Genomic DNA, 56,790 nt, shown 5'->3' on the forward strand with positions numbered 1-56,790 from the left:
CCCCCTCACGATCGGATGGACCTTCTCCGGACCCACGGTAGCCGAGACGGATTCACGTCGGCGGCGAGGTCGTCGCCCGAAATGTCACCTAAGTCGGCTCCGCACGGTTCGCCCCGGCGAAACGCCACCGGACATGCCCAACGCCGCACGGCCGCCTGGTCGTAGGCTGGTCCGGTGAGTGAGCCCGTCGACGAGACCCAGCGGCCCGGCCGCGACCACCCGGATGACAGCAAGCCGATCATGATCGTCGCCTTCGAAGGATGGAACGACGCAGGTGACGCGGCCAGCCGGGCGGTCGAGCATCTCCAGCTCAACTGGGATGCGACACCGCTGAGCGAGCTGAGTCCGGACGAGTACTACGACTTCCAGGTCAGCAGACCGACCGTCCGCATGGTGGACGGCGTCACCCGAAGGGTCGACTGGCCGACCACACGGCTCTCGGTGTGCCGCCCGGAAGGCTTCAGCCGCGACATCGTGCTGGTCCAGGGGCCCGAGCCGAACATGCGCTGGCGCGCCTTCTGCGCCGAACTGCTGGAGCACATCCAGCAACTCGACGTCGCCACGGTCGTCACCCTCGGCGCGCTCCTGGCCGACACCGCGCACACCCGCCCTGTCCCGGTCACCGGGACGGCGTACGACAAGGACACCGCTTCGCAGTTCGGCCTGGAGCTGAACAACTACCAGGGGCCGACCGGCATCGTCGGGGTCCTGCAGGACTACTGCGTGCAGGCGGGCGTCCCGGCCGTGTCGATCTGGGCGGCCGTGCCGCACTACGTCTCGCACCCGCCGTCGCCCAAGGCCACGCTGGCGCTGCTGCACAAGCTCGAGGACGTCCTCGACGTCGAGATCCCGCTCGGCGCCCTGCCCGAGCAGGCCGAGGAGTGGCAGCGGACGGTCACCGAGATGGCCGAGGAGGACGAAGAGATCAGCGAGTACGTCCGGGGACTCGAGGAGCGCGGCGACGCGGAGACCGAGTTCACGCTGGACGACGTCAGCGGGGACAAGATCGCGGCCGAGTTCGAGCGGTACCTGCGGCGGCGCCGTCCCGGCCAGGACGGTCCCGGACGCGGCTGAAGCCTCCGGTCTCGTGAGTGGTCAGGACGGTTAGAGCCAACCGTGTCTTGAGTACCTGCTGGTCCGAAGTCCGTGAAGGCCTCCTTGAGGGACTCTGGGTCCCTCAAGGAGGCCTTCACGGACTGGGAACACAAGGTATGCGGCGTGCGTCAAGGCGTAACTCGCGTGATCAGGCGCGTAACTCGCGTGTCTGGAAGCGACACTCGCGAGTTACGCCGCTGATCAGAAGATGCGCCGCAGCGGGATCGGCCCCCGTGACCGCTTCCGCCACTCACGCGGATAGCCGAGCGAAACCTCTTCGAAGCGCACTCCGTCCGCCTCCGTGGAGCGCGGGATGTGCAGGTGCCCGTAGACGGCGACCTCCGCCCGGAAGCGCTGGTGCCAGTCCTCGGTCTCCGTCGTCCCGCACCACAGCGCGAATTCCGGGAAGTACAGCGGCTCGGTCGGGTGGCGGTGCAGCGGCCAGTGCGACATGAGGACCGTCCCGTGGTCCTCGGGGATCGCCTCCAGCCGTTCCGTGCTGATCTTCACCCGGTCGGCGCACCACGCCTGCCTGCTGGGATACGGGTCCGGGTGCAGGAAGAACTCGTCCGTGCACAGCACACCGGCCTCGCGCGCCTGCTCGATGGCCGCCAGCATCGGCAGGCCGTCGGCGGCAGGGGTGCGCCAGCTGTAGTCGTACAGCACGAACAGCGGGGCGATCGTCAGCGGTTTCTCCTGGTGTTCCCACACCGGGTACGGATCCTCCGGGGTGAGGACGTCGATCTCGCGGCAGCGCTCGACCAGGTGCTCGTAGCGCGCCTGTCCCCGCAGCTGACATTCATCCTTCTGGGTGGTCCACAGCTCGTGGTTTCCGGGCACCCAGACGACCTTCGCGAAACGTTCCCGCAAGGTCTTGAGCACCCCAATCACGGATTCGGCGCGTTCGGCGACGTCACCGGCTACGAGCAGCCAGTCGTCGGGGGTCCGGGGGACGACCTCGTCGACGAGCGGGGCGTTGCCCTCATGGGTGACGTGGAGGTCGCTGGTGGCGAAGAGATGCGGCACTCCACCACCGTAGCTTCACCCGGACCGGGGAACCGCCGGAATCGGGTCACGGCGCAACCTGCCCGAAGCCGACACGCCCAGCACGACCAACGCCGAGACGGTGTGCAGACCCGCCTGGACGTTCAACAGGACACCGGTGCCCAGCACGTCGAGCAGGCCACCCGTCAGCAACGCGCCCAGCGCCGTGAACCCCGCCGTCCCGGCGAAGACGGTGCTCAGCACGCGGCCGGATCGCTCAGGCGACGCCGCGGTCTGGACCAGCGACAGCAGACCGGAGCCTGCGAGCACTCCAGGGGCGCCGACCAGGCCGAAGAGCCCGATGAAGACACCCAGCGACACGGTCAACATGGGCAGGTTCCAGATCACGGCCGAGAGCAGACCGAGCGCCAGCCCGCCCCAGCCGAGCAGAGCGGCGGGAGCGACCTTGCGGGCGACGGTGGCGACGGCGAAGCCAGCGGCCAGCCCGCCGAGGGCCTGCACGCCGCGCAGCAGGCCGACGTCGCCTTCGGTGCCGTCGAGGATTTCGAGCACGAAGACCACGAAGAGCACCAGGAACATCCCCTGCGCCAGGGACGTCAGCACCACGACGACTCCGGCGAGGCGAAGGCGCCCTTCGCGGCCGATCTCGCGAAGCCCGTCGATCCAGGCTCGCAACACCGGCTCGTGTGGTCCGGCCGCTTTCGGCGCGGCGACACGGGGAAACGGGCGCGCCAGCAGGGCCGAGCCGATCACCAGCACGCCTAAGTAGGCCACCACGACCCAGCCCAGGCCGCCGAATCCGAGCAGGAGGCCGCCCGCCCAGCCGCCGGCGAGGCGAGCGACGCTGCCGTTGATGCTCATGAGGCCGTTGGCGCCGATCAACTCCTCGGGAGCGACCAGTTCGGGCACGAGCGCGTTGCGCGCGGGTTCGAACAACGAGGCCAGACCCGCCTGCGCGGCCATCACCCCGTAGATCACGAAGACCGGGCCACCGGACGCGACGAACAGCAGCGGCAGCGCCACGAACGCCTGTCCCGCGCACACCACGCACAGCACCAGCCGCCGGTTCCAGCGGTCCGCGATCACGCCGGCGACCGGACTCAGCAGCACCGCGGGCACCAGGCCGAGGACGATGCTCAACGCCGTCGTGGCCGCCGAACCGGTGGCCTGGAAGACGAACACCGGCAACGCGATCTGCAGCATCCACTCGGCGGTTTCGGAGAAGAAGGCGGCGATCCACAACCGCGCGAAGGCGGGCTCTCTCAACGGTTTCATCTGCTCGGCTTCCCCTCGGCGTCGATGCGGAGGAACGCCCGCAGTCCCAAGTGGACCGGGAGGGCCTCCGCGGGAGCGTCTTCGCGGATCGCGCCGACGTAGGGCCGCACGAGCGCGTCGATTCCCCGCACCAGCTCGTCCAGCTCCGCCGCGGTCACCCGCAGCGAGTAGTTGTTGATCCCCGACGCGTCCCGCCATTCCTTGTCGAGCCGGTCGGCGGCGTCGAGGTAGCGCTCGGTCAGCTCCTTTTCCCGCGCGAGGGTGGTGCCCACGACCGCCAGTTGCGCCCCGCGCAGCTCCGGGTCGTCGCCGAACTCGATGCCGACCTGGCACGCCCGCCACGGCCGCTCCCGCCCGTCCTCCCCTTCGACCCGTTCCACGAGACCGTGCTGCGCCAGCTGACGGAGATGCCAGCTGCAGTTCGAGGCCGTCGAACCGACGGCCGCCGCGCACTCGCTGGCGGTCCGCGGACCGACCGCCATGAGGTGGTCCACCAGTGCCGAACGCAGCGGATGCGCCAGCGCCCGCATCAGCTCGACGTCTTCGATCCGCTTGCGCGGCGGCAACCCGGCCATCGACCGATCCAATCTGAAAGATGTCTTTCGAAAGTTCTGTTTCAGATTCACAGGTGGCCGCACGGATGTCAAGTGAGCCCCCATATCCTTGCTGGGGCAGCTGCTGCACAAGACAGTGACTGCACGGTGCAACTACTGAGCAAGGAAGCACATGCCTGACCAGCAAGAACTCGCCACTGCGGCAGCCCTGGAGATCCCCCGGTTCGTCAGCGCGACCGTTCTGTTCCAGACGGCCATGGCGGAGCGGCTCGGGATCAGCGCGACCGAACTGCACGGGCTCCAGCTGGTCATCAGCGGCGCCGCGACCTCACCGACCGGGCTGGCGCGAGCACTCGGCATGACCACGGGCGCGGTGACCCGGATGCTCGACCGCATGGAGGAACAGCACCTGGTCGAACGCGTCCCCGATCCCGCCGACCGGCGCCGTCTCGCGATCCGCCCGCTCCCCGACCGGCTGGCGGAGGTCGCCGACCTCTACTCCCCCATGGCCCGTTTCTTCGGCGACCGCCTCGGCAGGCTCGACCGCCGTCAGCTGGCCGCACTTCTCGGCGTCATGACCGACGGGCGCGCGTTCGCCGAACAGGAGGCCGCTCGCCTGCGTTCCGAAAAGGGGGTTGACTAACGCTACATAGGTTGCGTTAGACTGCTCGCATCATGGACAACTGACATCGCGCCTTCCCCGCTCCGAGGCGGCTTCGGTCGAGCACCGCTCCCGTAAGCCATGAGGCCCGGCGGGGATCCCTCATGTCCGAGAAACACGGTGATGTCGTATGTCTCTTTCCCTGATCGCCAAGGACCTCGTCCACTCCTACGGTGCCCGCGTCGTCCTCGACGGCGTCAACCTGACCGCTTCGGCGGGACAGCGGCTCGGACTGGTCGGCGAGAACGGCGTCGGCAAGTCCACGCTCCTGCGCTTGCTGGCCGGGGTCGAAGAGCCGCAGAGCGGTGAGGTGCTGCGAGGCGACGACCTCGGATTCCTCTTGCAGGAGCTGCCTTTCCCGCTCACCGCGCGGTTCTCCGACGTCATCGACGACGCGCTCGCCGAGATCCGGCAAGCGTCGGCGAGACTCGACGAACTGACCTCGGCGCTCACCGATCGCCCGGACGACTCCGCTGTGCTCGACGAGTACGGCACCGTCCTGAAATGGGCCCAGGCACACGATCTGTGGGACGCTGACCGGCGAGCCGAGGTCGTGTGCGCGGGCCTCGGGCTCGCCGGGATCGACCCGGCACGCGAACTGGGCACGCTGTCCGGCGGGCAACGGTCGAGGCTCGGTCTCGCGGCGCTGCTGATCCGGCGGCCGGGCACCCTCGTCCTGGACGAACCGACGAACCATCTCGACGACGCCGCGATGGAGTTCCTGGAACAGCATCTCGCCTCGCTGACCGGTGTCCTCGTGTTGTCGTCGCACGATCGCGTGTTCCTCGACGCGGTGTGCACCGACATCGTCGACCTCGACCCGGCACTGGGCGGCCCGACCCGGTACGGCGGCACGTATTCCGACTATCTGGACCAGAAACGGGCCGAACGGGCGCGCTGGGAACAGCGCTACGCCGAGGAACAGGACGAGCTCAAGGAACTACGCGAATCGGTGGCCGTCACCGCGCGCAACGTCGCGCACAACCGGCCGCAGCGCGACAACGCCAAGATGCTCTACGACTTCAAGACCGGGAGGGTGCAGAAACAGATCTCACGCCGGGTCCGCAACGCCCAGCTGCGGCTGGCCGAACTGGAACGCGACCAGGTGCGGAAACCGCCCGCGCCGCTGCGCTTCCAGGCCGAGCTGACCGGCGAGCCGGGTGAGGGCAAGACGGCGATCTCGGTACGGGACATCGAGATCGCCGGACGGTTGCGGCTGGCGACCCTGGACGTAACCACGACGTCGAGGCTCCTGATCACCGGCGGGAACGGCGCCGGGAAGTCGACGCTGCTGTCCGTCCTCGCCGGCTCGCTGACGCCCGACTCCGGCACCGTCCTTTCCGGACGCGGCGTGCGGATCGGCATGCTGGCCCAGGACGTCGCGTTCGCCGAGCCGGAGAAGACCGCGCAGTGGACCTACGCCGAAGCCCTCGGCGAGGACGCTCCCCCGTTGCGCGGCCTGGGCTTGCTGGCCCCGCGCGACCTCGGGACCCGGGTCGGCGCGTTGTCGGTCGGGCAGCGGCGCCGGCTCGCGCTGGCGTTGCTGATCGCCGACCCGCCGGAGGTGCTCCTGCTGGACGAGCCGACGAACCACATCTCGCTCACCTTGGCCGAGGAGTTGTTCACCGCGCTCGATTCCGCGCCGGGTGCGGTCGTCATCGCGTCACATGATCGGTGGCTGCGGCGCGATTGGGCGGGTGACCACCTCCGGCTGGAAGCCGGACGCGTCGCCGTGTAGGGCGTTATACACACTGAGGGGGCGGGAACTTCCCGCCCCCTCAGTGTTCGTCAGAGCTCGATGCCGAGCAGCGCGTCGACCGCGTTCCGGATCAGGCCGGGGGCCGCCGGGTCGGTGCCGGAGCGGTTCAGCGCCTGCTCGGCCCAGGCGTCGACGGCCGCGAGCGCCTTGGGCGTGTCGAGGTCGTCGGTGAGGTGATCACGCAGGCGCGCGACCGTGTCCTCCGCCGCCGGGCCGGTGCCGAGCGAGACGGCTTCGCGCCAGCGCGCGAGACGTGCTTCGGCGTCCGCCTGCAGCTGCGCGGTCCACGGCCGGTCCTCGCGGTAGTGGCCGGCGAACAGCGCGAGCCGGATCACGCCCGGGTCGACCTTGTCGGCACGCAGCCGCGAAACGAACACGAGGTTCCCGCGCGACTTCGACATCTTCTCGCCGTCGAGGCCGATCATCCCGGCGTGCACGTAGTGCCGCGCGAACGGCCTGTCCCCCGCGACCGCCTCCGCGTGCGCGGCGCTGTACTCGTGGTGGGGGAAGATCAGGTCCGAGCCGCCGCCTTGGACGTCGAAGCCGAGGCCGAGCCGGTTGACCGCGATCGCGCTGCACTCGATGTGCCAGCCCGGCCGCCCCGCGCCCAGTTCGGACTCCCACGACGGCTCACCCGGCCGCGCCATCCGCCACAGCAACGCGTCGAGCGGGTGCCGCTTGCCGGGACGGTCCGGGTCGCCGCCGCGTTCGGCGAAGAACTTCGCCATGGTCTCGGCGTCGTAGTTCGACTCCGAACCGAAATGCCCGGTCGCGTTGTGCTCGAAGTAGATGTCCGGGTACTCGGCGTCGTCCGCGCGGTAGGCGCTGCCGTTCGCCACCAGCTTGGCGATGACCTCGACGATCTCCGGGATGCTCTCGACCGCGCCGACGAACTGCCGCGGCGGCAGCACCCGCAACGCGGTCATGTCCTCGCGGAACAACGCGGTCTCGCGCATGCCGAGGACGACCCAGTCGTCCTTGTCCCGCTCGGCGCGCTCCAACAGGGGCTCGTCGATGTCCGTCACGTTCTGCACGTAGTGGACGTCGTGCCCGGCGTCCCGCCACAGGCGGTTCACCAGGTCGAATGTCAGGTACGTGGCGGCGTGCCCCAGATGGGTGGCGTCGTACGGCGTGATGCCGCAGACGTACATCCGGGCGGTCGACCCGGGCGCCGTGGGGCGGATCTGCCCCGTCGCCGTGTCGTGGAGCCGCAGCGGACGGGGGGTGCCGGGGATACGGGGCACGTCGACCGATGACCAAGTCTGCATACCTCGACTGTAAGCGGAGCCGCCGCGCCGTTCCCGTCCGGTGGGAGCCGGACACGGCCGGAGTAACCGATTCGCTATCCCGTGACCCGTTCGGCGTTGGCGTGGACGGCGTCGCGGATGTACTCGCCGAGGCCCGGTCGCTGGTCCGGCTCACGCACCAGGAAGCCGAGCTGGATCGGCTCTGTCGCGTACAGCTTGGCGAGCTCCCGGTGCGTCGCGAGGTCACAGTCCCCCATGAACGCCGCGAGCATCCGGCGGTGCTCCTCGGCGAGGTCCATCGCCTCATGGCCGTCGGCGGGCACGCCGGAGTCGAACACGGCGAGCAGCCGCCGGACCCAGTCCTCCCGGAGCTTCTCCGCCTCGATCCATTCCTGCTTGGACCGCGGTACGCCCGCCGCCCGCCAGTGCGGGGTGTCACCCCATCGGCGGACGGCTTCCTCCGCGTAGCCCTCCGGCTCACGGAACTCGCCGAAGACCTCGAACCGCTCCTCCGCGGTCAGCGCGGCACCGGCCTCCTTCGCTTCGATCACCCGCTCGACGGTTTCGGCCATCCGCGTCAGCTCGCCGATCCGCTCGGCGAGCAGCGTCCGCTGACGCCGCAGGTGCTCCATCGCGTCGACCGCCGGGTCGTCGATCACCTTCGCGATCGTTTCGAGGCCGAACCCGAGTTCGCGATAGAACAGGACACGCTGCAGGCGGTCGAGGTCGTCGTCGCTGTAGCTCCGGTACCCCGCCGCCGTCCGGCCGCTCGGGCTCAGCAGGCCGAGCTCGTCGTAGTGATGCAGCGTGCGCACGGTGACCCCCGACAGCGCCGCGACCTTTCCGACCGGATACCCCATCGCGCCAGCGTAAGCGAGTTCAGCGCTTCCTGGTCCGCAGGTAGTCGCCGACCACGGCGGCGCCGAGCCCGTCCAGATCCGGAGCGACGACGCGGCCGCCCGAGCGGCGCGCGATGAGGTCGACGAACTCCGTCAGGCGCGGGTCGTCCCCGAGCCGGAACACCGTGACCGACACGCCCAGCTTCGCCATCCTGTCCACTTCGGACAGGGTTTTGAGCAGGGTCCTCGGCTGGGGCGGGTAGTCGAACTCCGCCGTGCCGTCGGGCTCCAGATGGGCCGTCGGCTCGCCGTCGGTGACCATCAGGACCACCGGCTGCGCGTCGGGGTGCCGCCGCAGATGCCGTCCGGCCAGGAGCAGCGCGTGGTGGGCGTTGGTGCCCTGTTCCCAAGCGCCCTCCAGGCCCACCAGCTCGGCCAGTTCGACCGACGTCGCGTAGCGGCCGAAGGTGATCAGCTGGAGCGCGTCGTTGCGGAACCGGGTGCTGATCAGCTGGTGCAACGCGAGTGCCGTCCGCTTCATCGGCAGCCAGCGACCCTCCTGCACCATCGACCACGACGTGTCCACGAGCAACGCCACCGCCGCGCGCGACCGATGTTCGGTCTCGATCACCTCGACGTCGGAGACGTCCATCCGAACCGATCGCTCACCCACCGAAACCGAGCGCAGGACCGAGTTCCGGACCGTCCTGGAGACGTCCCACGGCTGCATGTCCCCGAACCGCCACGGCCGGGTGGCACCGGTCGGCTCACCCGCGGCCCCGGCGGACTCCGTCTCCCGCCGGCCGGTCTTGCCGCGCAACGCGTTCACGACGTCGGCGAGCGCGGTCTCCCCCAGCCGCCGCAAAGCCTTGGGCGACAACCTGAGCGTGCCATCGGGGGCACGTTCGAAGAGACCTTGGCGCCGGAGCTCGCGTTCCAGTTCGGACAACCGCCGCGCGTCGACGCCCGCGTCGGGTCCGAGCTGGCGTTCGAGAGCGTCGACGTCGATGTCCTCCAGCCTCGCGCCGGGGTAGGACTGACCGAGCTGTTCGGCCAGCGCGTCCAGCTCGGCGAGATCGGACATCGCCCTGGCGCCTTCACCGAGGCCCAGCGGATCGTTGCCCCGGAACCGTTCCGACGACGTCCAGTCCTCGCCCGGCCGCAGCGCCCGCAACTGGGCGTCCAAAGTGGACAGCTGCTGCGCGAGCCGGGGGTCGCCGAACGCCTGCTGCGAGAGCTCGGCCAGCTCGGCCCGCTGTTCCGGCGTCATCGAATTGAGCATCCGCTGCGCGGCCGCGGCGCGGGCGGCGAGAACGTCGATCAGCTCTTCGACGTTCTTCGGGTTCTCCGGGAAGAACTCGCCGTGCTGGCGCATGAACTCCGCGAACCGCTCCGGGACGTCCTCCCGGCCCTGTGCGTGCGCGGCCAGGAGCTCGTTGAGGTCGGCGAGCATCCGGTTCGCCCGCTCGGCCTCCTCCGGCCCGGCGTTCCGCAGCGCCTCCTTCATCCCCTCGAAACGGGAATCCAGCAGCTCACGGCCGAGCAGGTCACGGATCTTCTCGTAGTTCTCCCGGCCTTCCCGCGAGCGCCAGTCGTACTCGGCGAGTTCGCGCACGGCCGCCGCCGTCCCCGGCGGCAACGCGTCCAGCTGTGCCTCACGGAAGCGGGCGTCGTCGTCCGGATCGGGGAACAGCTCGCGCCGCTCGGCCTCCAGCGCCTGGTCGAGCAGCCGCTGGACCTCCTGGAGCGTGCCGTCGAGCCGGTGCCGCCGCTGGATCTCCGACCGGCGCTGCCAGAGCCGCCTGGTCAGTTCGTCGAGCCCGGCGGTGCGCGGGGTGCCGCGGCGCAGCAGCTCTTCCAACGCGGACCGGGGCGAAGCGCCCGCCATGACGTCGCGGCCGATCTCGTCGAGCGCGTCCCGCAGATCCGCCGGCGGCGCCAGCGGATCCGGGCCGTCGTCCCACGGCCCGTACGAATAACCTTCCGGGAGGAGGCTCATCGGCCGTAGACGGTCGTCGAGTCGTCGGAGTCCTTCGCGAGTTTCCTCGACAGGAACAAGGATTCCAGCGCCAGTTCCACCGCGGCCGCGATCCGGCCCGCCGGTTCGTCCGGGCCGACGCCCGCACGCGCGGCGACGTCGTGGAGCACGGGCAGTTCCGGCAACGCGGCGAGGACGTCCTTGCCGGGGACGCGTTCTCCCGTGGACACCAGGTGCCCGGACTCGACCGCGTCGGCCAGCGGCAGCAGATCCAGTCCGGCGAACCGCGAGCGGGCCGTCTCCGCGACCGCCCGGCGCAGCAGGTGCACGAGATGCTCGGTCTCGCGCCCCTCCTCCCCCGGCTCGAATTCGAGTTTGCCGCGCAGGACACCGGGGACCGCGTCGAGGTCGACCGGACGCGCCACGGCGGGTTCCTCGCCGGTCAGCGCGGACCGGCGCAGGGCCGCCGCGCCGACCGTCTCCGCCGCGGCGACGGCGAACCGGGCCGAGACGCCCGACCGCTGGTCGATCACCGGCGATTCGCGCAGGTTCCGCACGAACCGGGCCAGCACCTCCAGCAGCGGCTCGCCGACCTCGGCGACCAGATGCGCCTCCTGGCGGACGACGGCGATCTCCGACTCGACGTCGAGCGGGTAATGCGTGCGGATCTCGGCACCGAACCGGTCCTTGAGCGGGGTGATGATGCGGCCGCGGTTGGTGTAGTCCTCCGGGTTGGCCGTCGACACCAGCAGCACGTCCAGCGGCAGGCGCAACGTGTAGCCACGCACCTGGATGTCGCGCTCCTCCATCACGTTCAGCAGCGCGACCTGGATACGCTCGGCGAGGTCGGGCAGCTCGTTGATCGCCACGATGCCGCGGTGGGCACGCGGGACGAGTCCGAAGTGGATGGTCTCGGGGTCGCCGAGGCTGCGGCCTTCCGCGACCTTCACCGGGTCGACGTCACCGATCAGGTCACCGACCGAAGTGTCCGGTGTGGCCAGTTTTTCCGTGTACCGCTCGTCGCGGTGGCGCCAGGTCACCGGCAGGGCGTCGCCGAGTTCGGCGGCGCGGCGGCGCGACTCCGGGGTGATCGGGTCGAGCGGATGCTCGGCCAGCTCGGCACCCTCGATGACGGGCGTCCATTCGTCGAGGAGCCCCGCGAGGGTGCGCAGCAGCCGGGTCTTGCCCTGGCCTCGTTCACCGAGAAGGACGACGTCGTGCCCGGCCAGCAGCGCGCGTTCCAGTTGCGGCAGCACGGTGCGCGAGAACCCGACGATCCCTGGCCAGGCGTCTTCGCCGGCGCGGAGCTTGGCGAGCAGGTTGTCGTGCAGTTCTTGTTTGATCGACCGCGGCAGGTGACCCGCCGCGCGAAGGTCCCCGGCGGTCCGGGGCAGGTTTGCGGGAACATCGTTCACCCGTTCGACGCTACGTCGCGAGCGTGGCCCCTGTCGACGTGAAGCAACTCCAGCTTCGGAACGTTCACCCGCGCTCCCCCTCGACAACGCGCCCATTTCCGGGTTTCGCCGGAAGCACGACTAAAATCAGTCCGGTGTGCCGTCCTAGTGCGACCCTTGCGGTCTGGTCTTCGGCGTGGCTGAACGGAGCCGCCGCCTCCGACGACGTCCTTGACGCCCTGCAGGTCTGGGGCGAAGCCCACGACTTCGTCGCCGCGGACGCGGCGGCCGCCGAAGCGTTCGACCTGCCGCTCGCGTTCAACCGGGCCGCGACCCCGGTCCAGCTGCTGCTCGCCCTGCGCGCGCAAGGCGCCAAGAGCATGCAACTGCTGCTCCCGGTACCCGGCGACGTCCGGGGCCTGGGTGGCGGCGGGCCGTTCACCGAGGCCGCGCTGCGCACCGGCGAGGCCGTCCTGCTGCCGGACCTCGGCTACGGCGTGGTCCCCGAGGCGATCGCCGAAGGACTCGTGCGGTGGACGGTGTACTCGGTGCCCATGCCGGGCGTCCTCGAGTACCGCCCGCTGGGCGAGGCCGAACACGGCCTGACCGACGCGATCCGCGCGAGTGCCGGCGCGCTGCAGTCACTGGACGTCGCCAGTGAGCGGCCGGGTGTGCGAGCGGAAATCTCGGCACGGCTCCGGGCCGCCACCGACGCGCCCTGGCCCGCCGGGATGCCCAACCGGGCGCTGCGGGTGCTCCAGCGTTCCCAGGAGATCGCGGCGATCCTCGCCATCGCCGAATCCGACGATCCGGGCGGCGCGCTCTCCGCGTCGGCGGCGCTCCGGCGGGCGGAGGCGTTGCGGCCGCTGACCGAAGCGGTCCGCAACGCTCGCTACGCGGCGATCAACGAAGCGGTGCGGGTGTTCGCCGAGCAGGCAGACAGGCACCCGTAGGTCTTCACGTGGCCACCGTGTGCTTTTTCTGGACTTTCTCCGCATAACGGACGGACCACAGGGACAGCCCGCCGATCACGGCGAGCAGCAGGACCACGCTGAGCGCGTTCATCACGTCGGCCGACAAGGTGTAGACCAGCGGCACGCGGATCGCGGCCTCCAGCAGCAGCGCCACTCCCCATACCGCCGACATCCGGGTGAACGCCCGCCGGAAGCCGGGCACCTCCTCGGCCAGGCGGTCGATCTCCGCGCGTTTGGCCGCGCTGGAGCCGGCCCGCACGGCGACGAGCACCATGGGCGTCCGGCTGAAGCAGCTGAGCAGCAGGACGATCGCGGCGGTCGCGGTGGCGAAGGATTCCTTCAGCAACAGGAATTTCGCGTCCCCGGTGACCAGCGAAAGCACCAGCCCGACCCCGAGCACACCGGCCAGCAACGCGGCGAAGCCGTCGAAGGACCGGTCCCGGACGGCGACCCACGCGATCCGTGCCGCCGCCACCCCCGCCCCGGCCAGCAACGCGACCTGCTCGCTCTGTCCGGCGAGCCGGAGCCCGTAGTAGGCGGCCAGCGGGAGCGCGACGTCCCAGAGCAGCAAGGACAGCGTGGGATTCTTGGCGCGGGCGGTCACGAGTCCGGCTCGCATTCGGCCAGGAACTTCAGAACGCGCGCGTTGACCTCGGGCGCGGATTCCCCGGCGATGGCGTGGGTCGCCGACGGCCACAGTTCGACCTGACCTCGCGACAGGAACTCGCGGGCACGGGCTGCCGCGCGTTCCGGGTGGTGGATGACGCTGCGCCCGGCGATCAGGGCCAGCACGGGCATCCGCAGGGAGCGCAACTGCTCGTCGGTGAACAACCTGGGCGACGGCAGGGCGATGCGGTAGGTCCGCATCCCCTCGTCGATCACCCGCGCGACCGGATCCGTGGCGTCGACTTCGGCACCCCCGGAGATCCAGTCGAGGAACGAAGGCCGTGCCCATCGGTTGATTCCCGGGATCGCGGTGAGCGTCGCGCGGACGACCAGTCCCGCGGTCAGTCCGCCGAACGTCAGCACGGGGTCGATCACGGTGAGCGATTTCAGCCGTTCGGGCGCCCGAACGGCGAGGTTGGCCGCGAGCCAGCCTCCGAACGAGTACCCGATCAGGTGGACGGACGGCAGGTCGAGCTCGGCGAGCACCGTACTCAGCCACGCGGCCTGGTCCGCGCCGTCGCGGATCGGGGCGGTCTGTTCGCTGCGGCCTGCTTCGCCGATGAGGTCCACCGCGAAGACCTCGCCGTGCCCGAGCAGCGCGGTGAGGTTGGGTTCCCACATCACCGCGGTCCCCGCGCGGCCGGGCAGCAGCACGATCGGCGTCGCACCCGGCTGCCCGAACCGGTACACACGCGCCACCCCGAACGCCGTCCGGATGTCGTGGATCCCGGTCGGCGCGGGCAAAGCCGCCATACCTCGTTCGTAGACGGCCTCGTACTCGGCGCGTGCCTCCGGCGACGCGAATCCGCCCACCTTCATTCTCACCCCTCCTTTTTACGGTACGATCGGATTGTAAACAGTTGGTGAGAAGTTTGCAATCCGATCGGACTGCGAAAAGGAGTACGGGTGCCCAAACGAGTCGATCACGAGGACCGGCGGCGGCAGATCGCCGCGGCCGTTCGCCGCATCGCGGCCGACCGGGGACTCGAAGGGGTCAGCCTGAACGAGGTCGCGGCCGAAGCCGGTATCTCGAAGGGGTCCGTCCAGCACTACTTCGCGTCGAGGGACGAGATGCTGCGGTACGCGACGACCACCCTGCGAGGTGGTATCGAGGAGCGCATCGCCACCCAGTCGGAGCCGCGCGTCCGGGACCTGCTCGTCGCCTTGCTGCCCCTGGACGAGGCGGGCCGGGACCACGCGCTCGTCGCGAACGCCTTCGTGGTGCGCGCGCTCAAGGATCCGGAGATCGCCGGCCACTTCCGGACCGGGCACGGACAGCTTCGCGACGCGGTGGCGGCCCTGCTCTCCGTCGGCCAGGACGCCGGCGACCTCCTGCTCACCGCCGACCCGGACACCGAGGCCGACCTCCTGCTCGCCCTCGTGGCCGGCCTGGGCGACGCGGTGCTGCTCGGCTACCGGTCCGGCGACGAGGCCATCGCCCTCCTCGACCTCCACCTGTCGAGGATCGCCGCTTCTCGTGAGCAGCAGCTGCCAAGTACATGAAGGCCCCCTTCCTTGCGCTAGACGCAAGGAAGGGGGCCTTCATGTACTTCAAGGGCGAGCGGGCCTCTTCGCGGGCTCGCAGCATCCGATCGCGCAAGGCGCCCCGTTGACCGTGCACCCGGCCGACGGGAACGGCGACAGCTTCCGCGGCGGCAGCCCCTCGGTGTGTTCCCGGATCAGCTCCACGACGAGTTCGGCGAAGCGCGGGTCGGTGTCCGGCGTCGCGGCCCGCGCGAAGCCCATTCCGTGCTCGGCGGCCCGCTCCGCGGCCTCGTTGTCGAGGTCCCAGATCACCTCGAGGTGATCGGACACGAATCCCACCGGGCACACGACCACCGAGGTGACGCCTTCCGCGTGCAGCGCGTCGATGTGATCGACGATGTCCGGCTCCAGCCACGGCACCTGCGGCGGGCCGGAGCGCGACTGCCAGACGACGTCGTAGGTCTCGATCCCCGCTTCGGCCGCGACGAGACGGGCGGCCTCGGCGATCTGACGCGAGTAGCGCCGTCCGCCTTCCGACGGCGGACCGGACGCGGTGTCGGCGGACTCGGGCACCGAGTGGGCGCAGAACACCGTGCGGACTCCGGGCCGGTTCCCCAGTTTCGCGTGCGCGGCGCGGACGGCGTCGGCGAAGGCGGCGATGAACAGCGGGTGGTCGAAGAACTGCCGCAGCTTCACCAGTTCCGGCGCGCCGTCGCCGACCGCCGCACGAGCACGCTCGATGTCCTCGTCATACTGACGGCAGGCGGAGTAGCCGCCGTACGCGCTCGTCGGGAAGACCAGCACGCGCTGAGCGCCCGCCTCGGTGATCTCGGCGAGGGTGTCCTCGACCATCGGCCGCCAGTTGCGGTTGCCGAAGTGGACGGGCAGGTCGATCCCGGCGGCCGCGAGCTGCTTCTCCACCGCGGAGATCGCGTCCCGGTTGAGCCGGTTGATCGGCGAGACCCCGCCGAAGTGCTGGTAGTGCTCCGAGACCTCGAGCAGTCGTTCCCGGGGGACCCCACGGCCCCGCGTGACGTTCTCCAGGAACGGCATCACCTCGTCGGGTCCCTCGGGACCACCGAACGAAAGCCAAAGCAGCGCGTCGTAACCCACCCTCCCATCTTGCCGCTGTGGCGCCCCGCACGCTGACCCGGCCCGTTTTGAACCGACCGATCCAAAACCTGGTACGGTCACTTTCATGGCCAGGCCGAAGGAATTCGACGAGCGTGCCGCGATCGGGCGTGCCATGGACGCGTTCTGGGCACGCGGCTACGAGGGCACGTCGACACAGGCCCTCTGCGAAGCCACCGGCTTGGGCCGCAGCAGCATCTACAACACCTTCACCAGCAAGCACGCACTGTTCATGCGCGCGCTCGATCACTACGCCGAACGCGGGATCGTGGCCAGGACGGCGTTGCTGGAGGAATCCGGGAGCGGCGCCGAGCGGTTCCGCGCGCTGTTCTCGTACACGATCGACGAGGAGGTCGCGCACCACGGCCGGGGCTGCCTCGTGGTCAACACGGTGGCCGAGTTCGGCGAGCGCGACCCCGAGGTCAAGGCACGGATCGAGGCCGACACCCGGCGGCATCTCGCCCTTCTTTCGGCCTGCGCCAAGGAAGGGCAGCTCGACGGGACGATCGACGGCGATCGCGACCCCGGCGCGATCGCCGAGTTCGCGCACAGCACCGTCGCCGGTCTCCGGCTGATGTCCCGCCGAGGCGCCGGCCGGGCGGCCATGGAGTCCGTCGCCGCCATCGCACTGGACGCGATCGCCGCGAAGTAATACCTGGAACCAACCTTGTGCGCGACGCTGCCCACATTTTGGACCGATCGATACAAAACTGGAGGAACTTCCCGTGCCTTTGGCAGTCTGCGTACTCGGACTGAGCGTGTTCGCGCTCGGCACGTCCGAGTTCATGATCACCGGCCTCCTGCCGGGGATGGCGGCCGATCTGAACGTCGGCATCCCGGAGGCAGGGCTGCTGATCTCGGCCTTCGCGATCGGCATGGTCGTCGGCGCTCCCCTGCTCGCGATCGCGACCCTGCGGATGCCGAGGCGCGCCACCCTGATGGCCCTGCTGGTCGTCTTCGGGATCTCGCACGTCGTCGGCGCGCTGGGCTCGGGGTACGCCCTGCTCTTCGCGACCCGCGTCGTCAGCGCGGTCGCCTGCGCCGGATTCTGGGCGGTCGCGGCGGCCACCGCCGTCGCGCTGGTGCCGGTCGAGCGCCGTGGCCGCGCCCTGGCCATCCTGGTCGGCGGGCTCACCGTCGCCAACATCGCCGGCGTGCCCGCCGGGACCTTCCTCGGCCAGCACGCGGGCTGGCGGGCGGCCTTCTGGGCGGTCACGGCGCTGACCGTCGTCGCGCTGATCGGGGTCTTCGCCCTGGTCCCGGAGACGCAGAACGGCGAGGACAAGGCCGATGTCGCGACCGAACTCCGGCTCTACCGCGGCGGCCGGTTCTGGCTGGCGCTCGGGGTGATCGCGCTCGCGCAGGCGATGATCTTCGCGACTTTCAGCTACCTCGCGCCCTTGCTGACCGAAGTCGCCGGACTGCCGGAGAGCTGGGTGCCGGGAGTCCTGTCGCTGTTCGGGCTCGGCGCCCTGATCGGCATCACCGCAGGCGGCAGGCTCGCCGACGCGAGGCCTTTCGCGACTCTCTACGGCGGCCTCGCTGTCGCCCTGCTCGCCCTGGTCCTGCTCGCGGTCTCCGGCCCGGCGACCCCGGTCGCGATCTTCGCCGTCTTCCTGTTCGGCGTCGCCGGATTCGGGGTCAATCCCGCTTTGAACGTCCGTGCCTTCGCCGTGGCGGGCAACGCGCCCACGCTCGTCGGCGCGAGCACGACCGCCGCGTTCAACGTCGGCAACACCCTCGGCCCCTGGCTCGGCGGCGAATCGATCGACGCCGGTCTCGGCTATCCCAGCGTGGCGTGGCTCAGCGTCGGGCTCGGGGTCGCCACCGTCGTCGCGCTCACCTTCGCCGCCGGAGTCCAGCGCACCGACGACACCCGCCTCGTCCGCGAACCCGTTACCCAGTAAGGAGAATCATGTCCGAACGAACCCGAACCACCCTTGCCGAGTTCTTCCGCCGAATGTCCACAGGGGACACCGACGGAGCCACTGAACTGTTCGCCGGCAGCGTCGCGTGGGACATCCCCGGCGCGACAGAGCTGGTCCCGTGGATCGGCCCGCGCCGGAATCCGGCGGAGATCCGCGAGTTCTACGACCTGCTCGACAAGGGCCTCGTCAAGGACCGGTTCGATGTCGAACGCGTGCTCGTCGACGGGCCACACGCGGTCGCGATCGGCCGGCTGCGCTCGACGATCCGCAGCACCGGCAAGGTCATCGAGACGGCCTTCACCATCGAGTTCGAGGTGAACGACGACGGGCTGATCACCAAGTACCTGCTGCTCGAGGACTCCTGGCACGTCGCTCAGGCCGTTCTGCCCTGATGGCGTGCCCGCAGGGTCCGTGAAGGCCTCCTTACCTACTCTGAAGGTAGTGAAGGAGGCCTTCACTACCTCGGCGCCGCCGGAGTTCCGGCTGCCGCGCCCGGAAGTACATGAAGGCCCCCTTCCTTGCGCCTAGCGCCGTGAAGGGGGCCTTCATGTACTTGCAAGGACCGCCGCGGCCGTCCTGCCCTGATACGCGTGAGACCTAGATGCCGAGGGCGTGCACTCCGCCGTCGACCATGATCATCGAGCCGGTGGTGGCGGGCAGCCAGTCCGACAGGACGGCGCAGACGGACTTCGCCGTCGGGTCCGGGTCGGAGCTGTCCCAGCCGAGCGGCGCGCGGTCGCCCCAGCCCTCCTCCAGCTCGGAGAAGCCGGGAATCGACTTCGCCGCCATGGTCTTCATCGGACCGGCGCTGACCAGGTTGACCCGGATCCCCTTCGGGCCGAGGTCGCGTGCCAGGTACCGGTTCACCGACTCCAGCGCGGCCTTCGCCACGCCCATCCAGTTGTAGACGGGCCACGCGACGCGCGCGTCGAAGTCCATGCCGACGATCGACGAACCAGGCGAGAGCAGCGGCAGCGTCGCGACGGCGAGCGCCTTGAAGGAGAACGCCGAGACGTCGACGGCCACCTTCACGTCCTCGCCCGGGGCGTCCAGGAACGGCGCGCCGAGGCACGACTGCGGGGCGAACCCGATCGAGTGCAGCACGCCGTCGAGCCCGTCGACGTGCTCACGCACGCGGTCGGCGAGCGAGTCGAGGTGCTCCTGGTTGGTGACGTCCAGCTCCAGCACCGGCGCCTCCTCGGGGAGACGCTTGGCGATGCGCTCGACGAGCGACAGCCTGCCGAAGCCGGTGAGCACGACCTTCGCGCCCTCCTGCTGCGCGATCTTGGCCGCGTGGAACGCGAGCGAGGCATCGGTGATGACGCCGGTGATCAGCAGGCGCTTGCCTTCGAGCAGTCCTGGCACGGGACCTCCAGTCCGGAGTGGTTTGCGATCGGTACGGGAAAACGGGGACGTCAGTGGCCCATGCCGAGGCCGCCGTCGACCGGCAGCACCGCGCCGTTGACGTAACCCGCCTCTTCGGAGGCGAGGTAGCGGACGGCGGCGGCGATCTCCGACGGCTCGGCGTACCGGCCGGAGGGAACCTGGGCGAGGATCTCCTTCTTGCGGTCCTCGCCGAGCTCGTCGGTCATGTCCGTGGCGACGAAGCCCGGCGCGATGACGTTCGAGGTGATGTTGCGCGAGCCCAGCTCACGCGCGAGCGAACGGGCGAGGCCGACGAGACCGGCCTTGCTCGCCGCGTAGTTGACCTGGCCGGCGGACCCGGTGAGCCCCACGACGGACGAGATGAAGATGTAGCGCCCCCACTTGCCGCGCAGCATGCCGCGGGAAGCGCGTTTGGCGACCCGGTACGCGCCGGTGAGGTTGGCGTCCACCACGCGGGTGAACTGCTCCTCGCTCATGCGCATGAGGAGGGTGTCGTCGGTCATGCCCGCGTTCGCGACGAGGACCTCGACCGGGCCCTGGTGCTCCTCGACGAGCTTGAAGGCGGCGTCGATCTGCTCGGCGTCGGTGACGTCGGCCTGCACCCCGAAGAGGCCTTCGGGCGCTCCGGAACCGCGGTGCGTGATCGCGACCTTGTGCCCCTGCGCCGCGAGGTCCTTCGCGATCGCCAAACCGATGCCGCGGTTGCCGCCGGTGACCAGTACCGACCGTCCCACAGAGCTCTCCTCGCCTCGTCCTGTCGCGCTGACGGCATGAGGTTATCGGCTCGCCGGGTGCACGCCCGAGCCGCGCCACCCCTACCTCCGGGTAACCGCGACCGTCCTAAGCGGATGTTAGGAACCGCGCCGAAACCTTGCCCGGTCGTCACGGATTGTTCACCGTGAGCCGGAACACAGGAGGTCAAAGATGACAACCCGGATCGGCGAATCCTCGCCGCCCGTGAGCGAGAGGCGAGTCGTCGGCAACGTGCTGCGCGGCTCCATCGGCAACCTGGTCGAGTGGTACGACTGGTACGCCTACGCCGCTTTCACCACGTATTTCGCCAAGTCCTTCTTCCCCACCAAGGACACGACGGCGGCCTTCCTCGGAACCGCGGCGGTGTTCGCCGTCGGCTTCCTCATGCGGCCGCTCGGCGGCTGGATGCTGGGCCGGTTCGCCGATCGCTTCGGGCGACGAAGCGCACTCGTGCTTTCCGTCACGTTGATGGCGGCGGGGTCGCTGATGATCGCGCTGACGCCGACCTACGCCACGATCGGGATCGCCGCGCCGATCCTGCTGCTGGTGGCCCGGCTCATCCAGGGGCTCTCGGTCGGTGGCGAGTATTCGACCTCCGCGACCTATCTGTCCGAAGTGGCCACTCCGGGCAAACGCGGCTTCTACTCCAGCTTCCAGTACGTGACGCTGTACGGCGGCCAGTTGCTGGCGCTGGGCCTCCAGTTGCTGCTGCAGGCCATCCTGACCGAACAGCAGCTGACCTCGTGGGGCTGGCGGATCGCCTTCGTCGTCGGCGCGCTCGCCGCCGTCGTGGTGATGGTCCTGCGCCGCGGGATGGACGAGTCGGCCAGCTTCGAGGAGAGCAAGGCCTCCGGCACCGGGAAGGACGCGGGCGACAAGGGCACGCTGCGCGCGCTGATCAAGTACCCCAAGGAGATCGCGCTCGTCGTCGGCCTCACCCTCGGCGGCACGGTGTCGTTCTACACCTTCGCCACCTACAGCCAGAAGTTCATGGAGAACACCGCGGGTATCCCGCGCCGGACGGTCACGCTGATCCTGTTCTGCGCGATCCTCGTCGCCGCGATCCTGCAGCCGTTCGCGGGCAAGCTGTCCGACCGGATCGGCCGTCGCCCGCTGCTGATGTTCTTCGGGATCGCGGGCACCCTGCTGACCGTCCCGATCATGACGCTGATGGGCGGGACGAAGGAGCCGGTGCTCGCCTTCCTGCTGATGCTGGCCGGCCTGGTGATCGTCACCGGGTACACCTCGATCAACGCGATCGTGAAGGCCGAGCTGTTCCCGACGAAGATCCGCGCGATCGGTGTCGGCCTCCCCTACGCGCTCACCGTGGCGATCTTCGGCGGCACCGCCGAGCTCATCGCGCAGGCGCTCAAGGGGGCCGGTCACGAATCGGTGTTCTTCTACTACGTCGCGGGCTGTGTCCTCGTGTCGCTCATCGTGTACGGCACAATGCGGGAAACCTCGAAGACCTCGGAGCTGGACAAGAAGAAGCAGCCCGAGCCCGAGCTCGTGTCCGGCCGCGAAGGCTAGGCGGGAAGGTGTGGCCGTGCGGGTGCTGCTCGTCGAGGACGACGCCGGTGTCGCCGACGCGCTCGCCGAAGCGCTGCAAACGCGCGGCCACACCGTCTCCCACGCGATCCGCGGCAGCGACGCGCTGCACCGGCATCGCGCGGCCGACGTGATCCTGCTGGATCTCAATCTGCCCGACATGCACGGGCTCGACGTGCTCAGGAAGGTCCGGCAGGTCTCTCCGGTGCCGGTGCTCGTGCTCACCGCGAGCGGGGACGAACGGTCCGTGGTGCGCGGGCTGCGGCTCGGCGCCGACGACTACCTGACCAAACCCATCCGCCTGGCCGAACTGCTGGCGAGGATGGACGCGGTCGTGCGCCGTGCGGCCGTCTCCGCGGCGCCCCAGGACGGCGTCGTCCGGATCGAGGACGTCGAGATCGATCTCGGCGCGCGGCGCGTGCTGGTCGACGGGAACGACATCGGGCTCACCGCCAAGGAGTTCGCCGTACTGGCCGTGCTCGCCGCCCGGCCGGGTACCGCGGTGAGCCGTCAGCAGCTGATGGACGAGGTCTGGGGCGACGCGTATCTCGCCGTCTCCCGTTCGCTCGACGTGCACCTGACCCAGTTGCGCGCGAAGCTCGACCGGCCGGGACTGCTGACCACGATCCGCGGTTTCGGCTACCGGCTGGGCCGGGACTGACCGGTGCGCGCCCGGCTGCTGGTCGTCCTCGTCGCGCTCGCGCTGACCGTGGTCGCCGCGTTCGCGATCCCGCTGTTCGGGTCGACCGCCTCGCAGCGGACCCAGCAGCTCGTGATCGCCCGCAACGCCGACGTCGACCGGTTCGTCGTCCTGGCGCAGCAAGCCGTCGACGCCGCCGACCCGACCGCGCTGGCGGTCGACGCCGAGCGGTATTCGTCGTTATACGGCGAGGCCGTCGTGGTGGTCGACGCACGCGGGGTGCCGCTGGTCGAAACCGGCGGGATGACGGCCGCGGAGCCGGTGGTCCGCTCGCTCGTCGAGGCCGCACTGCGCAATCAGCCCGCGAAGGGACCGGAGCAGCTGAGCCCGTGGTCGGCGGATCCGGTCCATTTCGCCCGTCCGGTGGGCACCGGGACCAGGGTGGCCGGCGTGGTCGTGCTACGCGCTTCGGTGACCACGACGGCGGCCGACGTCGCCGCCCGCTGGGCCGCGATCGTCGCGGGCGCGGTGCTGGTCGCGGCGGTGTTCGTGCTGCTCGCGGTCCTGCTGGCCCGCTGGATGGTGCGGCCGCTGCACGAACTGGAGACCGGCGTGCAGGCGGTGACGGAGGGGCATCGCGCCCAGGTTCCCGCCCGGGCCGGGCCCCGCGAGCTGCGTTCCCTCGCGACGTCGTTCAACCGGATGTCCGATGCCGTCGTCGAGGCGTCCGAACAGCAGCGGCGGCTCGTCGCGGACGCGTCCCACCAGCTGCGCAATCCCATGGCCGCCTTGCGGTTGCGCGTGGACTCACTGGCCGCGCAGGTCGACGGGGACGGCCAGCGGGCCTACCGCGCGACCGTCGCGGAGGTCGAACGACTGGAGTCCCTGCTCGACGGCCTGCTCGCGCTGGCGCTCGCCGAAAGCGCCGCGACCCGGCTCGCCGCCGGTGAGTCCGGTGACGAACCCTGCGACCTTCCGGCCGTGCTGGCCGAACGGGTCGACGCATGGCGTCCTTCGGCCGAAGACGCGGGAGCGAACCTCGCGGCGGCGGAAGGCCACGACGAACCGGTGCCGGTGCGGTGCACGGAAAGCGAGCTTGCTCAAGTCCTGGATGTCCTGCTGGACAACGCGGTGCACTACGCGGGACGCGGCGCGACGATCACCACCGGCTACGAAACCGGAGACACGACGGCCACGTTCTTCGTCTCCGACAACGGACCTGGACTGTCCACTGAGGACCGTGAACGCGCGACCGAACGGTTCTGGCGCGCCGGTGGTGACGGCGCGCCGCGCGGAACGGGCCTCGGCCTCGCGATCGCGAGCCAGCACGTGCTCGCCCGGGGCGGGAAACTCGAACTGCGCGAAGCCCAACCGCAGGGGCTCGAAGTCCGTGTCGAACTCCCTCTCGCGACAGGGGAAAGGCCGTGACCGTCACCAGGCGCACCGCTCTCCTCGCCGGGCTCGCGACGCTCGCGGGTTGTTCGACCGCGGGCTACCGGGGACCGGAACGCCAGGTCGTCATCGCGGCGGGCGAGAGCGGCGGTTTCTACCTCGCCTTCGCGGAACTGCTGGCCCAGCAGCTGAACGTGGCCGAACCGCGGCTCCGCGCGACGGCCGTCGCCACCGAGGCCAGTGTCGAGAACCTGCGGCGGTTGCGGGACGGCCGGGCCGATCTCGGACTCGTCCTCGGCGACGTCGCCGAGTCCGCGTTCGCCGGCGCGGATCCGTTCTCCGTCCCGATCGCGTTCTCGGCCATCGGCCGCATCTACGAGAACTACCACCAGCTCGTGGTCCGAGCGGACGGCGGAGTGCGCTCGCTCGCCGATCTGACCGGGCGGCCGGTGGCGATGGGCGCGAGCGGATCCGGCGTCGCGGTGTTCAGCACGCGTCTGTTCGCCCGCGCCGAAGTCCCGGTGAAGGCGAAGAACCTGCTTCTGGGTGAAGCGATCAACGCGCTGGCGGCGCACGAGGTCGACGCGCTGCTCTGGTCCGGCGGGATCCCGACGCCCGCGCTCACCGAGCTCAACCGGACCACGCCGATCACCCTCCTCCCGCTGGACGCCCACCTCCCCGCCCTGCGCGCGGGCTACGGCCCGGTGTACGACCAGGTCCATGTGCCGGCGCAGGCCTATCAGGGGGTCGGCGAGCTGCGGACGATCGGCGTCGCGAACCTGCTGCTGGCGGCTCCTTCGCTGCCCGACGACGTCGCGGCCGCGGTGGCGCGGGTGCTGGCCGGGCACGCCGCCGATCTCGTCCCGGCCGCCGCGGTGGGAACGCAGTTCCTCGACGTCCGAACGCTGATCGGCACCGGCAAGGTCCCGCTGCATCCCGGAGCCGCCTCGGCCTACCGTGCCCTGCACGGGTGATCCGGGCTCCATCTTGAGAGGGATGCGCGTAGCACCAGGGCGCTGCCAGGGTCGGAACCAGGCGGCCATCGGGCCGCCCCGATCCGGAAGGACTCCAGCATTGTCATCGAGACACACCAGGGCGGTGCGGGGTTCGGCGCTGATCGCGGGCCTCGCGCTCGCGGGCGGACTCGCCACGGCGGCCCCCGCCGTCGCGGCCGACCAGGCCAAGCTCACCGCACCCGCCCTCACCGGCCCGTACGAAGTCGGCACGACCGACCTCCACCTCGTCGACCTGTCCCGCCCCGATCCGTGGAAACCGGAACGGCGCCGGGAGCTCATGGCCACCGTCACCTATCCGGCGGACCGGTTCGCCGACGGACCGCGCGCTCCGTGGCTCACGCCGGGGATGAGCGCCGTCATCGACCAGGCGCTGTCCGGCGAGGACTACCTCGGCCTCCCGGTCGGCTCCATCGACTGGGCGTCGGCGAAGCGGCGTGCCGAGATCGGCGTCCCCGCGGCGCACGGCGCGCCCAAGCCGATCGCGCTCTTCTCCCCCGGTTTCGGCGGGCCGCGGGAGACGTACTCGGCGATCGTCGACGATCTGGCCAGCCGCGGCTACGTCGTCGTCTCGCTCTCGCACACCTACGAGAGCGCCGCGGTCGAGTTCCCCGGCAGCCGGCTCGAAACGGCCGTTCCGCCGGGCGAGGGACCCGACTTCATGAAGAAGGCGCTCGACGCCCGCGTCGGTGACTTCCGCTTCGTTCTGGACCAGCTCGCGAGGATCGGCCGTGGCGAGAATCCCGACGCGGAGAAGCGGCAGCTCCCCCGCGGCCTCGGCTGGTCGCTCGACCTGTCCCGGGTCGGTGCCTACGGGCATTCCTACGGCGGATTCACCTCCGGCGAAACGATGGTGCACGACCGCCGGATCGACGCCGGGATCAACCTGGACGGCGCGATGGCGACCGCGTTCGGCTACCCGCCGGGCAGTGCCTACGTGCCCGGCGAGGTCACGAAACGCGGTCTCGACCGGCCGTTCCTGCTGATGGGCGCCGAGGGCGTCGACGAGAACGGCAAACCGCTGGAGCACACGCACAAGCAGCCCGACTTCGACCGCAGCTGGGCGGATTTCTGGGCCAACCAGCGGGGCTGGAAGCGAGACCTGCTGCTGCGCGGCGGAAGCACGCACATGGCGTACAGCGATCTGCAGATCGTGGTGCCGCAGCTCGGCTCGCGAGTGGCGCCGGAGAAGCGCGAGGCGGTCATCGGCACGATCGATCCCCGCCGATCGCTGGCCGCGCAACGGGACTACATCGGCGCGTTCTTCGATCTGCACCTGAAGGGCCGTGACCGGCACCTGTTCGACGGCGAGTCGCCGCGCCACCCGAATATCGATTTCATCGAGTAGCCGAAAGGGACTTTCCCCGCATGTGATCGGGCGAAGGGCGCTTTCACCGCGTGGGATGCGGTGAAAGCGCCCTTCAGCCCCTAGGTTGGAATCCGTGACAGAGCCACGGAAACCGATCGTCGAAATGCCGCTGCGCGTGCGCTACCACGAATGCGACGGGCAGGGCATCGTCTTCAACGCGAACTACCTCGCCTACGTCGACATGGCCATGTTCGAAGTGGAGAAAGCCCTCTTCGGCTCGCACCAGGAAGCGCTGGCCCGCGGGGTCGACGTCGTCGTCGCCGAGTCCAACCTCCGCTATCGCGCGGCCTGCCGCTACGACGACGAACTGGTCGTGGCCGTGTATCTGGAACACCTCGGCACAACCTCGCTGGTCATCGACTTCGAGATCACTCGCGACGGCGACCTGTGCACCGAAGTGAAGACCCGGTACGTCTTCGTCGACCCGAAGACGCTCGAGAAGGCGGCGCCACCCGCGTCGGTGCGCGAGGTGTACGCCGCCCTCCTGCCCGCTCAGGCGGACTGAACGCCGGGCCGCCGGTCTTCGACGACGTAGCTGGCGCGCGTGCTGATCGGCGCGCCCGGGGTGTTGACGAACGGAACCACCCGGAAGTCGCTCCGCCAGCGCTGCCGGTTGACGTTGACCCGGACGTACCCGCGCTGGCCGTTGAAGAACTTCATGTGCGGGTTGGCCTTCAGCAGGTTCTCACCGCCGGGCGTCATGTCGGCGCCGTTGCCGCCGCTGGTGATCGACGTCCCGACGAACTCGCTCGCCACAGTGGGCGAATCCGGGTCGGTGAAGTCGCGCTTGAGGTCCCAGGCGTAGTTCTGGTGCCTGTCGCCGGTGATGACCACCAGGTTCCGCACCCCGCGGTCCTGCGCGGCGGCGAGCACGCGGTCGCGGTCGGCGACGTAGCCGTCCCACGGGTCGAGGTAGACGTTCGTCGCCTCGCCCGCGTCGGTGTCGGTCTGGCCCATCGGCGCCTGGTTGCCGAGGATCTGCCACCGCGCGCGAGACCGGGAGAAGCCGTCGAGCAGCCAGTTCCGCTGCTCGGAGCCGAGCAGGGTGCGGTTCTCGTCGAACCGTTCGGTGCAGTTCGCCGACTGGCCGTCACCGCACGGCTGGTCGTCGCGGTACTGGCGGGTGTCGAGCATGGTGAAGTCGGCCAGCGTGCCGTAGCTCAGCCGCCGGTGAAGACGCGCGTCCGGCCCCTTCGGCAGCTGCGCGATGCGGTACGGCAGGTGCTCGTACATCGCCTGGAACGCCTCGGCGCGCCGCTGCCGGAACACCGCGCGATCCTGGTCCGGTTCCTTGTCGATCTGCGAGATGTCGCCCGCCCAGTTGTTCTCCACCTCGTGGTCGTCGTTGACGTGGATCCACGGGAAGGCGGCGTGCGCGGCCATCAGCGGCGCTTCGGACTTGTAGAGCGCGTACTGAAGCCGGTAGCGGGCCAGGTCGAAGGTCTCGCCCTTGAACTGCGACCCGACCGGCGTTCCGCGGCCGACCCCGGTGACACCGCTTTCGTAGAGGTAGTCGCCCAGGTGCACGACCAGGTCGAGGTCCTCCGCCGCCATGTGCTCGTACGCGGTGAAGTGCCCGGCCTCCCAGCTCTGGCAGGACGCGAACGCGAAGTTCAGCTCGCGCGGCGACGACCACGCGACCGGCGCCGTCCGGGTGCGGCCGACGGGAGAGATCTCGCCGCCCGTGCGGAAGCGGTAGAAGTACTCGTGGTCCGGCGCGAGACCGTGGATCTCGGGGTGCACGGAGTGACCGAGTTCGGGCGTGGCGACCACGGATCCGCGGCGGATCACGGCGCGGAAGCGCTCGTCGAGCGACACTTCGTACTCGACACGGACCGGCGTCCGCGGCATACCGCCGAAGCCGTCGGCCTCGTAGGGCTTCGGCGCGAGCCTGGTCCAGAGCACGACACCGCCGGGCAACGGGTCGCCCGACGCGACACCGAGGGTGAACGGGTTACCGGCACCGCTGGCGAGCGGCATCGCGCCGGCGGCGTTCCAGGCACCGGTCCCCAGCAGGACGGCGGCCGCGCCGGCGGAGCCATAACCGAGGAAGCGACGCCGCGACAGGGGGTGAGGGAGCGAAGGCATGAAGCCCTCCTGTGGTGGGATGGTCACGGGCGGGCCTCATGCTCGTCCGGCTTGATGGCCGCCCGGCCGCGCTCAGGCGAAGCGCCCGTGAACGAAAGACGATCAACCCTCGTGTTCCGCATCCTGTTCTACCGCCCCGAAATCCCGCCCAACACGGGTAACGCGATCCGCTTGACCGCGAACACCGGCTGTGAGCTCCACCTGGTGGAGCCGCTCGGTTTCACCCTGGAGGACAAGCAGTTGCGGCGAGCCGGGCTCGACTACCACGACCTCGCGCGCGTCCACGTGCACGCGGACCTCGACGCGGCTTGGGCGGCCTTGCTGCCCGCCCGGGTCTTCGCGTTCAGCGCTTCGGCGACGCGGCTGCACACCGACGTCGCGTACGAGCCCGGGGACGTCCTGATGTTCGGGCCGGAGTCGGCCGGGCTGCCCGTGGAGGTGCAGGAGTCCGCCCAGGTCACGGACCGGGTGCGGCTGCCGATGCTGCCGACGAGCCGGTCGCTGAACCTGTCGAACACCGCGGCGATCAGCGTCTACGAGGCTTGGCGCCAGAACGGCTTCGCGACTCCCTGAGACGCACCCCCACTGCAATGAAGGGGCCTTTCATAGCAAATTTCGCTATGAAAGGCCCCTTCATTGCAGCGTCTACGGAAGTCGTTGCCCCAAGAAGAGCGAAGCCGCCGCCCCGATCATCAACACCAAGGTCCCGAGAATCACCCAAGGCCGGCTCGCGTCGGCGTCCTTGAGTTCGTACCCGATCTGCTCGCCGAGGTCGTCGTACACGCGTTTCAGCTCTTCGGCGCTGGCCGCCTTGTAGAAGTCGCCGCCCGAAAGCCGCGCGATCTCCTCCAGCGACTCGACGTCGACCTTCACGTCCTGCGGTTTGCCGTCGATGTCGACCGAACCGTGTGTGGTCCCGAACGCGATCGACGAGATCGGCACCTGAGCCTGCTTCGCCGCCTGGGCCGCCGTGTAGCCGCCTCGCGGGGCGTACAGGTCGTCCGGAACGGTCTGCTTGCCGTCACTCATCAGGACGATCCGGGCGGGAGGCGGGCCTTCCGCGCCGCCGACGATCGCCGAGAAGCTCTCGATCGACTGCAACGCGGCGAAAATCCCTTCACCGGTGGCCGTCGACTGCGCCAGCTTGAGATTGTCGATCGCCTTCACCACGCCGCCGCGGTCGGTGGTCGGCGCGACCAGCACGGTCGCCGTCCCCGCGAAGGAGATCAGCCCGAGGTTCACGCCCGGGGTCATGTTCTGCGCGAAGGACCGCGCCGACTCCTGGGCCGCCTTCAGCCGCGTCGGGGCGACGTCGGTCGCTTCCATCGACAGCGAGGTGTCGATCACCAGCATCACGGTGGCCCGATTCCGGGGCACCTTCTGCTCGGCCGTCGGCCCGGCGAGCGCGACGGTGAGCACCAGCAGCGACAGCACGATCAGGATGGCGGGAACGTGCCGCACCCACCCCTGGCTCTTCGGCGCGACCTTCTCCAGCAGTTCCAGGTTGGCGAACCGCATGGTGCGCTTGCGCCGCGCGCGCTGGGAAAGCACGTAGCCCACGGCCACCGCGGCGACCGCCAGCAGCAGCAGGAACCACCACGGCGAGGCGAATCCGGTGAGGCTCACGCGACACCACCGGACCAGCGGCGCTTGCGGGCCACCACGAACCGGACCATGTCCGCGATCCAGTCCGAATCGGTGCGCAGCACCAGATGCGCGGCACCGGCCCGGCGCAGCGCGGCCGCGACCTCCTGCCGGTGTGCGTGCGCCGCGGCGCCGAATTCCTTGCGCAGCAAGGCCGAAGCGTGCACTTCGCGCTGTTTCCCTGTCTCCGGGTCGGCCAGCACGACGGTGCCCACGTCGGGCAGGTCGATGTCGCGCGGGTCGAGGACTTCGATGGCGATGAGATCGTGGTGCCCGCCGAGCGCGCGCAACGGCCGCTGCCATTCGGTGTCGCCGAGGAAGTCGGAGATCACGACGGCCAGCCCGCGACGGCGGGGCGGACGACGCAGCTTTTCCAGTGCCGCGGCGAGATCCCCGCGGACACCTTCCTCGGCGCGCGGGGTCTCGGCGATCTTGCGGACCAGCCCCCGCGCGTGCGGAAGCCCGCCGCGCGCCGGGATCCGCGTGATGCTGCCCGCGCCGTTGGAGACGAGCGCGCCGATCCGGTTGCCGCCACCGCCGGTCAGGTGGGCGACCGCGGCCGTCGCGCAGACGACCAGGTCGCGCTTCTCGCACAGCGCGGTGCCGAAGTCGAGACTCGCGGACACGTCCGCCACCAGCCACGTCTCCAGTTCGCGGTCGGCGACGGTCTCCCGGATATGCGGGCTCGTCGTCCGCGCGGTGACCGCCCAGTCCATCCGGCGGACGTCGTCACCGGGCTGGTATGGCCTGGCCTCCCCCGGTTCCGAACCGGGCCCCGGCACCAGGCCGAGGTGGTTTCCCTGCAGCAGGCCGTCGAGACGGCGGCGCACGTCGAGTTCGAGCGTGCGCAGGCCCGCCTCCATCCGCTCCCCGCGGAGTACCGGCGGAGCCCAGGAAGGACGTTCGCCCTTCTCGTTCTTCACGCTCGCTTCCCTACCTGACCGGTGCGCCGGCCGGGACCGGGCCGCCCTGTCCGGCGCCGCCCTGCGGACGGGCCGATACCTGCGGCAACGGCACGGTCTGCAGCACCCGCGTGATGATGTGGTCGATCGGGACACCGTCGGCCAGCGCGTCGTAGGACAGCACCAGCCGGTGACGCAGCACGTCGGGAACGACGTCGACGACGTCCTGCGGCAGCACGTAGTCCCGGCCGCGGACCAGCGCCAGCGCGCGGGCCGCGGCGATGATGCCGAGGCTGGCCCGCGGCGAGGCGCCATAGGACACCCAGCCCGCGACGTCGGCGAGGCCGTGGTCGTTCGGAGTACGGGTGGTGAGCACGAGCCGGACGACGTAGTCGACCAGCGCGTGGTGCACGAAGACCTGCGAAGCGACGTTCTGCAGGCGGACCAGTTCGGCCGGGGTCAGCACCTCTTGCGGGGTGGGCGGGGTGACACCCATCCGGTAGATGATCTCCCGCTCCTCCTCGGCCGTCGGGTACTCGACGACGATCTTGAACAGGAAGCGGTCACGCTGCGCCTCGGGCAGCGGGTACACACCCTCGTTCTCGATCGGGTTCTGCGTGGCGAGCACCAAGAACGGGTCGGGCATCGGGAAGGTCTGGCCGCCGATCGACACGTGCCGCTCGGCCATCACCTCGAGCATCGCCGACTGCACCTTCGCCGGCGCGCGGTTGATCTCGTCGGCGAGCACGAAGTTCGCCACGACCGGGCCGAGTTCGACGTCGAACCGCTCGGCGCCCTGGCGGTAGATCCGGGTGCCGAGGATGTCGGCGGGGACCAGGTCCGGGGTGAACTGCACCCGCGAGAACGAGCCGCCGACCACGCGCGCGAAGGTCTCGACGGCGAGGGTCTTCGCGACACCGGGAACGCCTTCGAGCAGGAGGTGTCCCCTGGCGAGCAGGCCGACCAGCATCCGCTCGACCAGCCTGTCCTGGCCGACGATGATCCGCTTGACCTCGAACACGGTCCGCTCCAGCAACTGGGCGTCCCGCGCCGGCGTTCCGGGCTGCTGCTGCGCGCCGTCGGCGTAGCCGGGCTCGGTCACTGTGCCTCCTGTGTTCCCCGCTTGCGTGTGTGCGTCCGGATGTGACCGTAGTGGTCGGTGACACAGCCGTTCGTGACGGTAGCCAACCCGATCAGCGGTATGACGGCTGTGAAGCTCTAGGAGAGCCGGTCCAGATCTTCCGGCGTGTCGATGTCGTCGCTTTCGCCCGGTTCCTCGGGCACTTCGACGATCTCCAGCCCGCCCAGCGTCCGTCGCAGCGACGCGTTCTCCACCGTCTCCGGCAAAGCCGAGCGCAGTGCCTGCGCACGCCAGGCGCCGAGCAGCCACTGCCGCTCCCCCGAGGCGTCGACCAACACCGCACCCGAAGCCGTGCCGAGCCCGGCCAGCAGCCGGTCCACAGTGGACTTCCGGACGCCCGCGAGATCACCGGCCAGCACCACGACCAACTCGGTGCGCACCAACGCGAGCCCGGCGGCCAGCGCGGCCACCGGCCCCGTTCCCGGCGAGGACTCCCTGGTCCAGACGACGTCGCCGAATCCCGGCCGTTCCGGGCCGACGACGATCACCGGATCCGCGTCCGCGAGCGCGGCCAGAGCCCTGGCCAGCAACGGTTTCCCGCCCACGGGGAGCGCGGGTTTGTCCACACCGGACAGGCGACGCGCGGCGCCGCCCGCCAGCACGATCCCCGCGTACGCCATGTCTAGCCGATCAAGCGGGTCGCGTACGGCATGATGCCGCCGTAGCGCACCGGCGCGATGCGGACCCGCAGACCGGACTGCGGCGCCTCGACCATCTGCCCGTTCCCGAGGTACATCGCGACGTGGTGGATGCCCCGCGCGCTGCCGCCCCAGAAGAGCATGTCGCCGCGACGCATCTGCGAGAGCGGCACCTTCCGCCCGGCGTTGTACTGGTAGCCGCTGTAGTGCGGGAGCGACTTCACCCCGGCGAACGCGTAGATCATCAGGCCCGAGCAGTCGAAGCCGATCTTGTTGTAATCGCCGTAGCGGTCCGCCGTGCCACCGTCGCGGATACCGCGCGTCGGGCCGGACGTGTTGCCACCGCCCCAGGCGTACACCACTCCGAGCTGCGACAGCGCCCGCCGGACGACGGCTTCGACGCTCGCTCCGGCGGGGGCCGACTGGACGGGCCTGCCGGCCGGACGGCCGCCTCCGCCTTGACCGGGGCTGGGCCTCGACGCGGCGAGAGCGGCCTGACGGGCACGTTCCTCGTCCTCGCGGGCCTTCTGCGCCTTCCAGTCCTCGTAGCGCTGCCGCTGCCCCTGCAGGCCGCTGACCTTCTGCTGCGCTTCGAAGAGCTGCTTCTCGACGCTCGTCTTGTCGGCTTCGAGCTTCTCGTTCTGCGCGGCCTGGGTGTCCTGCGCGTGCTGCGCGGCGCTTTGGGCGTTGTCGGCCTCGTGTTTGGCCGCCTCGGCCGCGCGCTTGCGCTCCTGCGCGATCTCCAGCTTCTTGCGCGCGGTCGCGTCCTTGTTGGACTTGTCCGTCTGCGCCCGCTTCATCGTGTCGAGCGCGTTGAGCCTGCTGCCGCCGACCGCGTCGAGCATCTGGGCGCGGCCGAGCAGTTCCTTCGGGCTGTTGGCCGTCAGGTACGCCGAAACCGAGCCGATCGTGCTGCCCTGCTGGAAGCTGGCGGCGGCGAACCGGTCGAGGTCGGCGCGGGCCTTGTCGATGGCGGCCTGCGCCGCGTCGGATTCGGTGCGCGCGGACTTCGCGTCGCGATCGGCCTGCGCGGCTTCGTCCTGCGCGGTCTCCGCGTCGACCCTCGCCTTGTTGGCCTCTTCCATCTTCAGCTCGACGTCGTCGTTGAGCTGGGCGAGCTTCGACTCGGCCTGGGCCAGCTGGTTCGTGAGCCTGCCGACGTCACCCGCCTTGGCGTTGGCCTCGGCCTTGCTGGAGTTGATTTCGGAGTCGCTGGGGTTCGGCGGAGGCGGCGGAACCGCGACGGCCGTGCCCGTCACCCCCAGCAACAGGGCGATGCCGAGCGCGCCGATGGTCATGCCACGGCGAGCGACGGCCCCAGACCCGGCTTCACCACGCACGATCCACCCACCTCCCGATCTTGAACAACGACCTCACTGTGCCACTGCCGTCACAGCATTACCAGAAGCACCACCAGGAACTTACACACCGTAGGCACCATTTCCCCTCAACGGGGGACGAACAGACGAACGTTTCGTCACTCGAACGGCCGCAGGTGGATGAGACCTTCGTGACCCGCGTGTCGGCTTGCCAGGCAAAGTGAGCGGGAAGAGTCCGGAACCGGGGGGCGACTTGAATTTAAAAAAGGACGGGCGTACTGTTTGAGGAGACGAACGAGGTGTGCCATCCCGCGTCCGGACCTACGGTGGGGGTGCGCAAGACTCGCTCCCGGCCGACCCGAACGGCCTGGAGAACTCACCGAACTGACCCGCCACTGGAGTTAGAAGTGACCGCACCCGCCAGCAAGGACAGCTTCGGCGCCAAAGACACGCTGAAGGTGGGCGACGCCTCGTACGAGGTGTTCCGCCTGAACAAGGTCGAGGGCTCCCAGCGCCTTCCCTACAGCCTGAAGATCCTGCTCGAGAACCTGCTGCGGACCGAGGACGGCGCGAACATCACCGCCGACCACATCCGCGCGCTCGGCAACTGGGACGCCAAGGCCGACCCGTCGATCGAGATCCAGTTCACGCCCGCCCGCGTGATCATGCAGGACTTCACCGGCGTGCCCTGCGTCGTCGACCTCGCCACCATGCGCGAGGCCGTCACCGACCTCGGCGGCGACCCGGACAAGGTCAACCCGCTCGCCCCCGCCGAGCTGGTCATCGACCACTCCGTGATCATCGACGTCTTCGGCCGCGCCGACGCCTTCGAGCGCAACGTCGAGATCGAGTACGAGCGCAACCGCGAGCGCTACCAGTTCCTGCGCTGGGGCCAGGGCGCCTTCGACGAGTTCAAGGTCGTCCCGCCGGGCACCGGCATCGTGCACCAGGTCAACATCGAGCACCTCGCGCGCACGGTCATGTCCCGCAACGGCCAGGCGTACCCCGACTCCTGCGTCGGCACCGACTCGCACACCACCATGGTCAACGGCCTCGGCGTGCTGGGCTGGGGCGTCGGCGGCATCGAGGCCGAGGCCGCCATGCTGGGCCAGCCGGTCTCCATGCTCATCCCGCGCGTCGTGGGCTTCAAGCTCACCGGCGAGATCCCGACCGGCGTGACCGCCACCGACGTCGTGCTCACCATCACCGAGATGCTGCGCAAGCATGGTGTGGTCAGCAAGTTCGTCGAGTTCTACGGCGAGAGCGTCGGCGCGGTGCCGCTGGCCAACCGCGCCACCATCGGCAACATGAGCCCGGAATTCGGCTCCACCGCGGCGATCTTCCCGATCGACGAGGAGACCGTCCGCTACCTCAAGCTCACCGGCCGCTCCGAGGAGCAGGTCGCGCTCGTCGAGGCCTACGCCAAGGAGCAGGGCCTCTGGCACGACCCGTCGCACGAGCCGGAGTACTCCGAGTACATCGAGCTGGACCTGTCGACGGTCGTCCCGTCGATCGCCGGCCCGAAGCGCCCGCAGGACCGCATCGAGCTCACCGACGCGAAGAACTCGTTCCGCAAGTCGATCCACGACTACGTCGGCGGTGAAGAGGTCCCGCACACCAACGTGGACGAAGCCGTCGAGGAGTCCTTCCCGGCCAGCGACCCGGCCGCCCTCTCGTTCAAGGACGAGGGCGCGGTCGACATCCAGTCGGCGGCGAACGGCCACACCGGCCGCCCGACCAACCCGGTCAAGGTCAGCACGTCGGACCGCGGCGAGTTCATCCTCGACCACGGCGCCGTGGTGATCGCCTCGATCACCTCCTGCACCAACACCTCCAACCCGTCGGTCATGCTCGGCGCGGCGCTGCTCGCCAGGAACGCGGTCGACAAGGGCCTCGCGGTCAAGCCGTGGGTCAAGACCTCGATGGCACCGGGTTCGCAGGTCGTCACCGACTACTACGACAAGGCCGGCCTCTGGCCGTACCTGGAGAAGCTGGGCTACCACCTGGTCGGCTACGGCTGCACCACCTGCATCGGCAACTCCGGCCCGCTCTCCGACGAGATCTCCGCGGCGATCCAGGAGAACGACCTCACCGCGGTTTCGGTGCTCTCGGGCAACCGGAACTTCGAAGGCCGCATCAACCCCGACGTGAAGATGAACTACCTCGCGTCGCCGCCGCTGGTCATCGCGTACGCGCTCGCCGGCACGATGGACTTCGACTTCGAGAACCAGCCGCTCGGCAAGGACACCGACGGCAACGACGTCTTCCTGAAGGACATCTGGCCGTCGGCCAAGGAGATCCAGGAGACCATCGACTACGCGATCACGCAGGAGATGTTCACCAAGGACTACGCCGACGTCTTCGACGGTGGCGAGCGGTGGAAGTCCCTGCCCACCCCCGAGGGCAAGACCTTCGACTGGGACGCCGAGTCCACCTACGTCCGGAAGCCCCCGTACTTCGAGGGCATGCAGGCGGAGCCCGCCCCGGTCACCGACATCTCCGGCGCGCGCGTGCTGGCGAAGCTGGGCGACTCGGTCACCACCGACCACATCTCCCCCGCCGGCGCGATCAAGCCGGGCACCCCGGCCGCGCAGTACCTGACCGAGCACGGCGTGGAGAAGAAGGACTTCAACTCCTACGGCTCGCGTCGCGGTAACCACGAGGTCATGATCCGCGGCACCTTCGCGAACATCCGGCTGCGCAACCAGCTGCTGGACGACGTGCAGGGCGGCTACACCCGCGACTTCACCCAGGACGACGCCCCGCAGGCGTTCATCTACGACGCGGCGCAGAACTACGCGGCGCAGGACATCCCGCTGGTCGTCCTGGGCGGCAAGGAGTACGGCTCCGGTTCGTCCCGTGACTGGGCGGCCAAGGGCACGCGCCTGCTGGGTGTGCGCGCGGTGATCACCGAGTCGTTCGAGCGCATCCACCGGTCGAACCTGATCGGCATGGGCGTCATCCCGCTGCAGTTCCCGGCGGGCGAGTCGGCCTCGTCGCTCGGCCTCGACGGCACCGAGACGTTCGACATCTCGGGCATCACGAAGCTGAACGACGGCGAGACCCCGCGCACGGTCCACGTCACCGCGACGAAGACCGACGGCACCAAGGTGGAGTTCGACGCGGACGTCCGCATCGACACCCCGGGTGAGGCGGACTACTACCGCAACGGCGGCATCCTGCAGTACGTCCTGCGGAAGATGACCCAGGCGTAAGCACGACACACGAAGGGCCCCTTTCCCCGCACTTCAGGGAAAGGGGCCCTTCGTCGTTCTTCGGTACCGTGCGGGTATGACCACGGGGAGAGTTCAGGTCGAAAACGGCGAATTGGCGTACGAGATCCGGGGTGAGGGCGATCCGGTGATCCTGCTGCACGGCGGGATCCTCGACTCCCGGATGTGGGACGCGGAGATGACGGCGTTCGGACGCCACCACACCGCCATCCGGTACGACGCGCGCGGGCACGGCGAGTCGTCCACACCGACGGAGCGGTTCAAGCACTACGAGGATCTCCGCGAGCTGATGGCCGCGCTGGGACTCCCCCGCGCGTCGCTGGTCGGGCTCTCCGGTGGTGGCCGGATCGCGGTCGACTTCGCGCTGACCTACCCGGATCAGGTCGAAACCCTCGTGCTCGTCGCCACCGGCCTCAGCGCGATGGTGACGAAGGATCCCTTCGTCCTGGAGCAGACCAAGAAGCTCGAAGAGGCGGGTGCGCGGGGCGATCTCCCCGCCGCCATCGAATGCATCCTGCGCATGTGGGTGGACGGGCCACGGCGCACGCCCGCGGACGTCGATCAGCGGGTCCGGCGGCTGTGCCAGGAGATGTACACGCAGACGGTCGTACGGCACGGGCTGTCGGGCTTCACGCTGATGGACGAACTGCGGGCCGTCGAACGCGTCGGCGAGCTGACCCCGCGCACCCTGACCTTGGTGGGAGATCTGGATTCCTCCGACATCGTCGCCATCGCCTGCCAGATCGAAAGCGAAGCACGCGACGCCCGGAAACTGGTCGTCCCCGGGGTCGCGCACATGATCAATCTGGAGAAACCCGCCGAATTCTCCCGGACAGTGCTGGATTTCCTGGCCTGCTCGTGAGCCCTCCTGGTGACGCTGGAAGCCCGTGCCCCAGGCCGCGGTTCCCCACGTTGCGAAAGCCACTTTCGCAACCTTCAACGTTGGGAAAGTGGCTTTCGCGACTCCCAGCCGTTCGCTGCCGGGCCCACCTTCAGGCGGTCTCGCGGTCTTCCTGCTCCGAGCAGTCTTCCCGGTGCTCCGGGCGGCGGTCGACGACGCGGCCGAGCGGGCGCAACAGCACGTTGACCCCGACGATCACCACGGTCCCGGCGAGCGCGACGACGTAAAGTCCCGCTCCCGCAAGGGATCCGACGGCCGCCGAGCACCACAGCGTGGCCGCGGTGTTGAGCCCGCGCACGTTCAGCCCGTCCCGCAGGATCACCCCGGCGCCGAGGAAACCGATACCGGAGACGATCTGGGCGGCGACGCGCGTCGGGTCGGCGTCACCGCTGGTGTCCAGCCCGCCGAAACCGTGGGCGGACAACAGGACGAAGAGGGTCGCGCCGACGGCGACGAGGGCGTTGGTGCGGAGTCCGGCCATCCGGGCGCGGTACTGGCGCTCGATGCCGATGACGGCGCCGAGGCCGACGCCGGTGCCGACCCTGAGCAGCATTTCGAAGGTGTTCATGATTCCGGCTCTTTTCTGGCGTGCGTACACAAAGCCAGACAGGGAAAGGAGACCGGAGAAGGTCAGCGCACCGCGCACACGGGTGAACGGCGACCACGTCCGGTCGGTCCAGAACTGTCTTCCGGCATGTGCCGCTCACCTCGCTTTCGTACTCGATCGGTGTTGATCAACCTTCGGGACCTTACCACCGGACGAGCCGAGCGCGGAGTGGATCGTGTCACGGAGCCAGCGCTGGGCCGGGTCGGCGTCGAGTCGCGCGTGCCAGAGCTGGCAGACCTCGATGGGCGGGAGATCCGCGGGGATCGGGAACCAGCGGAGGCCGAGCGACCGGCCGTACTGCTCGGCGAGCCGCTGGGGCGCGAGCCCGACGTAGTCGCTCGACGCGACCAGGAACGCGGCGACGGCGGAGGTGGGAACGACCGCCGCGACCCGGCGCTGGAGACCGGCCGCTTCGAGGACGTCGTCGAGCGGTCCCCTGCCCCGGCCGCGCCGTGAAGCGGAAACGTGCGGATACCGGCAAAGCTGCCTCAGCGTCGGGCGGCGCACATCCCCGAGCGGGCCGTCCGCCCTGACGATCGCGACCACTCGTTCGTGGTACAGCAGCGTCGAACGGATGTCGGGCGCGACGATGTCGCCCGCGCCGATGTCCAGATCCACCGAACCATCTCGCAAGGCCTCGGTGCTTTCGCTGCCTTCGGCGACGAAACGCAGGACGACGCCCGGCGCGACCGCGGCGGTCGCTTCGGCGGCGGCCGTCACCAGTGTCGCGGCGACGCCGTCGTTGATGCGGATGGTGAAGGTGCGTTCGAGATCACCGATCGCCAGCTCGCGGTCGGCGCTGATCAGGGCCGACGCCTCGTCGAGCAGGGACCGCACCCGCGGGGCCGTCCGGAGCGCGAACGGCGTCGGCACCATCCCGCGGCCGGCGCGTACCAGGATCGGGTCGCCCATCGCCCGCCGCAACCGGCCCAGCGCCCGGCTGGCCGCGGGGATCGACAGGTGCAGCCGTTCGGCCGCCGCCGTCACGCTGCCCTCCCGCAGCAACGCGTCGAACACGCGCAAGAGGTTGAGGTCCAGCTGGTCGGCCATTGTTGCATCGTACGCAACTCTGGGTTGCCAAAGTTGCGTGGCGCGAAGAATGGGCTGGCCCATAGCGTCGTGGGCATGCCACTCCGACTTCAACTCCGCGACGTTCCCGAAGCCGCGGCGGACCGACGCGGCCTGCTGACCGCCATGTGCGCCTGTGTCGTGCTCGTGGTCGGGATGGTCGCCGCGATCAATCTCGCCGTCCCGATGCTGGCCGCGAGCGAGCTTCACCCGTCCGCGTCGGCACTGATCTGGATCGTCGACACCTACGTCATCTTCTTCGCCTGTCTCGTGATCCCCGGCGGAGCGGCGGGCGACCGCTTCGGCCGCAAGGGTGTCCTGCTCGTCGGGCTGGCGCTGTTCGCGCTCGGCGCGCTGCTGTCGGCGCTCGCGCCCAACGTGCCTTTCCTGCTGGCGGGCCGGGCGATCACGGGGATCGGGGCCGCCGCGGTGCTGCCCAACACGCTCGCCGTCCTGCTGCACGCCGTCCCCGCCGAACGCAAGGGCGTGACCATCGCGACCTGGGCCTCGATGACCGGAATCGGCGGTGTCCTGGGAAACGTCGGTGGCGGCGCGGTGCTGTCAGGCGGATCGTGGCGCTGGCTGTTCGCGGCCGCCGTCCCGCTCTCCCTGGTGCTCCTCGCGCTGGCCGCCCGGATCGCACCGGTGTCCCCACGGCACGACCGGCCGCTCAGTCCGCTCGGCGCCGTCCTGCTCGTCGGCGCGTCGGTCGCGCTGCTGCTCGGCATCGTCGAGGGCCCCGAAGCGGGTTGGGGCAGCCCGCTCGTCCTGTGCGGTTTCGCCAGTGCGGTCGTGCTTTTCGCCCTGTGGACGTTCGTGGAGCTGAAGGCAGAGCACCCACTGCTCGATCCCCGGATGTTCCGTGTGCCCGCACTGCGCAGTGCCTGTCTCGGCATGACCGCGATCTTCTTCGGGATGTTCGCGCTGTTCTACGTCAACGCGTCCTTTCTCCAGTACGGCAAGGGTTTCAGTGTGCTGCTGACCGGGCTCGGGATCATCCCGCTGACCGTCCCGGTCATCCTCGGCGCGAGGCACGTCGGCAAACTCGTCCAGCGCGTCGGCGTCGACGCCACTGTCGCCATCGCCTTCGTGTTCTGCGGCTGCGGTCTCATCGGACTGTCCACAAGCGACTCTTCGACGCCGTACCCGGTCTACGCGGCCTGGCTCGTGGTGACCGGGATCGGTGTCACGCTGGCACTTCCGACCCTGTCCGCCGCGATCTCCGGTTCGGTGCCCCCGGCCCAGGCGGGGGTCGGCGCCGGGCTGCAGGCCACCACCCGGGAATTCGGCAGCGCGCTCGGTGTCGCGGTCATCGGCACCGTCCTCACCGGACGGTTCGTCGCCGCACTGCCGCCCGACATCCGCGCGGATCACGATCCGCACACCGTGGCACAGGCACTGGCGGCCGCGCCCGGCCGCTCTCCCGAAGTGATCTCCGCGTTCGTCACCGGCGCGGGCACCGCCCTCCGGGTGATCGGCGTCAGCGTGCTCATCCTCGGGGCGCTCGTCGTCCTGCAATCAAGGCTTCCCCGTAACCCCAAGTAGAAGGAGTTTTCCCATGCAGGTATTCGTCACCGGGGCGACCGGCTGGATCGGCTCGGCCGTCGTGGACGAGTTGCTCGACGCCGGTCACGAGGTCACCGGTCTCGCCCGGTCCGACGCCTCCGCCGCCACACTCGACCGGAAGGGCGCCCGGGTCCGCCGCGGCGACCTGGACGATCTCGACGGCCTTCGCTCGGCCGCCGAAGAGGCCGACGCCGTCATCCATTTGGCGAACAAACACGACTGGGGCAACCCCGCCGAATCCAACCGGGCCGAACGGGCGGCCGTCGAGACCTTCGCCGACAGCTTGACCGGAACCGGACGGGCCTTCGTTCTCGCCGCGGGCCTCTCCACCGTGGCCAAGGGGCGGCCCGCCACCGAAACCGACCTCTCCCCCGCGGTCGGCCCCGATTCCCATCGCGGCGGCGCCGAGAACCTCGCGCTCGAATACGCCGAGAAGGGCATGCGGGTGATCAGTGCCCGGTTCGCGCCGTCGGTGCACGGCGTGGGCGACCACGGGTTCCTCGCCGCCATCGTCGCGGCCGCTCACAAGCACGGCGTCTCCGGCTACGTCGGCGACGGCACCGCGGCCTGGGCCGCCGTGCACCGCACCGACGCCGCCCGGCTCGTCCGGCTGGCGCTGGAAGGAGCGCCCACCGGCTCGCTACTCCACGCTGTCGCGGAAGAAGCCGTCACGACCCGGGAGATCGCCGAAGCCGTCGGGCGCACGCTCGGCCTTCCGGTGGTGTCCGTGGCACCGGAGAACGCCACCGAGCACTTCGGCTTCGTCGGCCGGTTCTTCGCGCTCGACATGTCCGCGTCCAGCGCGCGCACCCGAGAACTCCTCGCGTGGACCCCGTACGGACCGAGCCTGGCCGAGGACATCGAAGCCGGCGCCTACGCCTGACCGAAAGGGAACACCATGTCCGAAGTGACCGCGTTCATGCTGGTGAAGACCACACCGGAGTGGCTCGGCCTCACGGTCGAGCAACGTGTGAAGGCCTTCAAATCCGAGATCCTCCCGGTGATCGAGAGCAAGGTGAAAGGGGTCCGGTCCCGGTTCTTCGACACGGAGTTCTACTCCGCGCGAGTGACCGACGTGTGGGTATGGGAAGCGGAAGACCATCACTCGTACCAGTTGCTCATCGAGGCGCTGCGTGAGACGCCCTTCTGGGACCGGTACTTCGAGATCGTCGACCTCCTGGTCGGGGTCGAGAACGCGTACGCGGCGAACTACGGTTTGGACACCTACGCGAGCGTCAACGTCTGAAACGGAGGGTGAGCCAGGCGCACCGGCGGCCGCGACCACGCCGAAGCCGGTGCCCTGGTTACCCACCCGGATGGCCTGGACGAGCAGTCGTCCGGCCTCTCCGGCCCTCCCCGTCCGGAACCCTAGGGCCGGGCGCTGGGGACCGGTCCCCGAACGCCACGAAGGCCACCGCCGAGACGGTGGCCTTCGTGGTCGTTCGCCTGGATCAGGCAGTGGTTTCGAACGGCTGGACGTTCGGCTGGAACACCTGGCCGTTGGCCGGGACCTTCAGATCGATCAGGTAGTCGGCCGTCACCTTGTCCACCCCGAGCGAGTCGCCGAGGATGCAGTGCCCGAACGCGTCGACCGAGAGCAACCGGGCGTTGCCCAGCTGGTCGGCCATCCGCTTCGAGAACAGGTACTGGGTCGCCGGGTCGTAGTAGTTGCCGACGACCAGGACCGGGGTGTCGGTCTTGGCCTGCCACGGGCCGCGGTAGACGTCCGGCTTCTTCGCCGGCCACACCGGGCAGCCCGCCACGTCCGAGAACGCCTGGTAGCGACCGAAAGTGGGCGATTCCTTCTCCCACTTGGCGGCGATCTCCGGGACCTTCTCCTGCTTGATCGTGATCTTCTTGTCCGAGCAGTTCACGGCGAAGTAGGAGTCGTCGCCGGTGTACGGGCTGTCCGGGTTCACGTCCGCGCGCCCGTTCGCCCCCGACCGCAGCACCTTCAGCTCGACGGCCTGCGCCGTCTGTGTCTGCGCCGCGGGCGGGTGGACGATGTTGTACAGCGCCTGCAGGTCGTCGGCCAGCGGCGGGAACGACGTCGGCGAGTACAGCACCCCGGCCACCGTGCTGGTGAACGCGTTGATGTCGTAACTGCTCCCGTCCGGCAGCTTGATCGGCTGCCGGCGCAGGTGGTCGCGGATCTCGTCGAACTTCTCCCGCGGCGTGCCCGGGCTGAAGGAGCACTTCGGCCCCACCTGCGCGCACTTGCGCAGGAAGGCGTCCAGCGCGATCTCGAACCCGCGAGCGCGCTCGCGGTCGTACTGCACACCGTCGCTGGTGCGCAGTGCCGGATCGACGTTGCCGTCGATGACGATCGCCCGGCTCTGCTTCGGGAACATCGACGTGTACGTCGACCCGATCAGGGTCCCGTACGAGAAGCCGACGAAGGTCAGCTTCTGGTCGCCGACGGCCGCCCGCATCTTGTCGAGGTCACGCACGACGTCCTTGGTGGACATGTGGTTCAGCAGCGCGCCCGCGTTGTTCTTGCAGAACTGGCCGTAGTCGCGGTACGAGGCCAGCGTCCCGGAGATCTCCTGCCGGGTCAGCGGCACGGGGACCTGCGCGGAGAAGACGTCGTCCGCGTCTTCCTGCGTGGTGAAGCATTTGAGCGGGTTGCTGGCTCCGACCCCGCGCGGGTCGAACCCGATCAGGTCGAACCGGTCCAGCACCTGCGGCTGGAAGTAGTTCGCCGCGCCGATCGGCATCCGGAACCCGGAACCGCCGGGACCGCCCGGGTTGAGGAACAGCGAGCCGACCTTCTTGTCGGGCGTCTTCGCCGCCCGCTTCAGCATCGCGATGTCGATGGTGCCGAGCGCCGCGTTGTCGTGGTCGATCGGCACGCGGTACCGCGCACAGCTGTAGAACTTGGCCTGGTCGGCGGGAACACCGCGGATCTGGTCCGCCGTGCAGGCACCCCAGGTCACCGGCGCCGTCGCGCCGACCTGGGCGGCGGGCGTCCCGGCCTCCTGGGCGGCGACCGCCGTCCCGGAGGCACCGGTCAGCGCGGCGCCGGCCACGAGTGCCCCTACCAGTGCGAAACCGCGCACCGGCCTCCTTGTGGATCTCGGCAAAACGACTCCTCCCTCGGCTGGCGACGTGATGGGCCACGTCGCTCGTCGCGCCGTCGACGTCACGGCGCGTAACACCCAAGGAGCCTCGCACAGGCCGGTAACCCAGTCACCGGCCGAAAGGATGGTACGAACCTATCGAGTGGTTGTCTTCAACTCGAAAATCGGTAACACACGGCGAGCGGCTTGCTCCTCCATGGAGTAACCGGGCCAGAACTCCAGCAGCAGTTTCCACATCGCTTCGTACTCGTCTCCGCGCAGTTCCCTGGCCCTGACCGGGATCTCCTTACCCGCCAGCGCGACGACCGCGTCGGGATTCGACCTCAGGTTGTGTGTCCACGCGGGATCGTTCGGCCTCCCCCAATTGGAGCCGACGAGCACGAAGTCCTCACCGTGCGGGAAGTACAGGAGATTGGTACTGCGGGGCAGGCCGCTCTTGCGGCCGGTCGTGGTCAGCCGCAGGGAAGGGAGCCCGGCCAGCGCGACCAGGCTCACCTTCCCCTTGAACAGCCGGTGGAGTCTCTTGTCCACCCAGATGATCCCGCCGGCGAGCCCCATCAGCCACGGTTTGGTGCCGAGCGCGCGGGCGAGCGACGTGAGAGGGTTAGTCACGGACAGATCTTGCCAGGCTCACCCCGAACCGCGATTCCGAGTCCGTCCACCATTTCTCCACCGCGAAACCGGCGGCGGCCAGTTCCGCGGCGATTCCCTCCCGCCGGAACTTCGCGGAGATCTCGGTGCGCACGTATTCGCCCTCGGCGAACTTCACCTGAAGGTCGGCGCCCGGGATGTCGACGGTCTGCGGTTCGCGGGCGCGCAGGCGCATTTCGATCCATTCGTTCTCCTCGTCCCAATACGAGACGTGGTCGAACGCGGCCGGGTCGAAGTTCGCGCCGAGACCGTTGTTGATCACGTGGAGCACGTTGCGGTTGAACTCGGCGGTGACCCCGGCCGCGTCGTCATAGGCGCGTTCCAGGGTTTCCCGGTCCTTCACCAGGTCTGTCCCGAGCAGGAACCACTCCCCCTCGTCGAGCACTTCGCGGACCGAGCGCAGGAAGGTGGCGCGGTCGGCGGGGAGGAAATTGCCGATCGTGCCGCCGAGGAAGACGACCAGCCGCGGACGGTCGCCTGGCAGCAGGTCGAGATGCCTGGTGAAGTCACCGACCACGCCCCGGACCTCAAGGGACGGGTAGTCGGCCGTGATGGCTTCCGCGGCTTCGGCGAGCGCGGTTTCGGAGACGTCGAGCGGGACGAACTCCTTCAACGTGCCGTGGCTCGTGAGCGCGTCGAGGAGGAGCCTCGTCTTTTCACTCGATCCGGAACCGAGTTCGACGAGGGTGTGCGCGCCCGAACTCCCGGCTATCTCGCCACCGCGCGCGGCGAGCACCTCCCGCTCGCTCCGGGTCGGGTAGTACTCGGGGAGCGCGGTGATCTTCTCGAACAGTTCGCTGCCGCGCGCGTCGTAGAACCACTTGGGCGACAGCCACTTCTGGTCCGCCTCCAGGCCGGCGCGGACGTCCGCGCGCAGCTGCTCGGTGATATCCGATTCGCTGTGGTGTACGTCGAGGTCGACTTCGGTCATCGTGCCTCAGGGCTCCGATCGGCTTCGAGGGGAAGGATTTCCACGCCCGCACCGGTGACCCGGACGGCGTGGCGGTCGGGAACGGGAGTCCAGCCGGGATCGTCGTCGCACGGTTCCGACGCGACGAGCACACCGCCTCCGGTGTCCCGATAGGACAGGGAATGCGTCCACGCGGTACCGATGAGCGTCCGCCCGTCGGTCAGCAGGAGATTGAGCCGCGAACCCGGGCCCGCCTCCTCGACCGCTCCGGTCAGCCACGTGACGGCCGCGAGCGGGTCTTCGCCCGCTTCCAGCCGCTCACTCAGCAATGCCCACAGCAGTACCGAATCCGTGGTCGCCTCCAACGTCAGCAGCCGGGTGATCGGCAGTTTCGCGGCGAGCTCGGCCATCGAGTCCGGCCAGCCCCGCACCAGCCCGTTGTGGCTGAAGAGATAACCGCCGCCGGTGAACGGCGCGTTCGCCGCCTCGACGACCGGCATCGCCGTCGTGCCGTTCCGGACCGCGGCCATGAAAGCGTGCGAGCGGACCGATCCGGCCAGGGCGGGCAGATCCCCGTCCGTCCACAAGGGAGCCGATCGGCGCAGCCGCAACGGTTCGGAGCCTTCGGCGTACCAGCCGAGGCCGTACCCGTCCGCGTTGACCGAACCACCGCCCCGCATGTCACGGGGGGCATAGGACTGCGCCAGCAGCGAATGAGGGGCGTGAAAGAGCGTCTCGGCGGGCGAGCGCGGCTCGCCGAGATACGCGAGGTGACGGCACATGCCCCTCAGGCCACCTCGCTCGGCCGCGCGTCCCGGGCACAGCGGAACCCGGAAAAGATCTGCCGCCGGATCGGGTGATCCCAGTTGCGGAACGTGCCGCGGATGGCCGCCGCGTCCGTCCCGAACGAGCCACCGCGCAGGATCCGGTAGTCCCCGCCGAAGAACACCTCCGAGTACTCCTTGTAGGGGAACGCGGAGAATCCCGGGTACGCTTCGAAGCCGCTGCTGGTCCACTCCCACACGTCGCCTATCAGCTGGTGCACGCCCAGCGGCGAGGCACCCGCCGGGTACGCGCCGACCTCCGCGGGCCGCAGGTGCCGCTGCCCGAGGTTCGCGTGGTCGGGAGTGGGTTCCTCGTCGCCCCAGGGGAACCGGCGTGACCGGCCGGTGGCCGGGTCGAACCGGGCGGCCTTCTCCCACTCCGGTTCCGTCGGCAGGCGACGGCCGGCCCAGGCGGCGTACGCCTCCGCCTCGTGGAAGGAAACGTGGACGACGGGTTCCGCGGCGGGCACCTTCTCGTAGACGCCGAACCGCGTCCGCCACCAGCCGTCCTGCTCCCGCTTCCAGAAGCGCGGCGCCTTGATGCCGTGCTCGCTCCGGTACGCCCAGCCGCGCTCGCTCCACCACTTCGAGTCCTCGTAACCCCCGGAGTCGAGGAACTGCGCGTACGCCCCGCAGGTGACCGGTGCGGTGTCGATGAAGAACGCCTCCACCGCGACCTCGTGCGCCGGACGCTCGTTGTCCAGCGCCCACGGCTCGGCGGAAGTGCCCATGGTGAAGACGCCGCCGGGTACGAACACCTCCGCGGGCAGCGGCCCGGACCGCGACGGCGGCGGCGCGGGCGCGTGCAGCACCGGATCGCCCTTGCGGAGCTGATGGGTGGCCAGCATCGTCTCGTCGTGCTGCTGCTCGTGCTGGGTGATCATGCCGAAGGCGAAGGCGTCTTCGGTGAGCCGCCTGCCTTGCAGCGGAACGCTTTCCAGGATGTCGAAGGATTTCTCCCTGACCTCGCGGACATACTTGCGCGCTTCCTCCGGGCCCAGCAGCGGAAGCGCCGGACGATCCGCGCGGGCGTGCTGGAAGGCGTCGTAGATGTCGTCGATGTCGGGCCGGAGTGCCTCACGGCCGCCCACGTCCCGCACCAGCCAGAGCTCTTCCTGGCTGCCGATGTGCGCGAGGTCCCAGACCAGCGGCGACATCAGTTTCGAATGCTGGCGGACCAGGTCTTCGTCGTCCACGTCCGTCAGCGCGACACTGCGCTCGCGGGCCCTGGTGAGCGCCTCGGCCGCGTGCGCCCGCAGGTCTTGCGGGCTCAGCGCGCGAAGCGGGTTGGTCTCGGTGCTTTCCACGCTCATGACTGGTGGCTCCTCGAACCGTGCACGAGGGACTGCACGCCCTCGCTGATCTCCGTGATGGTCTCCGGCGGCAGACCCGTGGTGCCGAGTTCGGCACAGCCGAGGTCCACCACCTTGCTCGCGACGGTGGCGATCGCCGGGTCGGCCAGGCCGCACCGGGCCGCGCGCTCCCAGCCACCCGTGACCGGTTCGCACAGTTCGAGCACCTTGTCCACTGTGGACGGTCGTGCGAGCAGTGCGGCCAGCAGGGCCACCGGATGCAGCCACTTGGCGGCGGGCTGGGCGTCCAGATACCGGATCTCCAGATACCCCTGTGGACGGACCGGGGTGAAGAACGTCGTCAGGTGATAGGCCAGGTCTTCCTCGGTCGGCCTGTCGAGCCCGGCGCCCTCGCCCCGCCCGTCGATCCAGTCGGCGAAGGTCAGGGAATCGGGCGCGTCCCAGCGGCCGTCAAGGCCGGGAAGGACCATCAACGGCGTGTCCAGGATCCTGCGCGCCCACTCCCCCGCCGGATCCTCGCCCGGTTCCGCCGACCGGGTGCGGGCCCGTTCCGTTTCCATCACGGCCAGCCAGCGCGCGGACGCGTGGCCGGTGTCGCGTCCGGCGTGGACCCGGGAGTTGGCGAAGGTGGCCAGCAGGGGCGGACCGAGCGCGTGGACGGCCGCCCAGCGGTCGGCCAGGTCGCCCGCCTCACCGGTGTCCACACAGACCTGCAGGCCGGCGGTGCTGCACATCATCGTCGCGCCCCCGGAGCCCATGGGGGCGAAGCGGCGTTCCATCGCGGCGTAGCGCGGTGTGCCCAGTTTTCGGGCGGGGGCGCGATACCGGTCTATCCCGGAGTCCCCCAGGTACAGGCCTTGTGCGGCGAGAAGATTTTCGAGGTGGGCCAGATCGGCCGAGACGACGGCGTCCAGGTGGCGCAGCGTGGTCTGTGGTTGAGCGGAGATCTCCACCTGACATCCGGGCTCGAGGCTCAACGGTGAACCTGCCGGAAGCGGGAGGGCGGGGCTGTCGGGGCGCAGGGTCCGCGGCGTGTGCGGGCCGAGCGCGGTGGCGAGATCGTCGGGATCGAGAGGCCGGGCGGGCTCGTCGGCGTAGTGCACGGTGAATTCCAGCTCTACGCCGAGGAGTCTCGGTGGCCCGTGCTTGAAGCACACGGAAGCCACATACGCCTCGCCCTCGGCGCGGTCCGAGAGGACCTTCGCCGTCGCGTTCGACGCGCTCCCGGACTTCTCGGGGAAATCATGAACAGTAGTCATCTTTCCGCCGTCCAGTCGGTTGTCCGATAACTGAGATACCTTGACTTCGGACGCTACACGCGGGGTCCGACAAATTCAGGCCGGTTCTTGCGGGGCAGGATCCCCCGACCACCTCTTAGGACCGGACGATTCAGGGCAAAGCGGGCTCCGTCCCCAGCCCCAGCGAGGCGGCCGCGTTGCGGACCGCCTCGATCACCAGCTGCAGCGCCGGCCGCCGTGACGAGGTCGTCCGATAGGCGATCGAAACCGTCCGGAGCAACGGTGTGGTCAACGCGACGACGTCGATCCCGGGCGGCCGGAGGCCGAGCCCGAGATCCGAAACGAGGGTTACCCCGAGCCCGGCCCGGACCATCGCCATCGCCGTCGATTGCTCCTCGACCTCGTGGTTGATCTTCGGCTCGAACCCGTGGCGGTGACACGCCGTGCGCACCGCGCGGCCGAAGTGGCTCTTCGGGCTGGCGAGGATCCACGGGTGCTCGGCCAGTTCGAGCAGCGACGCGCTCCCCGCGGGGACGGCGCCTGCGGGCACCGCGGCGTGCAGCCGCTCGACCGCGATCACCGCGCGTTCCAGACCGGCGTCCCACGGCATCGGCGCGTCGGAGTAGTCGATCACGAACGACAGATCCAGTTCGCCGTCCCGGACGGCGTCGGCGGTGTCCTCGGGCGCGAGCTCACGGGTGCGGACCTGGATCCCCGGATGTTCACCCGCCAGCGCGGCCAGCGCGTGCGGAAGCAGTCCCGAGGCGACCGACGCCCACACCCCCGCCATGAGCCGGACCGAAACGGTCTCCTGCGCCTCCTCCAAGGCCAGTGTCGCCCGCTCGACGGACCCCAGGATCTCCTCGGCGTGTTCGGTGAGCAACAGCCCCAGTTCGGTCAGCTGCACCCGCCTGCCGAAGCGTTCGAACAGCTTCGCGCCCACGTCCCGCTCCAGTTGCGCCAGCTGCTGCGATACCGCCGAAGCGGTGTAATGCAGCGAAGCGGCGGCCGCCGTGACGGTGCCGCGCCGGCTCAACTCGCGGAGCATCCTCAGGCGGTGCAACGAAAGCTCCATGACCCCAACGTAAACGGGCGCGGTCGCGGACGCCGGATGACGCGTTACACCAGTTTCTCTGCACGACATCGTTCAGATTCGGTAAATGGACGCCCGTGCCCGGCAGGGCGCACCCTCGGAAGTGCCGCAGGACGACCCCGAATCCCGAAGGAGGTGGCCGCATGGCCGCGAGGAACGCCGAACCGCTGATGAGGCTGATCTGGACAGACCCCGTCACCGGTGCCACCGGCTACCTCGTCGTGCACAGCCTGGTCTCCGGTATCGCGACCGGCGGGACCCGGATGCGCGCCGGCTGCACGATGTCGGAGGTCGAGGACCTGGCGAGGGGGATGGCGAACAAGACCGCGACCTTCGGCCTGCCGGTCGGCGGGGCCAAGGGCGGCATCGACTTCGATCCGAAGGACGAGCGCGCTTTCGGTGTGCTGGAACGGTTCTGCGCGTTCCTGCGCCCGTGGATCGACAACCACTGGGTGACCGCCGAAGACCTCGGCGTGCCCCAGCACCTGATCGACGAGGTGTTCGCGAAGCTCGGGCTCGAGCAGTCGTACCACGCGGCGATCCGCCGTTCGGGCGACCCGGCGCGCACCCTTCGCCGCGTGCAGGCCGGATTGAGCACCCCCGTCCCCGGCGGGCTCCTGCTCGGCGACGTGATCGGCGGCTACGGCGTCGCGCAGGCCTGCCTCGGTGTCGCCGACGCCTGGGAATGGGCGGTCGAGAAGACCACTGTCGCCGTCCAAGGCATCGGCACCATGGGCGGCGGCGCCGCCTGGTACCTGCACGAAGCCGGTATGAAGGTCGTCGCGGTCGCCGACGCGGCCGGGACCTTGTACCGGCCCGAAGGTCTCGACATCCCGGCGCTGCTGGAGCTGCGGGACTCCTACGGCGAGATCGACCGTAGCCGGCTTCCCGCCGACGTCCGGCTGCTCCCGCGCGACGAGATCGTGGCGACGGACGCCGACATCCTCGTCCCGGCGGCGATCTCCTACGCGCTGCGCGCCGGGAACCAGGGCTCGGTCAAGGCGAAGGTCGTCATCGAAGCCGCCAACGCGGCGACCACTCCCGACGCCGAAGCCGGACTGGCCGCTCGTGGCATCCCGGTGATCCCGGACTTCGTCGCCAACGCGGGCGCGGCCGCCTGGGCCTGGTGGCTTCTGCTCGGCGAGGTCGGCGCCGATCCGGCCGATTCGTTCCTGCGCCTGCGGACCGAGATGCGGGCGAAGGTGGCGCTGCTGCTGAGTTCGTGGAACCTCGACCGGATCTCTCCGCGCACCACCGGGCTGCGGCTCGCCGAAACCACCCGTTCGGACGCCGCCACCGCACCTGAAGCCGCCCCCGCCCTGGTCATCCCCTGACAATGCGCGTGAAGGCCCCCCTTGCTCTCGGCTGAACCGAGGGCAAGGGGGCCTCGGCTCAGGAGGCGAAGCGGTCCGTCGCGCCGATGAGGACTTCGCGCATCGGCTCGTCCTGGGTGCTGTGGCCGACCTCGTCGATGATCACCAGTTCGCTCCCGGGCCACGCGTGGGCCAGTTCCCACGGGGTGCCGATGAGGTTGCTCAGGTCGAGGCTTCCTTCCGCGAGCACGGCCGGGATGTGGGCCAGCTTCCCGGCCTCGCGCAGGACCACGCCGTCGTCCAAAAAGGACCCCTGGCTCCAGTAGTGCGTCACCAGCCTGGCGAAGGCGAGCCGGAACTCCGGCGTCTCGAAGCTCTTGTACGGCGGGGAAGTCGGGATGATCGCGTCCTCCCAGTCGCACCAGTCGGCAGCCGCCTTCCCGTGCACCGCCGGATCCGGGTCCATGAGCAACTTGTGGTATGCCGCCGCCAGGTCGCCGTCGCGGTCCGCTTCGGGAACACCGTCGCGGAACGTCGCCCACGCCTCGGGGAAGACACCGCCGAGGCCGCGGGTGAGCAGATCGGTCTCGCTCCGTCGACCGGTGGCCAAGCCCATCAGGACCATCTCCGAGACCCGGTCCGGATGCCGCTGGGCGTAGACCAGCGCGAGTACCGAACCCCACGAGCCGCCGAAGAGCAGCCACTTCTCGATGCCCAGATGCTCGCGAAGCCGCTCCATGTCGGCGACCAGATGGTCGGTGGTGTTGGCGGAGAGGTCGGCCTCGGGCTCGCCCGCGTGCGGCCTGCTCCGGCCGCAGCCGCGCTGGTCGAAGAGCACGACCCGGTACTTGGCCGGGTCGAAGTACCGGCGCAGGCCGGTGCTGCACCCCGTCCCCGGCCCGCCGTGCAGCGTGACGGCGGGTTTGCCGTCGGGGTTCCCGCAGACCTCCCAGTACACGAGGTGCCCGTCGCCGACGTCGAGCATCCCGTGGTCGTACGGTTCGATTTCCGGATACAGCCGTGTCACGTTCTCGTCCTCCCAGACCCCGCCAAAAATACAACAGCGCTGTCACAATAGCCGGGACGGGTTCCTGGGCGCGCGTGCTTTACGTACATGAAGGCCCCCTTCCTTGCGTCTGGCGCAAGGAAGGGGGCCTTCATGTACTTGGGCTGTGGCTAGCCTGGCAAGGTCCCGGCGACGTGCCGGAGCGCGTCGGCCAGCTCGGCCGGCCCGGCGGGTCCGATGTGGACCACCGCGTCGTTGCCGTGTCCGGTCGTGTAGCTGAGGTAGCGGCCCCAGTCCGTGTCGGCGAAATGGAGTGGATCCTCGACGGCCACATGCCTGCCGATTTCGTCCCGCTTGCCGACGTAGAGCTCGCCGCTCCCCTCGACCGGCCGCTGCACGAGGCTCACGATGTCCGCGATCACCGGCGGCAGCGAATGCGTGTCCGGGCCGCGCCGGGCCGCCTCTTCGAGCTCGTACGCGCGGACCGTGCGCAGCCTGCCGCCACCCGCCGGGACGGGCGGCAACTGTTCGATCAGTGTTTCCGGCAGCCGCCGCCGATCGATCTCCTGGAGCCCGACCCAATCACCGGACGCCACGGCCAGCACCGCCTGCAGTCCCAGCGACGCGGCCAGGACGCCGTAGGTCTCGCCCCCGGCGTTCACCCAGCCGTAGTACTCGATGGCCGGTTTCGTGAGCACCGGAAGCCAGTCCAGGAAGTCGACCGACGCACGGCCGCTCGAGTCCAGCAGCCCGGCTTGCGCCAACGCCGCTTCCACCCGCTTGTCCGCCTCTGCGCGGGCCGTCCTGGACAGCCAGCGCGGTTCGGGACGCAACGTGATGTGCAGGTCGCCGACGCGTTCGCGTTCGGCGAGTACCGCCAAGGCTTCGACCGGGACGTCCACCCGGCCCGTTCTCACGGTCATCCGTTACTCGCCGATGACCGGCGGACTGGTCCGCTGGTCGGTGCCGAAGATCGCGTCGGGGTCGGCCTCGATCAAGTAGTCGGGACGCTGGTGCTCGTCGTCCTCGTCACCGTCGGCGCGCCTGCCGCCTGCCCCCATCGGGCCCATCGCACCGGCGCCACCGCGGCCGGCGGCGCCACCACGACCACCGGCCAGGTCTCCGCCACCCAGGCCGCCGAGCCCGCCCATGCCGGAACCCCTGCCCGCGCCCATACCGCCGGAACCGGTCCCGCCGGGACCACCCGCGCGGCCACCGGTGCCGCCCTCTCCGCCGAGAAGCCTGCCCGCCGCGCTGTTGGGCCCGGGAACGTTGCGCCCGCTGGTGCCGCCGGGCGGGTTCTGGCCGTTGCCACCGCCGGGGTTGTAGTTCTGGCCGGGTCCGTTCGGGAGGCCGATGACGTTGTCCGAGTCACCGGGTCCGCGTCCGGGAGTCCTGCCGGGGATCTCGGTCGTCGGTCCCGGCCTGCCCTTGCCGCCGCCGGTCGGGCGCGTGGTGTCGTCGTCGCCGGTACCCGGCGGCTTCCGCGTCGGCGTCGTGATGTTGCCGTCGGGCCTGTCCCTCGGCGGCACCGGACGGTCCTCGTTGGTGCCCGGCTTGTTCTGGTTCTGGTCGCCGCCCGGCTTGTTCTGGTTCTGGTTGGTGCCGTTGTCGTCCGTGCCGCTGGTGTCGGTGCCGTCGTTGTCGTCCCCGCCCCGCCTGACGGGCTTCACCGGGATGTACGGCGGCGGCTCGACCGGGGGCGTGACGCCGGGGGTCTTGACGCTGACGTTCGCGCCATCGTTCTTCAGCACGCCGTAGTCGGTCGGCAGGCTGGAGCTCGTGCTGCTGGTGACCGAGTCGTACTGGTCCATCACGCGGACGTTGTTCTGGTTCGCCGCCTCGTGCTTCGCGACGCCCTCTTGGTAGTTCTTGATGTCGTTGTTGACCATGAACGGCCCGGCGATCGGGATCGCGCCCTTCAGACCGGTGGTCCAGGGGTTGGGCTTGTCCGGCTTCGGCGGCACGGGCACGACCGACGACCCGGAGTCGTCGAAGCTGTCGGCCTGCATGGTGACCGAGGCCTTCGTGGTGAACAGCGGGTCCGCGGTCTCCTTGAAGGCCTGCTCGAGCGGGCCGGCACCGGCGTTGGCCGCGTCGGCGGCGGAGCCCGTCCAGGACGACGCCATCCGCGACTGCAGGGACTTGATGGCCATCCCGCGCTCGACATAGGCGTCGGAAAGCTCAGCGACGCGATCGGCCGCGCTACGCAGGTTGCGGGTGTCGCCCTGAGTGAAGTTCTCGTAGATCTGCTTGCCGTCCACCCTCATGCCCCCTTGAGTGTCTTGATCACGGCCGACGCGAATTTCCGCGCGGTCCCACACGAATCCTGTTCGTTGTCAAAGCCTTTGGCGAGGGTGCTGATCGCCAGATCGTCGGCGACGCCCACCGCAAGATCGCAGTTACCGCTCGCCCGCCGGTCCTGCAGGCCGAAATAGACGGTCGGATAGCCATCGACGTCAGGGCCGGGCTCCAGGAACCGCAACTGCCCGGCATTCTTCGCCTTGTGCAGACCGGCAAGACCGCCCATGCCCTTTTCACGGTTACCGCTGCCGAGGATGAGCTGGAGACCGTCCGCCTTGCCTCGAATATGCCAGCTGCAAGCGGGGTTGCTGGTGTCGTTGCTCGCCTCGCCGGGTTCTGTGAACCCCAGTTCCGCGGCAGCGGCCGGCGGAAGCAGCTTGCAGGCGTCACCGACGTACGCCGAGGCGTCCAGCGGATTCGCCACCTTCGGGATGTTCGGGTCCTCCGGCGCGGTCGACGAAGCCGACGACGGCACCGTTCCCGGGGTCGGCGTCGGCGTACCCGGGGTCTCCCCCGTGCAACCGGCGACCGCGACGGAAACGAGCACGAGCGTCGCCGCGGCGACGCGATTCCTCAACACGTTCGGCATCCTCAGGTCGTGCGCATGGTGTTGGCCGCGTCGGTCGCCATGGTCTTCGAACGGGCGACCTCGAGCTTGGCGATGTAGCCCTCGATGTAGGCCTTCATCGAGTCGTTCTGCTTCTGCAGGGACAGCAGGGAGTCGATACCGGAGTTCACATAGCTTGAGCTGGCTTCGTCCTGCCCCGGCGGCATCAGGTCTTGCATGATCCGCTCGATCTTGTCGCCGTCTTTTACGACCTTGTCCAGCTCGTCCTGCCACAGCCCGATGACCGTCTTCAACTCCTCCGGGCTCATCTCGAACCCGCCGCCACCACCGCCGCCACCGCCGTAAACGGTCGGTTCCTTCGTGGTCAGGTCACCCCAGACGGCCTTGATCGCGCTCGCGGCGTCGCCGATGATGTTCACGCCCGCACCTTCCCCTCAGCATTCACGCACCGTGACGGACAAAGCGTAGCCAAGCGGCGGACGGCGTGTCAGCCGATCCGGCCGAGTAGTCCGACGTGTCGCGAAGCCGTCCGGTTCCCCGACCGGCGGAACATCCCGCGAACTGGTCACAGTACGTACGTACGGATTGCATTAAGCGGGTTCCCGGTGACAGGATTCCAGGATGCCACGGGTCAGCCAGGATCACCTCGACGCACGCCGGCGCCAGATCCTCGACGGCTCCCGCGTGTGCTTCGCACGCTATGGCTACGAGGGTGCCACTGTCCGGCGGCTGGAAGAAGCCACCGGCCTTTCCCGTGGTGCGATCTTCCACCATTTCCGGGACAAGGAGTCCCTCTTCCTGGCTTTGGCCGAGGACGACGCGGTGCGCATGGCCGACATCGTGGCCGAGCAGGGCCTCGTCCAGGTGATGCGCGAGCTGCTGACGAACCGCAGCGAGCATCCCGCCGACTGGCTCGGCACGCGACTGGAGGTCTCCCGGCGGCTGCGCACCGACCCCGAGTTCCGCGCCCGCTGGGCCGAGCGGTCCCACCAGCTGACCGCCGCGACCCGCCGCCGTCTGCTGCGTCAGCGCGACGCCGGGATCCTGCGTGACGACGTGGACGTCGACGTTCTGACCGCGTACCTCGAGCTCGTTCTCGAAGGTCTCGTCTCGCACCTCGCGATGGGCCAGCCGGGTGACGATCTCGGTCCCGTCCTCGACCTGGTCGAGGAGAGCGTGCGGCGGCACCGGGCCCACGCGGCCGGGGGAACGCGTTAAGATTGTCCCATCGTCGCAGTACAGCGGCGGTATCTGTTGGTTTCCGATCGAGGAGTGACTCTTTTCGTGCGCG

Annotated in this window: 53 protein-coding genes and 1 pseudogene; 22 read left to right on the plus strand and 32 right to left on the minus strand. The window is 69.7% G+C overall.

The genetic code is table 11. From position 1 onward, the window contains the following. Positions 1-174: 174 nt before the first annotated feature. Positions 175-1,074 (plus strand): PAC2 family protein, encoded by a 900-nt coding sequence (locus DMH01_RS17995; protein ID WP_125678177.1) that lies wholly within the window; start codon positions 175-177, stop codon positions 1,072-1,074. Between the two features lie 222 nt (positions 1,075-1,296). On the opposite strand, the gene DMH01_RS18000 is transcribed toward DMH01_RS17995, so the two are convergent. From DMH01_RS18000 to DMH01_RS18010, 3 genes are read right to left on the minus strand one after another with little or no spacing between them, the layout of a single operon-like run. Beyond that, positions 1,297-2,121 (minus strand): metallophosphoesterase, encoded by an 825-nt coding sequence (locus DMH01_RS18000; protein WP_125678179.1) that lies wholly within the window; start codon positions 2,119-2,121, stop codon positions 1,297-1,299. 15 nt (positions 2,122-2,136) lie between these two features. Then, a complete protein-coding gene (locus DMH01_RS18005; RefSeq protein ID WP_125678181.1) occupies positions 2,137-3,375 on the minus strand; it encodes an MFS transporter in 1,239 nt (412 codons plus the stop codon). Continuing rightward, the gene (locus DMH01_RS18010; protein WP_125678183.1) at positions 3,372-3,950 is read right to left on the minus strand and encodes a helix-turn-helix transcriptional regulator; all 579 of its coding nucleotides are present in this window, start codon (positions 3,948-3,950) and stop codon (positions 3,372-3,374) included. Before DMH01_RS18010 ends, DMH01_RS18005 begins: the two co-directional genes overlap by 4 nt. 151 nt (positions 3,951-4,101) lie before the next feature. Between DMH01_RS18010 and DMH01_RS18015 the strand changes: the two genes are divergently transcribed. After that, on the plus strand, positions 4,102-4,572 hold the full coding sequence (locus DMH01_RS18015) for a MarR family winged helix-turn-helix transcriptional regulator (RefSeq protein ID WP_125678185.1): 471 nt from the start codon (positions 4,102-4,104) through the stop codon (positions 4,570-4,572). A 148-nt stretch (positions 4,573-4,720) separates the two neighbouring features. Further along, a complete protein-coding gene (locus DMH01_RS18020) occupies positions 4,721-6,328 on the plus strand; it encodes an ABC-F family ATP-binding cassette domain-containing protein (RefSeq protein WP_125678187.1) in 1,608 nt (535 codons plus the stop codon). Between the two features lie 50 nt (positions 6,329-6,378). Here the strand turns inward: DMH01_RS18020 and mshC are convergent, their stop codons facing one another. From mshC to DMH01_RS18040, 4 genes are all read right to left on the minus strand, one after another. Beyond that, positions 6,379-7,617, minus strand: a complete 1,239-nt coding sequence (gene mshC / locus DMH01_RS18025) for a cysteine--1-D-myo-inosityl 2-amino-2-deoxy-alpha-D-glucopyranoside ligase (protein WP_125678189.1) — start codon at positions 7,615-7,617, stop codon at positions 6,379-6,381. A gap of 74 nt (positions 7,618-7,691) precedes the next feature. After that, the gene (locus DMH01_RS18030; RefSeq protein WP_125678191.1) at positions 7,692-8,456 is read right to left on the minus strand and encodes a MerR family transcriptional regulator; all 765 of its coding nucleotides are present in this window, start codon (positions 8,454-8,456) and stop codon (positions 7,692-7,694) included. A 19-nt stretch (positions 8,457-8,475) separates the two neighbouring features. After that, positions 8,476-10,434: a VWA domain-containing protein gene (locus tag DMH01_RS18035; RefSeq protein ID WP_125678193.1), complete on the minus strand. Its 1,959-nt coding sequence runs from the start codon at positions 10,432-10,434 to the stop codon at positions 8,476-8,478. After that, complete coding sequence (locus tag DMH01_RS18040) at positions 10,431-11,828, minus strand: sigma 54-interacting transcriptional regulator (RefSeq protein WP_125678195.1); 1,398 nt, start codon at positions 11,826-11,828, stop codon at positions 10,431-10,433. The genes DMH01_RS18035 and DMH01_RS18040 overlap by 4 nt, the downstream gene beginning before the upstream one ends. A 134-nt stretch (positions 11,829-11,962) precedes the next feature. On the opposite strand from DMH01_RS18040, the gene DMH01_RS18045 reads away from it, so the two are divergent. Next, positions 11,963-12,760, plus strand: a complete 798-nt coding sequence (locus DMH01_RS18045) for a hypothetical protein (RefSeq protein ID WP_125678197.1) — start codon at positions 11,963-11,965, stop codon at positions 12,758-12,760. 4 nt (positions 12,761-12,764) lie between these two features. On the opposite strand, the gene DMH01_RS18050 is transcribed toward DMH01_RS18045, so the two are convergent. After that, positions 12,765-13,400: a VC0807 family protein gene (locus DMH01_RS18050; protein ID WP_233621580.1), complete on the minus strand. Its 636-nt coding sequence runs from the start codon at positions 13,398-13,400 to the stop codon at positions 12,765-12,767. Continuing rightward, positions 13,382-14,266 carry an alpha/beta fold hydrolase gene (locus DMH01_RS18055; protein WP_125678199.1) on the minus strand — a complete coding sequence of 295 codons (885 nt, stop codon included), beginning with the start codon at positions 14,264-14,266 and terminating at the stop codon, positions 13,382-13,384. Before DMH01_RS18055 ends, DMH01_RS18050 begins: the two co-directional genes overlap by 19 nt. A gap of 87 nt (positions 14,267-14,353) precedes the next feature. Between DMH01_RS18055 and DMH01_RS18060 the strand changes: the two genes are divergently transcribed. After that, positions 14,354-14,950 (plus strand): TetR/AcrR family transcriptional regulator, encoded by a 597-nt coding sequence (locus DMH01_RS18060; protein ID WP_125678201.1) that lies wholly within the window; start codon positions 14,354-14,356, stop codon positions 14,948-14,950. A gap of 48 nt (positions 14,951-14,998) precedes the next feature. Here DMH01_RS18060 and DMH01_RS18065 read toward each other — a convergent pair whose 3' ends face one another. Then, the gene (locus tag DMH01_RS18065; protein WP_125678203.1) at positions 14,999-16,045 is read right to left on the minus strand and encodes a ferrochelatase; all 1,047 of its coding nucleotides are present in this window, start codon (positions 16,043-16,045) and stop codon (positions 14,999-15,001) included. Between the two features lie 85 nt (positions 16,046-16,130). On the opposite strand from DMH01_RS18065, the gene DMH01_RS18070 reads away from it, so the two are divergent. The 3 genes from DMH01_RS18070 to DMH01_RS18080 all read left to right on the plus strand — a co-directional run bounded on the left by DMH01_RS18070 (position 16,131) and on the right by DMH01_RS18080 (position 18,383). Further along, positions 16,131-16,715 (plus strand): TetR/AcrR family transcriptional regulator, encoded by a 585-nt coding sequence (locus DMH01_RS18070; protein ID WP_125678205.1) that lies wholly within the window; start codon positions 16,131-16,133, stop codon positions 16,713-16,715. Between the two features lie 73 nt (positions 16,716-16,788). Continuing rightward, complete coding sequence (locus DMH01_RS18075) at positions 16,789-17,970, plus strand: Cmx/CmrA family chloramphenicol efflux MFS transporter (protein WP_125678207.1); 1,182 nt, start codon at positions 16,789-16,791, stop codon at positions 17,968-17,970. Positions 17,971-17,978: 8 nt separating this feature from the next. Further along, positions 17,979-18,383, plus strand: a complete 405-nt coding sequence (locus DMH01_RS18080; protein WP_125678209.1) for a nuclear transport factor 2 family protein — start codon at positions 17,979-17,981, stop codon at positions 18,381-18,383. 205 nt (positions 18,384-18,588) lie between these two features. Here DMH01_RS18080 and fabI read toward each other — a convergent pair whose 3' ends face one another. Together fabI and fabG are read right to left on the minus strand one after the other, a co-directional pair. Continuing rightward, positions 18,589-19,356 carry an enoyl-ACP reductase FabI gene (fabI, locus tag DMH01_RS18085; RefSeq protein ID WP_125678211.1) on the minus strand — a complete coding sequence of 256 codons (768 nt, stop codon included), beginning with the start codon at positions 19,354-19,356 and terminating at the stop codon, positions 18,589-18,591. Between the two features lie 50 nt (positions 19,357-19,406). Continuing rightward, the gene (gene fabG / locus DMH01_RS18090; RefSeq protein WP_016334125.1) at positions 19,407-20,111 is read right to left on the minus strand and encodes a beta-ketoacyl-ACP reductase; all 705 of its coding nucleotides are present in this window, start codon (positions 20,109-20,111) and stop codon (positions 19,407-19,409) included. A gap of 190 nt (positions 20,112-20,301) precedes the next feature. On the opposite strand from fabG, the gene DMH01_RS18095 reads away from it, so the two are divergent. From DMH01_RS18095 to DMH01_RS18120, 6 genes are all read left to right on the plus strand, one after another. Then, a complete protein-coding gene (locus DMH01_RS18095) occupies positions 20,302-21,660 on the plus strand; it encodes an MFS transporter (RefSeq protein ID WP_125678212.1) in 1,359 nt (452 codons plus the stop codon). Between the two features lie 10 nt (positions 21,661-21,670). After that, the gene (locus tag DMH01_RS18100) at positions 21,671-22,339 is read left to right on the plus strand and encodes a response regulator transcription factor (RefSeq protein WP_125678214.1); all 669 of its coding nucleotides are present in this window, start codon (positions 21,671-21,673) and stop codon (positions 22,337-22,339) included. Between the two features lie 3 nt (positions 22,340-22,342). After that, positions 22,343-23,746, plus strand: a complete 1,404-nt coding sequence (locus tag DMH01_RS18105) for a HAMP domain-containing sensor histidine kinase (protein ID WP_125678216.1) — start codon at positions 22,343-22,345, stop codon at positions 23,744-23,746. Further along, a complete protein-coding gene (locus tag DMH01_RS18110; RefSeq protein ID WP_125678218.1) occupies positions 23,743-24,684 on the plus strand; it encodes a TAXI family TRAP transporter solute-binding subunit in 942 nt (313 codons plus the stop codon). Before DMH01_RS18105 ends, DMH01_RS18110 begins: the two co-directional genes overlap by 4 nt. 100 nt (positions 24,685-24,784) lie before the next feature. Further along, positions 24,785-26,071 carry a lipase gene (locus tag DMH01_RS18115; protein ID WP_125678220.1) on the plus strand — a complete coding sequence of 429 codons (1,287 nt, stop codon included), beginning with the start codon at positions 24,785-24,787 and terminating at the stop codon, positions 26,069-26,071. 94 nt (positions 26,072-26,165) lie between these two features. After that, positions 26,166-26,597, plus strand: a complete 432-nt coding sequence (locus tag DMH01_RS18120; protein WP_125678222.1) for a thioesterase family protein — start codon at positions 26,166-26,168, stop codon at positions 26,595-26,597. Here DMH01_RS18120 and DMH01_RS18125 read toward each other — a convergent pair. Beyond that, the gene (locus DMH01_RS18125; protein ID WP_125678225.1) at positions 26,585-28,180 is read right to left on the minus strand and encodes an alkaline phosphatase; all 1,596 of its coding nucleotides are present in this window, start codon (positions 28,178-28,180) and stop codon (positions 26,585-26,587) included. The two genes, DMH01_RS18120 and DMH01_RS18125, sit on opposite strands and share 13 nt — an antisense overlap. A 111-nt stretch (positions 28,181-28,291) precedes the next feature. Between DMH01_RS18125 and DMH01_RS18130 the strand changes: the two genes are divergently transcribed. Further along, positions 28,292-28,753, plus strand: a complete 462-nt coding sequence (locus DMH01_RS18130; RefSeq protein WP_125678227.1) for a tRNA (cytidine(34)-2'-O)-methyltransferase — start codon at positions 28,292-28,294, stop codon at positions 28,751-28,753. Positions 28,754-28,825: 72 nt separating this feature from the next. Here the strand turns inward: DMH01_RS18130 and DMH01_RS18135 are convergent, their stop codons facing one another. From DMH01_RS18135 to DMH01_RS18155, 5 genes are all read right to left on the minus strand, one after another. Continuing rightward, entirely contained in the window at positions 28,826-29,806 is a 981-nt protein-coding gene (locus DMH01_RS18135; protein ID WP_125678229.1) for a VWA domain-containing protein, read from the minus strand. Then, positions 29,803-30,687 (minus strand): DUF58 domain-containing protein, encoded by an 885-nt coding sequence (locus tag DMH01_RS18140; RefSeq protein WP_225950060.1) that lies wholly within the window; start codon positions 30,685-30,687, stop codon positions 29,803-29,805. Before DMH01_RS18140 ends, DMH01_RS18135 begins: the two co-directional genes overlap by 4 nt. Positions 30,688-30,757: 70 nt before the next feature. Beyond that, a complete protein-coding gene (locus DMH01_RS18145) occupies positions 30,758-31,828 on the minus strand; it encodes a MoxR family ATPase (protein WP_034306533.1) in 1,071 nt (356 codons plus the stop codon). Positions 31,829-31,944: 116 nt separating this feature from the next. Beyond that, positions 31,945-32,487 (minus strand): molybdenum cofactor guanylyltransferase, encoded by a 543-nt coding sequence (locus DMH01_RS18150; protein WP_125678231.1) that lies wholly within the window; start codon positions 32,485-32,487, stop codon positions 31,945-31,947. Between the two features lie 2 nt (positions 32,488-32,489). Next, complete coding sequence (locus DMH01_RS18155; RefSeq protein WP_125678233.1) at positions 32,490-33,845, minus strand: NlpC/P60 family protein; 1,356 nt, start codon at positions 33,843-33,845, stop codon at positions 32,490-32,492. A 386-nt stretch (positions 33,846-34,231) separates the two neighbouring features. Between DMH01_RS18155 and DMH01_RS18160 the strand changes: the two genes are divergently transcribed. Beyond that, positions 34,232-37,039, plus strand: a complete 2,808-nt coding sequence (locus DMH01_RS18160; protein WP_125678235.1) for an aconitate hydratase — start codon at positions 34,232-34,234, stop codon at positions 37,037-37,039. Between the two features lie 76 nt (positions 37,040-37,115). Next, positions 37,116-37,919 carry an alpha/beta fold hydrolase gene (locus tag DMH01_RS18165; protein WP_125678237.1) on the plus strand — a complete coding sequence of 268 codons (804 nt, stop codon included), beginning with the start codon at positions 37,116-37,118 and terminating at the stop codon, positions 37,917-37,919. A 175-nt stretch (positions 37,920-38,094) separates the two neighbouring features. Here the strand turns inward: DMH01_RS18165 and DMH01_RS18170 are convergent. Both DMH01_RS18170 and DMH01_RS18175 read right to left on the minus strand, forming a co-directional pair. Next, positions 38,095-38,526 (minus strand): annotated as a pseudogene (locus DMH01_RS18170) (MgtC/SapB family protein); the annotation flags it as partial. 135 nt (positions 38,527-38,661) lie between these two features. Further along, on the minus strand, positions 38,662-39,615 hold the full coding sequence (locus DMH01_RS18175) for a LysR family transcriptional regulator (RefSeq protein ID WP_125678241.1): 954 nt from the start codon (positions 39,613-39,615) through the stop codon (positions 38,662-38,664). A 144-nt stretch (positions 39,616-39,759) separates the two neighbouring features. Here DMH01_RS18175 and DMH01_RS18180 point away from each other — a divergent pair, with 144 nt between their 5' ends. From DMH01_RS18180 to DMH01_RS18190, 3 genes are read left to right on the plus strand one after another with little or no spacing between them, the layout of a single operon-like run. Next, entirely contained in the window at positions 39,760-41,178 is a 1,419-nt protein-coding gene (locus DMH01_RS18180) for an MFS transporter (RefSeq protein ID WP_199745559.1), read from the plus strand. Between the two features lie 13 nt (positions 41,179-41,191). After that, a complete protein-coding gene (locus tag DMH01_RS18185; RefSeq protein WP_125678245.1) occupies positions 41,192-42,082 on the plus strand; it encodes an SDR family oxidoreductase in 891 nt (296 codons plus the stop codon). A gap of 15 nt (positions 42,083-42,097) precedes the next feature. Beyond that, positions 42,098-42,445 (plus strand): darcynin family protein, encoded by a 348-nt coding sequence (locus DMH01_RS18190; RefSeq protein WP_125678247.1) that lies wholly within the window; start codon positions 42,098-42,100, stop codon positions 42,443-42,445. Positions 42,446-42,650: 205 nt separating this feature from the next. On the opposite strand, the gene DMH01_RS18195 is transcribed toward DMH01_RS18190, so the two are convergent. The 7 genes from DMH01_RS18195 to DMH01_RS18225 all read right to left on the minus strand — a co-directional run bounded on the left by DMH01_RS18195 (position 42,651) and on the right by DMH01_RS18225 (position 50,290). Continuing rightward, positions 42,651-44,258, minus strand: a complete 1,608-nt coding sequence (locus tag DMH01_RS18195) for an alpha/beta hydrolase (protein ID WP_125678249.1) — start codon at positions 44,256-44,258, stop codon at positions 42,651-42,653. A gap of 156 nt (positions 44,259-44,414) precedes the next feature. Next, positions 44,415-44,837, minus strand: coding sequence for a nitroreductase family deazaflavin-dependent oxidoreductase (locus DMH01_RS18200; RefSeq protein WP_125678809.1), 423 nt, complete (start codon positions 44,835-44,837; stop codon positions 44,415-44,417). A 46-nt stretch (positions 44,838-44,883) separates the two neighbouring features. Continuing rightward, positions 44,884-45,861 (minus strand): L-histidine N(alpha)-methyltransferase, encoded by a 978-nt coding sequence (gene egtD / locus DMH01_RS18205; protein ID WP_125678251.1) that lies wholly within the window; start codon positions 45,859-45,861, stop codon positions 44,884-44,886. Next, positions 45,858-46,622 (minus strand): ergothioneine biosynthesis protein EgtC, encoded by a 765-nt coding sequence (egtC, locus tag DMH01_RS18210; RefSeq protein WP_125678253.1) that lies wholly within the window; start codon positions 46,620-46,622, stop codon positions 45,858-45,860. Before egtC ends, egtD begins: the two co-directional genes overlap by 4 nt. A 5-nt stretch (positions 46,623-46,627) precedes the next feature. Continuing rightward, entirely contained in the window at positions 46,628-47,977 is a 1,350-nt protein-coding gene (egtB, locus tag DMH01_RS18215; protein WP_125678256.1) for an ergothioneine biosynthesis protein EgtB, read from the minus strand. Further along, positions 47,974-49,236: a glutamate-cysteine ligase family protein gene (locus DMH01_RS18220; RefSeq protein WP_125678258.1), complete on the minus strand. Its 1,263-nt coding sequence runs from the start codon at positions 49,234-49,236 to the stop codon at positions 47,974-47,976. Before DMH01_RS18220 ends, egtB begins: the two co-directional genes overlap by 4 nt. Positions 49,237-49,366: 130 nt before the next feature. Continuing rightward, positions 49,367-50,290, minus strand: a complete 924-nt coding sequence (locus DMH01_RS18225) for a LysR family transcriptional regulator (protein WP_125678260.1) — start codon at positions 50,288-50,290, stop codon at positions 49,367-49,369. Between the two features lie 161 nt (positions 50,291-50,451). Between DMH01_RS18225 and DMH01_RS18230 the strand changes: the two genes are divergently transcribed. Beyond that, the gene (locus DMH01_RS18230) at positions 50,452-51,642 is read left to right on the plus strand and encodes a Glu/Leu/Phe/Val dehydrogenase dimerization domain-containing protein (RefSeq protein WP_125678262.1); all 1,191 of its coding nucleotides are present in this window, start codon (positions 50,452-50,454) and stop codon (positions 51,640-51,642) included. Positions 51,643-51,700: 58 nt separating this feature from the next. Here DMH01_RS18230 and pip read toward each other — a convergent pair whose 3' ends face one another. From pip to DMH01_RS18255, 5 genes are all read right to left on the minus strand, one after another. After that, positions 51,701-52,606 carry a prolyl aminopeptidase gene (pip, locus tag DMH01_RS18235; protein ID WP_233621614.1) on the minus strand — a complete coding sequence of 302 codons (906 nt, stop codon included), beginning with the start codon at positions 52,604-52,606 and terminating at the stop codon, positions 51,701-51,703. Positions 52,607-52,797: 191 nt separating this feature from the next. After that, entirely contained in the window at positions 52,798-53,529 is a 732-nt protein-coding gene (locus DMH01_RS18240; protein WP_125678810.1) for an ESX secretion-associated protein EspG, read from the minus strand. A gap of 24 nt (positions 53,530-53,553) precedes the next feature. Beyond that, complete coding sequence (locus DMH01_RS18245) at positions 53,554-54,897, minus strand: hypothetical protein (RefSeq protein WP_125678266.1); 1,344 nt, start codon at positions 54,895-54,897, stop codon at positions 53,554-53,556. Then, positions 54,894-55,520, minus strand: coding sequence for a DUF3558 domain-containing protein (locus DMH01_RS18250; protein ID WP_125678268.1), 627 nt, complete (start codon positions 55,518-55,520; stop codon positions 54,894-54,896). The genes DMH01_RS18245 and DMH01_RS18250 overlap by 4 nt, the downstream gene beginning before the upstream one ends. Positions 55,521-55,522: 2 nt before the next feature. Next, on the minus strand, positions 55,523-55,918 hold the full coding sequence (locus DMH01_RS18255; protein WP_125678270.1) for a hypothetical protein: 396 nt from the start codon (positions 55,916-55,918) through the stop codon (positions 55,523-55,525). A gap of 202 nt (positions 55,919-56,120) precedes the next feature. Between DMH01_RS18255 and DMH01_RS18260 the strand changes: the two genes are divergently transcribed. Further along, positions 56,121-56,717, plus strand: a complete 597-nt coding sequence (locus DMH01_RS18260) for a TetR/AcrR family transcriptional regulator (RefSeq protein WP_125678272.1) — start codon at positions 56,121-56,123, stop codon at positions 56,715-56,717. Positions 56,718-56,790: the final 73 nt, after the last annotated feature.

The organism is Amycolatopsis sp. WAC 04182, assembly GCF_003947465.1.
In the GTDB taxonomy this organism is placed as follows: Bacteria; Actinomycetota; Actinomycetes; order Mycobacteriales; family Pseudonocardiaceae; genus Amycolatopsis.

What these genes read in the sequence shown, in the direction of transcription:
- DMH01_RS18005 (WP_125678181.1), bottom strand. Translation starts at nt 3,375, where the DNA reads ATGAAACCGTTGAGAGAGCCCGCCTTCGCGCGGTTGTGGATCGCCGCC.
- DMH01_RS18010 (WP_125678183.1), bottom strand. Translation starts at nt 3,950, where the DNA reads ATGGCCGGGTTGCCGCCGCGCAAGCGGATCGAAGACGTCGAGCTGATG.
- DMH01_RS18015 (WP_125678185.1), top strand. Translation starts at nt 4,102, where the DNA reads ATGCCTGACCAGCAAGAACTCGCCACTGCGGCAGCCCTGGAGATCCCC.
- DMH01_RS18020 (WP_125678187.1), top strand. Translation starts at nt 4,721, where the DNA reads ATGTCTCTTTCCCTGATCGCCAAGGACCTCGTCCACTCCTACGGTGCC.
- mshC (WP_125678189.1), bottom strand. Translation starts at nt 7,617, where the DNA reads ATGCAGACTTGGTCATCGGTCGACGTGCCCCGTATCCCCGGCACCCCC.
- DMH01_RS18030 (WP_125678191.1), bottom strand. Translation starts at nt 8,456, where the DNA reads ATGGGGTATCCGGTCGGAAAGGTCGCGGCGCTGTCGGGGGTCACCGTG.
- DMH01_RS18035 (WP_125678193.1), bottom strand. Translation starts at nt 10,434, where the DNA reads ATGAGCCTCCTCCCGGAAGGTTATTCGTACGGGCCGTGGGACGACGGC.
- DMH01_RS18050 (WP_233621580.1), bottom strand. Translation starts at nt 13,400, where the DNA reads ATGCGAGCCGGACTCGTGACCGCCCGCGCCAAGAATCCCACGCTGTCC.
- DMH01_RS18055 (WP_125678199.1), bottom strand. Translation starts at nt 14,266, where the DNA reads ATGAAGGTGGGCGGATTCGCGTCGCCGGAGGCACGCGCCGAGTACGAG.
- DMH01_RS18070 (WP_125678205.1), top strand. Translation starts at nt 16,131, where the DNA reads ATGGCCAGGCCGAAGGAATTCGACGAGCGTGCCGCGATCGGGCGTGCC.
- DMH01_RS18080 (WP_125678209.1), top strand. Translation starts at nt 17,979, where the DNA reads ATGTCCGAACGAACCCGAACCACCCTTGCCGAGTTCTTCCGCCGAATG.
- DMH01_RS18095 (WP_125678212.1), top strand. Translation starts at nt 20,302, where the DNA reads ATGACAACCCGGATCGGCGAATCCTCGCCGCCCGTGAGCGAGAGGCGA.
- DMH01_RS18125 (WP_125678225.1), bottom strand. Translation starts at nt 28,180, where the DNA reads ATGCCTTCGCTCCCTCACCCCCTGTCGCGGCGTCGCTTCCTCGGTTAT.
- DMH01_RS18140 (WP_225950060.1), bottom strand. Translation starts at nt 30,687, where the DNA reads ATGGAGGCGGGCCTGCGCACGCTCGAACTCGACGTGCGCCGCCGTCTC.
- DMH01_RS18150 (WP_125678231.1), bottom strand. Translation starts at nt 32,487, where the DNA reads ATGGCGTACGCGGGGATCGTGCTGGCGGGCGGCGCCGCGCGTCGCCTG.
- DMH01_RS18165 (WP_125678237.1), top strand. Translation starts at nt 37,116, where the DNA reads ATGACCACGGGGAGAGTTCAGGTCGAAAACGGCGAATTGGCGTACGAG.
- DMH01_RS18175 (WP_125678241.1), bottom strand. Translation starts at nt 39,615, where the DNA reads ATGGCCGACCAGCTGGACCTCAACCTCTTGCGCGTGTTCGACGCGTTG.
- DMH01_RS18180 (WP_199745559.1), top strand. Translation starts at nt 39,760, where the DNA reads ATGTGCGCCTGTGTCGTGCTCGTGGTCGGGATGGTCGCCGCGATCAAT.
- DMH01_RS18185 (WP_125678245.1), top strand. Translation starts at nt 41,192, where the DNA reads ATGCAGGTATTCGTCACCGGGGCGACCGGCTGGATCGGCTCGGCCGTC.
- DMH01_RS18190 (WP_125678247.1), top strand. Translation starts at nt 42,098, where the DNA reads ATGTCCGAAGTGACCGCGTTCATGCTGGTGAAGACCACACCGGAGTGG.
- DMH01_RS18200 (WP_125678809.1), bottom strand. Translation starts at nt 44,837, where the DNA reads ATGGGGCTCGCCGGCGGGATCATCTGGGTGGACAAGAGACTCCACCGG.
- egtD (WP_125678251.1), bottom strand. Translation starts at nt 45,861, where the DNA reads ATGACCGAAGTCGACCTCGACGTACACCACAGCGAATCGGATATCACC.
- egtC (WP_125678253.1), bottom strand. Translation starts at nt 46,622, where the DNA reads ATGTGCCGTCACCTCGCGTATCTCGGCGAGCCGCGCTCGCCCGCCGAG.
- egtB (WP_125678256.1), bottom strand. Translation starts at nt 47,977, where the DNA reads ATGAGCGTGGAAAGCACCGAGACCAACCCGCTTCGCGCGCTGAGCCCG.
- DMH01_RS18220 (WP_125678258.1), bottom strand. Translation starts at nt 49,236, where the DNA reads ATGACTACTGTTCATGATTTCCCCGAGAAGTCCGGGAGCGCGTCGAAC.
- DMH01_RS18225 (WP_125678260.1), bottom strand. Translation starts at nt 50,290, where the DNA reads ATGGAGCTTTCGTTGCACCGCCTGAGGATGCTCCGCGAGTTGAGCCGG.
- DMH01_RS18230 (WP_125678262.1), top strand. Translation starts at nt 50,452, where the DNA reads ATGGCCGCGAGGAACGCCGAACCGCTGATGAGGCTGATCTGGACAGAC.
- pip (WP_233621614.1), bottom strand. Translation starts at nt 52,606, where the DNA reads ATGCTCGACGTCGGCGACGGGCACCTCGTGTACTGGGAGGTCTGCGGG.
- DMH01_RS18245 (WP_125678266.1), bottom strand. Translation starts at nt 54,897, where the DNA reads ATGAGGGTGGACGGCAAGCAGATCTACGAGAACTTCACTCAGGGCGAC.
- DMH01_RS18250 (WP_125678268.1), bottom strand. Translation starts at nt 55,520, where the DNA reads ATGCCGAACGTGTTGAGGAATCGCGTCGCCGCGGCGACGCTCGTGCTC.
- DMH01_RS18260 (WP_125678272.1), top strand. Translation starts at nt 56,121, where the DNA reads ATGCCACGGGTCAGCCAGGATCACCTCGACGCACGCCGGCGCCAGATC.